General features: G+C 42.4%; 41 protein-coding genes and 7 tRNA genes (1 of these 48 cut by a window edge). 10 read left to right on the forward strand and 38 right to left on the reverse strand.

Annotation, left to right across the window (positions count from 1 at the left end):
• Together RZO55_RS05775 and RZO55_RS05780 are read left to right on the forward strand one after the other, a co-directional pair.
• Positions 1-536, forward strand: the 3' portion of a protein-coding gene (locus RZO55_RS05775; protein ID WP_318063336.1) for a LysR family transcriptional regulator. The gene continues 355 nt to the left of window position 1, outside the view; only the last 536 of its 891 coding nucleotides appear in the window; the start codon falls outside the window, past its left edge; the stop codon is at positions 534-536.
• A gap of 85 nt (positions 537-621) precedes the next feature.
• A complete protein-coding gene (locus RZO55_RS05780; RefSeq protein WP_318063382.1) occupies positions 622-867 on the forward strand; it encodes a TIGR03905 family TSCPD domain-containing protein in 246 nt (81 codons plus the stop codon).
• A 61-nt stretch (positions 868-928) separates the two neighbouring features.
• Here RZO55_RS05780 and fsa read toward each other — a convergent pair whose 3' ends face one another.
• The 8 genes from fsa to RZO55_RS05820 form a co-directional block, all read right to left on the reverse strand.
• Positions 929-1,585 carry a fructose-6-phosphate aldolase gene (gene fsa / locus RZO55_RS05785; RefSeq protein ID WP_318063337.1) on the reverse strand — a complete coding sequence of 219 codons (657 nt, stop codon included), beginning with the start codon at positions 1,583-1,585 and terminating at the stop codon, positions 929-931.
• Between the two features lie 16 nt (positions 1,586-1,601).
• Positions 1,602-1,997, reverse strand: a complete 396-nt coding sequence (locus RZO55_RS05790; RefSeq protein WP_318063338.1) for a cupin domain-containing protein — start codon at positions 1,995-1,997, stop codon at positions 1,602-1,604.
• Between the two features lie 18 nt (positions 1,998-2,015).
• Positions 2,016-2,942 carry a transketolase family protein gene (locus RZO55_RS05795; RefSeq protein ID WP_318063339.1) on the reverse strand — a complete coding sequence of 309 codons (927 nt, stop codon included), beginning with the start codon at positions 2,940-2,942 and terminating at the stop codon, positions 2,016-2,018.
• Positions 2,943-3,743 (reverse strand): transketolase, encoded by an 801-nt coding sequence (locus RZO55_RS05800; protein ID WP_318063340.1) that lies wholly within the window; start codon positions 3,741-3,743, stop codon positions 2,943-2,945. It lies immediately after the preceding gene.
• A gap of 25 nt (positions 3,744-3,768) precedes the next feature.
• The gene (locus tag RZO55_RS05805; protein ID WP_318063341.1) at positions 3,769-4,605 is read right to left on the reverse strand and encodes a carbohydrate ABC transporter permease; all 837 of its coding nucleotides are present in this window, start codon (positions 4,603-4,605) and stop codon (positions 3,769-3,771) included.
• A gap of 2 nt (positions 4,606-4,607) precedes the next feature.
• Positions 4,608-5,480 (reverse strand): carbohydrate ABC transporter permease, encoded by an 873-nt coding sequence (locus tag RZO55_RS05810; protein WP_318063342.1) that lies wholly within the window; start codon positions 5,478-5,480, stop codon positions 4,608-4,610.
• 61 nt (positions 5,481-5,541) lie between these two features.
• A complete protein-coding gene (locus RZO55_RS05815; protein WP_318063343.1) occupies positions 5,542-6,885 on the reverse strand; it encodes an ABC transporter substrate-binding protein in 1,344 nt (447 codons plus the stop codon).
• Positions 6,882-7,589 (reverse strand): FadR/GntR family transcriptional regulator, encoded by a 708-nt coding sequence (locus RZO55_RS05820; protein WP_318063344.1) that lies wholly within the window; start codon positions 7,587-7,589, stop codon positions 6,882-6,884. Before RZO55_RS05820 ends, RZO55_RS05815 begins: the two co-directional genes overlap by 4 nt.
• A gap of 543 nt (positions 7,590-8,132) precedes the next feature.
• Between RZO55_RS05820 and RZO55_RS05825 the strand changes: the two genes are divergently transcribed.
• Positions 8,133-9,155, forward strand: a complete 1,023-nt coding sequence (locus RZO55_RS05825) for a right-handed parallel beta-helix repeat-containing protein (RefSeq protein WP_318063345.1) — start codon at positions 8,133-8,135, stop codon at positions 9,153-9,155.
• Positions 9,156-9,216: 61 nt separating this feature from the next.
• Here RZO55_RS05825 and RZO55_RS05830 read toward each other — a convergent pair whose 3' ends face one another.
• The 21 genes from RZO55_RS05830 to RZO55_RS05930 all read right to left on the reverse strand — a co-directional run bounded on the left by RZO55_RS05830 (position 9,217) and on the right by RZO55_RS05930 (position 31,012).
• A complete protein-coding gene (locus tag RZO55_RS05830) occupies positions 9,217-9,834 on the reverse strand; it encodes a nucleoside recognition domain-containing protein (protein ID WP_318063346.1) in 618 nt (205 codons plus the stop codon).
• A gap of 53 nt (positions 9,835-9,887) precedes the next feature.
• Positions 9,888-11,003, reverse strand: a complete 1,116-nt coding sequence (locus RZO55_RS05835) for an NAD(P)H-dependent flavin oxidoreductase (protein ID WP_318063347.1) — start codon at positions 11,001-11,003, stop codon at positions 9,888-9,890.
• Positions 11,003-12,727 carry an acetyl-CoA carboxylase carboxyltransferase subunit alpha gene (locus tag RZO55_RS05840; protein WP_318063348.1) on the reverse strand — a complete coding sequence of 575 codons (1,725 nt, stop codon included), beginning with the start codon at positions 12,725-12,727 and terminating at the stop codon, positions 11,003-11,005. Before RZO55_RS05840 ends, RZO55_RS05835 begins: the two co-directional genes overlap by 1 nt.
• 21 nt (positions 12,728-12,748) lie before the next feature.
• Positions 12,749-14,101, reverse strand: a complete 1,353-nt coding sequence (locus RZO55_RS05845) for an acetyl-CoA carboxylase biotin carboxylase subunit (protein ID WP_318063349.1) — start codon at positions 14,099-14,101, stop codon at positions 12,749-12,751.
• Positions 14,102-14,111: 10 nt separating this feature from the next.
• Complete coding sequence (gene fabZ, locus RZO55_RS05850) at positions 14,112-14,534, reverse strand: 3-hydroxyacyl-ACP dehydratase FabZ (protein WP_439100025.1); 423 nt, start codon at positions 14,532-14,534, stop codon at positions 14,112-14,114.
• A gap of 65 nt (positions 14,535-14,599) precedes the next feature.
• Positions 14,600-15,067 (reverse strand): acetyl-CoA carboxylase biotin carboxyl carrier protein, encoded by a 468-nt coding sequence (gene accB, locus RZO55_RS05855; protein WP_318063351.1) that lies wholly within the window; start codon positions 15,065-15,067, stop codon positions 14,600-14,602.
• Between the two features lie 12 nt (positions 15,068-15,079).
• The gene (gene fabF / locus RZO55_RS05860) at positions 15,080-16,318 is read right to left on the reverse strand and encodes a beta-ketoacyl-ACP synthase II (protein ID WP_318063352.1); all 1,239 of its coding nucleotides are present in this window, start codon (positions 16,316-16,318) and stop codon (positions 15,080-15,082) included.
• Between the two features lie 16 nt (positions 16,319-16,334).
• Positions 16,335-17,075, reverse strand: coding sequence for a 3-oxoacyl-[acyl-carrier-protein] reductase (gene fabG / locus RZO55_RS05865; RefSeq protein ID WP_318063353.1), 741 nt, complete (start codon positions 17,073-17,075; stop codon positions 16,335-16,337).
• Between the two features lie 16 nt (positions 17,076-17,091).
• Positions 17,092-18,009 (reverse strand): ACP S-malonyltransferase, encoded by a 918-nt coding sequence (fabD, locus tag RZO55_RS05870; protein WP_318063354.1) that lies wholly within the window; start codon positions 18,007-18,009, stop codon positions 17,092-17,094.
• A 16-nt stretch (positions 18,010-18,025) separates the two neighbouring features.
• Positions 18,026-18,949 carry an enoyl-[acyl-carrier-protein] reductase FabK gene (gene fabK, locus RZO55_RS05875; protein WP_318063355.1) on the reverse strand — a complete coding sequence of 308 codons (924 nt, stop codon included), beginning with the start codon at positions 18,947-18,949 and terminating at the stop codon, positions 18,026-18,028.
• On the reverse strand, positions 18,949-19,182 hold the full coding sequence (gene acpP, locus RZO55_RS05880; protein WP_318063356.1) for an acyl carrier protein: 234 nt from the start codon (positions 19,180-19,182) through the stop codon (positions 18,949-18,951). The genes fabK and acpP overlap by 1 nt, the downstream gene beginning before the upstream one ends.
• A 78-nt stretch (positions 19,183-19,260) precedes the next feature.
• Entirely contained in the window at positions 19,261-20,226 is a 966-nt protein-coding gene (locus RZO55_RS05885) for a beta-ketoacyl-ACP synthase III (protein ID WP_318063357.1), read from the reverse strand.
• Between the two features lie 145 nt (positions 20,227-20,371).
• Complete coding sequence (rsmI, locus tag RZO55_RS05890; RefSeq protein WP_318063358.1) at positions 20,372-21,229, reverse strand: 16S rRNA (cytidine(1402)-2'-O)-methyltransferase; 858 nt, start codon at positions 21,227-21,229, stop codon at positions 20,372-20,374.
• 40 nt (positions 21,230-21,269) lie between these two features.
• Positions 21,270-22,007 carry a tRNA1(Val) (adenine(37)-N6)-methyltransferase gene (locus tag RZO55_RS05895; protein WP_318063359.1) on the reverse strand — a complete coding sequence of 246 codons (738 nt, stop codon included), beginning with the start codon at positions 22,005-22,007 and terminating at the stop codon, positions 21,270-21,272.
• Positions 21,997-22,905, reverse strand: coding sequence for a PSP1 domain-containing protein (locus RZO55_RS05900; protein ID WP_318063360.1), 909 nt, complete (start codon positions 22,903-22,905; stop codon positions 21,997-21,999). The genes RZO55_RS05895 and RZO55_RS05900 overlap by 11 nt, the downstream gene beginning before the upstream one ends.
• A 3-nt stretch (positions 22,906-22,908) precedes the next feature.
• Positions 22,909-23,898, reverse strand: a complete 990-nt coding sequence (holB, locus tag RZO55_RS05905; RefSeq protein ID WP_318063361.1) for a DNA polymerase III subunit delta' — start codon at positions 23,896-23,898, stop codon at positions 22,909-22,911.
• Positions 23,899-24,005: 107 nt separating this feature from the next.
• On the reverse strand, positions 24,006-25,085 hold the full coding sequence (locus RZO55_RS05910) for an alpha/beta hydrolase family protein (RefSeq protein WP_318063362.1): 1,080 nt from the start codon (positions 25,083-25,085) through the stop codon (positions 24,006-24,008).
• Positions 25,086-25,166: 81 nt separating this feature from the next.
• A complete protein-coding gene (locus tag RZO55_RS05915) occupies positions 25,167-26,762 on the reverse strand; it encodes an extracellular solute-binding protein (protein ID WP_318063363.1) in 1,596 nt (531 codons plus the stop codon).
• 40 nt (positions 26,763-26,802) lie between these two features.
• Positions 26,803-27,714 (reverse strand): carbohydrate ABC transporter permease, encoded by a 912-nt coding sequence (locus RZO55_RS05920; protein WP_318063364.1) that lies wholly within the window; start codon positions 27,712-27,714, stop codon positions 26,803-26,805.
• Positions 27,715-27,724: 10 nt separating this feature from the next.
• The gene (locus RZO55_RS05925; RefSeq protein WP_318063365.1) at positions 27,725-28,672 is read right to left on the reverse strand and encodes an ABC transporter permease; all 948 of its coding nucleotides are present in this window, start codon (positions 28,670-28,672) and stop codon (positions 27,725-27,727) included.
• A 183-nt stretch (positions 28,673-28,855) separates the two neighbouring features.
• Positions 28,856-31,012 carry a helix-turn-helix domain-containing protein gene (locus RZO55_RS05930; RefSeq protein WP_318063366.1) on the reverse strand — a complete coding sequence of 719 codons (2,157 nt, stop codon included), beginning with the start codon at positions 31,010-31,012 and terminating at the stop codon, positions 28,856-28,858.
• A gap of 346 nt (positions 31,013-31,358) precedes the next feature.
• Between RZO55_RS05930 and RZO55_RS05935 the strand changes: the two genes are divergently transcribed.
• The 6 genes from RZO55_RS05935 (at position 31,359) to RZO55_RS05960 (ending at position 39,099) form a co-directional block, all read left to right on the forward strand.
• On the forward strand, positions 31,359-33,017 hold the full coding sequence (locus RZO55_RS05935) for a response regulator transcription factor (RefSeq protein ID WP_318063367.1): 1,659 nt from the start codon (positions 31,359-31,361) through the stop codon (positions 33,015-33,017).
• On the forward strand, positions 33,018-34,052 hold the full coding sequence (locus RZO55_RS05940; protein ID WP_318063368.1) for a sensor histidine kinase: 1,035 nt from the start codon (positions 33,018-33,020) through the stop codon (positions 34,050-34,052).
• Positions 34,049-35,401: an ATP-binding cassette domain-containing protein gene (locus RZO55_RS05945; RefSeq protein WP_318063369.1), complete on the forward strand. Its 1,353-nt coding sequence runs from the start codon at positions 34,049-34,051 to the stop codon at positions 35,399-35,401. The genes RZO55_RS05940 and RZO55_RS05945 overlap by 4 nt, the downstream gene beginning before the upstream one ends.
• Before the next feature lie 188 nt (positions 35,402-35,589).
• Entirely contained in the window at positions 35,590-36,567 is a 978-nt protein-coding gene (locus RZO55_RS05950) for a sugar ABC transporter substrate-binding protein (protein WP_318063370.1), read from the forward strand.
• Positions 36,568-36,610: 43 nt separating this feature from the next.
• A complete protein-coding gene (locus RZO55_RS05955; protein WP_336624266.1) occupies positions 36,611-38,101 on the forward strand; it encodes a sugar ABC transporter ATP-binding protein in 1,491 nt (496 codons plus the stop codon).
• Entirely contained in the window at positions 38,098-39,099 is a 1,002-nt protein-coding gene (locus tag RZO55_RS05960; protein WP_318063372.1) for an ABC transporter permease, read from the forward strand. The genes RZO55_RS05955 and RZO55_RS05960 overlap by 4 nt, the downstream gene beginning before the upstream one ends.
• 40 nt (positions 39,100-39,139) lie before the next feature.
• On the opposite strand, the gene RZO55_RS05965 is transcribed toward RZO55_RS05960, so the two are convergent.
• The gene (locus RZO55_RS05965) at positions 39,140-39,748 is read right to left on the reverse strand and encodes a nucleoside/nucleotide kinase family protein (RefSeq protein ID WP_318063373.1); all 609 of its coding nucleotides are present in this window, start codon (positions 39,746-39,748) and stop codon (positions 39,140-39,142) included.
• A gap of 17 nt (positions 39,749-39,765) precedes the next feature.
• Positions 39,766-41,247 (reverse strand): aminotransferase class I/II-fold pyridoxal phosphate-dependent enzyme, encoded by a 1,482-nt coding sequence (locus RZO55_RS05970; RefSeq protein WP_318063374.1) that lies wholly within the window; start codon positions 41,245-41,247, stop codon positions 39,766-39,768.
• Between the two features lie 137 nt (positions 41,248-41,384).
• Here RZO55_RS05970 and RZO55_RS05975 point away from each other — a divergent pair, with 137 nt between their 5' ends.
• Positions 41,385-41,615: a hypothetical protein gene (locus RZO55_RS05975; RefSeq protein WP_097005634.1), complete on the forward strand. Its 231-nt coding sequence runs from the start codon at positions 41,385-41,387 to the stop codon at positions 41,613-41,615.
• Between the two features lie 68 nt (positions 41,616-41,683).
• On the opposite strand, the gene RZO55_RS05980 is transcribed toward RZO55_RS05975, so the two are convergent.
• The 7 genes from RZO55_RS05980 to RZO55_RS06010 form a co-directional block, all read right to left on the reverse strand.
• Positions 41,684-41,756 (reverse strand) — tRNA-Lys (locus RZO55_RS05980).
• Between the two features lie 3 nt (positions 41,757-41,759).
• Positions 41,760-41,832 (reverse strand) — tRNA-Phe (locus tag RZO55_RS05985).
• A 43-nt stretch (positions 41,833-41,875) separates the two neighbouring features.
• Positions 41,876-41,949 (reverse strand) — tRNA-Met (locus RZO55_RS05990).
• Between the two features lie 46 nt (positions 41,950-41,995).
• Positions 41,996-42,077: transfer RNA gene (locus RZO55_RS05995), tRNA-Tyr, on the reverse strand.
• A 20-nt stretch (positions 42,078-42,097) separates the two neighbouring features.
• Positions 42,098-42,170, reverse strand: a tRNA-Thr gene (locus tag RZO55_RS06000).
• A 35-nt stretch (positions 42,171-42,205) separates the two neighbouring features.
• Positions 42,206-42,278: transfer RNA gene (locus tag RZO55_RS06005), tRNA-Val, on the reverse strand.
• Positions 42,279-42,300: 22 nt separating this feature from the next.
• Positions 42,301-42,374 (reverse strand) — tRNA-Asp (locus RZO55_RS06010).
• Positions 42,375-42,398 lie beyond the last annotated feature (24 nt).

The raw sequence follows: 42,398 nt of genomic DNA on the forward strand, positions 1-42,398 counted from the left end.
ATTATTCCATAGAAATTGTGGAAGACGACCAGACGCATCTTCTCAAGCTGCTGACTCAGCAGGAAGTTGATGCTGCCATCTGCCGCACTGACTTACTGACAGATTCGGAATATGATGTCATCCCTCTTGTAACAGATGAGATGGTTCTAATTTGCAGCAAAAATGTATTTCCTTTTGAGCAGGGCAGCGAAATTGATTTGACCGGATTTAAATTTGATCATATTTATACCATTGCCAAAGAGTCTGATATTTACAGGCTGACTAAAAAACAGCTTTACGATATAGGATATACAGGCAGTATCTCCGGTACATTTCCCAGGCATATGATGCTCTTGTCTTTTTTGTCTCAAAAAGGAGGCTGTGCTCTATTACCCCGGCAGCTTACTAATCTTCAAATGTTTCCACAACTTACCTACTATAGAATCAGGAATTCAGTTAAAACTACCATCGGTTTTGCAAAATTGTCCTCCAATAATTTAAATCCCCAGTTACTTGATAAATCAAATATGCTGTTTGATTTTCTAAAGGAACTGTGATCTATTGACACTGCCCCTGGAATTCGTTATAATTCTTTAAAGTTCCAGATAAGACAAGTGTTATGATTATACGGAGGTATCAATGATGAAATATAAAACACACGGAGTATGTTCACAGGAAATTAACTTAGAGATAGAAGGCAGTAAAGTTGCTCATGTACAGTTTGTTGGTGGTTGTTCCGGCAATACCCAGGGAGTTTCAAGACTGGTAGAAGGTATGGAAGTAGACGAAGCCATTCGCCGTCTGGAAGGAATTAAATGCGGATTCCGTCCAACCTCCTGTCCGGACCAGTTATCCAAAGCATTAAAGGAATATAAGGAAAGTCATTAATATGAAAAGGGCTGCCAGATGAGCGGATTTTTTCCGGCATCTGGCAGCCCTTGTTTTATATTTATGATTCTCCGAATACCGCTCTGTAATCAGCCTGAAATTTAGCAATTCCCTGAGCCGTTAACGGATGGTTAACCATTTGTTCCAGGATCTTATACGGGACCGTTGCAATATCGGCGCCTGCTTTTGCACAATCGATTACGTGAATGGGGTTGCGGATACTGGCAGCGATAATTTCTGTTTTTATATTGTGTACTTTAAAAATATCGGTAATTTCCCGTATCAGAACAATTCCTTTCATTGAAATGTCATCAAGACGCCCCATAAACGGTGATACATAAGCCGCTCCTGCACGCGCGGCCAAAAGGGCCTGGGGTGCCGAAAATATCAGAGTTACATTGGTCTTTATCCCTTCTGCCTTTAATACCTTAACTGCTTTCAGACCTTCCGTTGTCATCGGAATTTTTACTACCATATTGGGGTGAAGGGCAGCAATTTCCCGTCCTTCCCGGATCATACCATTTGCATCAACCGTTGTTGCCTTAACTTCCCCGCTGATGGCACCATCAACGATAGATGCGATTTCCTTTATAACTTTTTTAAAATCCCGTCCTTCCATGGCAATCAGGGAAGGGTTCGTTGTAACGCCGCAGATGATCCCCATGTCATTTGCTTTTCTTATGTCCTCTGCATTGGCTGTATCAATAAAAAATTTCATGTTTTCCTCTTCTTCCCTATACAAGACTTCTGATATTATCAATCTGGTCTTTATCAAGCTTTAATATATCACTGTTCTCCATAGAAGTATTTGAATCTTCAATTAAAATCAATTTGGTATCTTTCTGTGTTATCGTATTATGCCATAAGGCTGCCGGTATATTAAACACCTTCCCCGGAACCATTTTAACAGAGTTAAATTCTAGTCCGCTTTCTGTTTCATTGGCATATACAAGGGTACATGTGCCCTCTGTCAGCACAAAGAGCTCATCTGTTTTATTATGCCTTTCCAGGCAGTCAATACCGGTAATGTCATTGGCCGGTTTCCAGTTTTTAATGCCAACAGTCCATTTTTCATTTTCATATACTCGCTGCATGCCTTCTCCGGCAAATTCATACTGTGCAATATTCATTTTTAGGTAACTCTCCTTTTATTTTAACATCTCTCTGCAAGTTTTTACTACATGTGCTGCTGTCAGACCGTACGCTTCAAAAAGCTGTTCCGGTTTCCCTGACTTTCCAAACTTATCCTGAATTCCCATGATTGCAAATTCGGCCCCTGAATGACCGGCCAGAACTTCTGCGACTGCAGAACCAAGGCCTCCGATTACGGAATGTTCCTCCAGAGTTACAATGCCTTTACAGGTTTCATTCATTTTCAGAATAATATCTTTATCAATCGGTTTTATGGTATGCATATTTACGACAGCGGCATGTATTCCCTCCTTTTCAAGTTCCTCAGCAGCCTTTAATGCCTCAGAAATCATCAGACCGCAGGATATGATGCAGACATCACTTCCCTCCTTCATCACATTTGCTTTGCCCGGAATGAAAGGAGTATCTGATGTTGTAATATCATCACAAACAGGTCTGGCTACGCGGATATACACCGGACCGTTAATTTCTGCAGCGGCCATAACTGCTTTTTCTGTTTCACCTGGATCACAGGGTACAAAGATCGTCATGTGAGGCATCTCTCTCATAAGAGCAATATCCTCAAAAGACTGGTGGCTTCCCCCGTCTTCTCCTACAGACAGCCCGGAATGGGAAAATCCAAACTTTACATTTGCATTGGTATAACAGATCGAATTGCGTATCTGCTCATAGGCGCGCCCCGCTCCAAATAAAGCAAATGTACTTGCAAATGGTATGTATCCTGTGCTTGCAAAACTTGCTGCCGTACACATCAGGTTACCTTCCGCAATTCCCATATTAAAGAAACGGTCGGGATACTTCTCTTTAAACATGCAAGTCTGGGTGGCATGTGCCAGATCAGCATCCAGCACCACTACTTTATCATTTTCTGCCCCTAATTTTACAAGGGATTCTCCATATGCAACTCTCAGCGACTTTCCCATTTATACTACCTCCTGTTCTCTCATTGCCTGGGTAAATTCTTCCGGATTCATTGGCCTCCCATGCCAGCCGTACTGATTCTCCATGAAGGAAACACCCTTTCCTTTTATGGTATTGCAGCAGATAAATTTCGGTTTGCCAGTTACCGGAGCCTTTAACGCCTTAGTTATGGCACTGATATCATGTCCGTCCACTTCCATACATGCAAACCCAAACGCTTCAAATTTCTTTAAGATATCTCCCAGACTCATTACTTCTTCATTACTTCCATCAATCTGAAGCCTGTTATAATCCAGCATAAATGTAAGATTATCCAGATTATAATGGGCGGCTGCCATTGCGGCTTCCCATACAAGTCCTTCCTGGCATTCTCCGTCACCAAGGATTGCATAAACCTGATAGGACGCACCTGCATGCTTAGCCGCAAGCGCCAACCCCATTGCAAGAGATGCTCCCTGCCCCAAAGAGCCGGTATTCATATCGATTCCAGGTGTTTTTGTGCAGTCCGGATGCCCCTGAAGGTGGCTGTCAATCTGCCTGAGCCCAATCAGATCCTCCTTTGGGAAATAACCCATATCTGCTAAAATTGCATATAATGCAGGGCATGCATGTCCTTTGCTTAATACCAGACGGTCCCTGTCCGCTTTATCAGGATTCTCAGGGTCAACGTTCATTACTTCATAATAAAGCGCCATAAGCATCTCTACACAGGATAATGATCCTCCGGGATGTCCTGACTGACAGGCAAATAACATATTAAGAATGTCTGCCCGCAATTCCTTTGCTTTTAAATCGTACTTCATAATTATTTTCCTCCTTATTATCGGCTTAACCTTTTACAGCTCCCGCCGTCAAACCTTCCACTAATCGTTTCTGAGCGAAGAAGAACATGATACAAACCGGTATAATAGTTATGATTCCTCCCGCTGTAAGTAAATCCCACTGAACACCAAGCTGTCCGATCAGACTCTTTAATGCTACCGGAATGGTACGTGTTTCTGTATTGGTAAACATCACGGCAAATGTATATTCATTCCATGATGTCATGAAGATATAGACACCGGTGGCAACCAGGCAGGGTCCCAGAATCGGAAGAATGATCTTCACAAAAGCAACACCTCTGTTGCATCCGTCTACCAGAGCCGCTTCCTCAAGAGACATGGGAAGATCATTTAAGAATCCCAGCAGCAGCCATACGGAAAATGGAATGGTAAATGTGGTATAAGACAAAACCAAAGAGGTGGGTGTGTACAAAAGCCCCAGTTTACGCATAATGGAATACAACGGAATCAGCAGCAATACCGTCGGAAACATATTATTGCAAAGGAAGGTGCACATAAGAATCTTTCTTCCTGCAAACTGATATCTGGAGAATGCATATGCTGCGAGGGTTGATGCCGTTAATGACACCAAAGTCGTCATTGCCGCCACGATAAAACTGTTCTTGATTGCTTCAAGGAAATTAACCGTAGTCGTAAAAAGCTTCCTGTAGGACTCAAACGTTATTGATTTCGGCCAGTATGTGACCGCCATTCCATACAGTTCTTCCTCAGGCTTTACCGATGTAATAAACGTCCAGTAAAAAGGAAATAAAATAAAGAGCATTATTAATGTCAGCGGAAGGTACACACACACGATCTGTCTTATATCAATTCGCTTCTTCATCCTTATACCTCCTCTTTAAAGTTCATTTTCAAATATGGAACTGAAGCAAATAACAAAATTACGGCCAGCAATATTGCCATTGCAGATGCATAGCCCAGATTTAATGCATTTCCCTTATTGAAAATATAAACACTGAGCGTCTGCGTAGAATAAGCCGGTCCTCCTTCTGTCATGTTAAAGATCACATCCACAGAATTGGCAACCCAGATGACACGAAGCAGTACCGTAACATAAATCGTGTTTTTTATGGATGGAATGGTTATATAAAATAATTTCTGCCAGAAAGATGCCCCATCAATGTCAGCAGCTTCATAAATCTCAGTGGACACTCCCTGCAAAGCAGCCAGAAGCATCAGTGAAAAGAATGGAATCCCCTGCCAGATAATTGTCACAATGACACTGGGAAACGCAGTCGTCACCTGAGAAAGAAACGGAATTTTATTGGTTATCAAATGAGTTTTTAACAACAGATCGTTTAATACGCCAAAGTTACCATCATAAATCCATCTCCACATTAACCCGATCAAAACGCCCGGAGTTACCCAGGGAATCATGCTGACTGCCCTTATCACTCCCCGCCCCGCAAACTCTTTATTCAGAAAAAGAGCCAGGATAAAACCAAAAAGGAACTGAAAACCAACACCACACACCACCCAGACTATGGTCCGAATGAGCGCCCCCTGAAAGAGCGGATCCCTGCATGCTGCCATATAATTGGAAATTCCGTTAAATGCAATCTGTTTCGGCCTTCTGAGATCATAATTCTGGAAGCTCATAATGATTGCATTGAAAACCGGTATAAATACCACGCACAGGATGATCAGCACTGCCGGAGCAACTAATAGATACGGCCATATCGTCCGTTTCTTAACCATTCGTATTTCCCCTCCTAACTGATTGGGGCTGCATACGAAGCAGCCCCGACATATAAAACTCCTATTGATAAAGTCCATCCTGTAAGGTCTGCATACACTGTTTGGCAGAAATGCTTCCAGTCAGCGCCTGAGATACAGTATTTGGCCAAAGATTAGAAATCCATTCGGTTGTTGTATCAAGAATTGGAACGATGCCTGCATAACCCTGTCCGTCAATGGACGCTTTCATAAAACGGTTATTCTGGAAGAAATCAGATGCCTGAACGCTCTTACTTACAGGAACATTTCCGGTTCCCTCGCACCACATTTTCTGACCTTCCCCCGCTGCTAAATAAGATACCCACTCAAAGGCAGCCTGTTTATTCTCACAGGATTCAAATATAACTGTTTCCGTATCACCCATTGATGTCCACTGACTCTTGCCTGCGGGGAATGGGAAAGCAGAAACATCATCTCCGAATAGCTTTTCCATATCCTTGCTGGAGCCTGTGTGGTGAATGGTCATTGCCGTGAGCCCTGACTTGAAATTGGCAATGATCTCGCTAAATCCGTCACTGGTCGCTGTAGGAGGTACATAGCCTTTTTTATAAATATCAATGAAATCCTGCATGCCCTGTTCCGCCTCAGGAGTCGTCAGATCTTCAAAGCTGCCGCCCCGTCCATAGACAAAACTTCCCCATGGCTCCTGGCCTCCTTTTGCACCTCTCATACCAAAACCGTATACGTCAGTCTTTCCGTCACCATTCGTATCCATGGTACACTTTTCAATTGCCTGCAGAAATTCTTCATAGGTCTTCGGTACTTCGATTCCTGCCGCTTTAAAGATGGAAGGTCTGTAATATACATAAAGCACCTGAATATTCCACGGCATTACATAGATCCGCTGCATATCTCCAGCCTCTACCATAATGTTATAAATATTATCATCAATATCAGATTTTTTATCCCAGGCATCAATCATTGGAGTTAAGTCAGCCAGAAGACCGTTATTAACAAATAATGGCGTGGAAGTGAGTTTCCAGGTTGCACAGTCTACATCTCCGCCGCCCATTTTTGCATTAAATAAATTCTCCGAATAAGCACCTCCATCCCACGGGCTTTCTTCCCCAATAACAGTAATACCTTTCCCGTTTTCAGCATTGAATTTCTTAATGATATCCTGCATAAGCTGGGAATAATCTGTATTATCGGCCCAGTAACGGAATTTTATTTCACACGGTTTAATTTCAGCGGCAGGTGCCTCACCCTCCTTTGACGCAGCGGCCACTGTGCCTGCTGTTGTTGTCTCCGCCACTGCAGCTGTTGTTTCTTTGCTTCCCGATGAACAGCCTGTCATTGCTCCTGCTGCCATAAGAGCTGCCATGGCAACTGCCATCATTTCCTTTCCAAATAATCTTTTTTTCATTTTTGTTCCTCCCTTTCCCTTACATCAGTTAATGTATCCCACACATGCCGCTCGGCCAGAAATTTGGCTTCCATATAGTTGCCGTCGGCAATTGCTTTATAAATACCCCTGTGGCTTTTTTTTGCCCGTTTAAAGCTCTCCAGGTCATTATGGGTTTCTACGTGGCTGCGCCGAATGGATTCATTGATAATAGGAACCACCCGAATGAGCACTTCATTATGCGTGCATTCTGCAACAGCTGTATGGAATTGAACGTCCATCTCCGCCGTAGAAGTGCTGTTAATCTGAATCTGATCCATTTCCTGAACAAGCCTCTCCAGATTTTTAATATCCTGGGGGGTTGCCCTCTGCACAGCCAGACCGGCGATTTGAGGTTCAATCAGCATACGGGTTTCAAAAAGATTTTGGATCAGGTATTTTTGATTGGTAAAATGCAGTCCCAGCGGATCTTCTCCTATGCCAGTTCCTGCGCTGATAAAGGTTCCGCTTCCCTGACGGATGACTACAACATTTTCTGCTCTTAAAAATTTCATGGCTTCTCTTAAAGTAGATCGGCTCACCTCAAACAGCCCTGCCAGTTCTTTTTCCGTTGGCAGCCGGTCACCCGGCTTCATTTCCCTTTGGATGATCATTGTTTTTACCTTTTGCGCAATGGCCATAGGTAGCGCATCAATATTCTGCATCTTATCTGAATCTCTCCTCATGGCATTCTCCTTTACCAAAATCACGTTTGGCGTTTTGCATATATTTTATTTTTTTATCCGCATTTATTTGGTAATTTTTATTCATCATCTGACCTTATGCTAGCATAACATATGATGTATGTAAATATACTTTCAGCAATTATTTTAATTTTCATCATATTATAACAATTATTTTATTATTTTTTGTTAATTTTGTATAATTGTATAGGAAAATTCATCATACCTTTGATATATAGATCATACCAATTGGTATGTTATTTATTGTTTTTAATATTTTATTTGAAAAATTCATCAAATTAAAATTATGATTTTTTAAGCAATTGAATTAAAGGTAACTGCCCAATTACTTTTTAATTTTATAACTTTAGTCCATTGATTTTCCTGCTAATTACAGTATTATTTATGACATTTTGGAATAATTTGAAAATCCCCTCCTTTTTTATTGACAAATAATTTTTACTATTTTAGTATCTAATTATAAATCTGGGAAAACCGGTTCAAATAACTGATTCGGAATCCAGGCAGAAAGAAAGGGGATAAGATATGAGAAATGGAAAAAGAATCATCAGTATCATCACTACCTGCTTCATGATCACCGGCCTGTGTATCATCAGTTCAACACCTGCACAGGCAGCTTCAAAAGATTATTATGTATCAGCAAACGGCAGCGACTCCAATAACGGCCAATCAAAAGACAAGGCATTTAAGACAATCGATAAGGCATTAAGCAACGCGTCCGCAGGTACCACCATTTTTTTAATGAATGGCACCTATCGCTCCTCAAAAACATATAAATTAAGCAAGAGCGGCACCTCCAGTTCACCCATTAAAATCTTAAATTACAGCGGCCACAAACCAGTCGTTGACTTCTCCAGCCAGCCATATGCTGACAGCTCCAGGGGCTTCCAGATTACCGGAAATTACTGGATTATTTCTGGTCTGACCATTCAAAATGCCGGAGATAACGGAATACATATCAGCGGAGGGAATAACCGGGTACTGGACTGCTTCATTACCAAATGCGGCGACACCGGCCTTCAGATGAGCAACGGTGCCTACAATAACGAGATTACACGTGTTACCTCAACCTATAACTATGATGCCAAGACCAATGGTGAGAATGCAGATGGTTTTGCAGCCAAATTAAGTATTGGAAGCGGAAATGTTTTTAAAAACTGTATTGCACTTAACAACTCAGATGACGGTTTTGATTTCTATTCCGCCGGCAATGCAGTTAAATTATATAACTGTGAAGCTTCGTACAATGGTAAAGGCGATGGAAATGGACAAGGCTTCAAAGTCGGCGGAAATTATACTCGTGATAATCATTACCTGGAAGGCTGCACCGCCATTGGAAACAGGAAAAGAGGGTTCGACCAGAATAACAATACTGGTTATATCACCCTTAAGAATTGTACCGGAAAGAACAACAACGTTAACTTCTATTTTCCAAAAGCCCCCTCATCAGGGACTCACAAGTTTACAGGCTGTATTTCCAGCGGCGGTGCAAGTAAAGATGTCATCGTCGGCGCTACTGTTGAAAACTGTTCATTTAAAACAAAGTAATATAAAAGCTGCCGGTCTTTCCCTCATGGGGAGGACCGGCAGCTTTATGCCTGATCACGTATTAACGGTCGAGCAGCCTGCATAAGGCCACTCCTATTACAGTGGAAAAAAGTGTGGCTGCAATCGCAGGCCCCACTATTGCCGTAGGATCCAGACTACCGTACTGGCTTCTGTAAGCAATCATATTAACAGGTATCAGCTGGAGTGATGATATATTAATAATCATAAAGGTGCACATTTCGTTACTGGCAGTTCCCTCGGAAACGGGTTTGCGGATTTTCTTTCCCTCCGAATACTCTTTTCTCCTGGTTTTTTCTAAATCCTGTAAGGATTCCATTGCTTTTAACCCGGCAGGAGTTGCGGCCCAGCCCAGCCCCAGAATATTGGCTATGATATTCGTGGATATATGTTCCAGAGAAGGGTGCTTATCGGGAATCCTGGGAAACAGGAAATGCAGAATTGGTCCCATCTTTGAAGACAGCCGCTCAATCAGCCCTGATTTCTTCCCTATCTCCATCAGTCCAGTCCAAAAAGACATAATTCCAAGCATGGTAACACACAACATAACGGCTTCCTTTGCAGAGGTTAGAGCTCCATCCGTTACAGCACTCAAATTACCATGAAGCGCTCCCCATATAACCCCTGCCAGTATCATAAATGCCCAGAGATAATTTAACATCCGTCATTCCACATTTCATTGTTTTCTTTTATCCTATTCCCCAAAAGTTAAGTTTATGAGCAAAGATCCTTTATTACTTCCTCTACTGTTTCCATCTTCTCTGCCCTGTAAGCATTGCTTCCGCAAAATACCAGACCTTCATCGGTTCTTCCTTCTGCCGATGAAATCAGCGCTTTTGTAATACAGTATGGTATCGTCTTTTTGTCACATTTCTCCAGACAATCGTAGCAGTGTTCCAAACGGAACGGAGTATCTGCTACATGGTTTAAGAATGAATTTTTTATGGCTCTGCCCGGCATCCCGACCGGACTTTTTGTAATAACGATATCCTCTTTCTTCGCCTGAATATAGGCGTCTTTAAACTCCTGGGGAGCATCACATTCCTCGGTTGTCACAAACCTGGTTGCAACCTGAACACCGTCAGCACCCAGATCAATCTGATGCATTACGTCCTCATGCGTATATATTCCACCCGCAGTAACTACAGGTATCACTTTATTATACTTTTCGCCATACTCTCTCACAAGGCGGATAATCCCTCTTATTTCCTCGTCATATTCTGACTGATGGAATGTGCGCTCCACATCCTCTGTATCTACGCCCAGTTCCGCCAGATCGTCTCTGGAAAATCCAAGATGTCCGCCTGCCAAAGGGCCTTCCACCACAACCAGGTCCGGCGCCTGATGGAATTTGCGGTCCCACATTTTACAGATAACCATTGCTGACTTTACTGTAGAAACAATAGGGGCGATCTTTGTTTTCAGCTTGATACCGGCCTCTTCTGCTGCTTCCGCCACATATTCCGGAAGACTTACAGGCAGGCCTGCTCCAGAGATGATAATATCCGCTCCGGCCATTACCGCTTTTTTTACATAGCTGGCGTAATTTTTGGTGGCAACCATAATATTAAAGCCAATAATTCCATCTGGTGCAATTTCTCTTGCTTTTTTCATTTCCTCACCGATTGCACGCAAGTTGGCTTCTAAAGGATTCTTAAGGAAATCCGGCTGTTTAAAACCAATCTGAGCCGTTGATATAATTCCCACTCCTCCGGCCTTTGCCACAGCTCCGGCAAGGGATGAAAGACTGATTCCAACTCCCATTCCGCCCTGTATTACCGGATATTTTGCCACCAGATCTCCAATTACCAATGGTTTTAATGTTCCCATCACATTCTCCTAAATCTATCATATCTTTGATTTGCAAGTTCTTCCCCAGTCATAGAAAGAAAATCTGTAAAGAATTCCATCAAGGCCCGGTCTATTTCCTTTGCGATTTCCGGAAGGTTTTCCGCACAGGCAGGCTCTTCTTCCGGTATCACCCTCTCAATCAGACCAAGATCCATCAGATCTTTTGCTGTGATTTTCATAACTCTGGCTGCATCATTCGCTTTTTTACTGTCTTTATACAAAATGGAGGCAAAGCCTTCCGGAGAAAGAATGGAATAGATGGAGTTTTCCATCATCCATACTTCATTGCCTACTGCCATGGCAAGCGCTCCGCCGCTTCCGCCCTCTCCTATCACAATAGAAAGAACCGGGACTGTTAAGTCTGTCATCTCAAATAAATTTCTGGCGATGGCCTCGCCCTGCCCCCGCTCCTCTGCTTCAAGACCGCAGAACGCTCCCGGGGTATCCACAAAACAGATAATCGGACGTCTAAAACTCTCTGCCTGCTTCATCAGCCTTAAGGCCTTTCTATACCCTTCCGGTGACGGCATACCAAAATTACGCCTGATATTATCCTTTGTATTCTTTCCTTTTTCCTGCCCGATGACTGTAACAGGCATACCATGAAAAGTGGCAATTCCGCCTATAATTGCTCCGTCATCTTTAAAATAACGGTCTCCTGCAAACTCCATAAAATCATCAAAAAGCTGATGAATATAATCAGAAGCTACCGGACGGTCCGCACTCCTGGAAAGCTGTACCGTATCCCATGGGCTTCGTTTATTCTTCTTAGACCAGAAACCGCTCTTTTTTCCACACGGGTTATGATCTTCTACCCGGTTATCCACACAAAACTCTTCCTGATTGTGTGTATTGTGGAGCCTTAAAATCGCGGTTAGTGTATCCTTCATCTCTTCTCTTGGAACAATTTTATCGACAAATCCATGCTCCATTAAAAACTCTGCCCTCTGGAAGCCTTCCGGCAGCTTCTGTCCTATGGTCTGCTCAATCACACGGGGGCCGGCAAAACCTATTAACGCTCCCGGCTCAGCAAGGATGATATCTCCAAGCATCGCAAAGCTTGCTGTGACACCACCAGTTGTTGGATCTGTCAGAACGCTGATATAAAGCTGCCCCGCCTTATGATGTCGTTTTAATGCCGCTGAGGTTTTTGCCATTTGCATTAAAGACACGATACCCTCCTGCATTCTGGCTCCGCCTGAGCATGCAAATAAGATTACAGGCAGCTTCGTTTCAGTAGCACGCTCCACAGCTCTGGCAATCTTCTCTCCTACCGCATGCCCCATACTGCTCATAATGAATCCTGCGTCGCAAACCCCTAAGACAGTCTTCTGACCATTGATTTCGCAGATACCGGTCACTATGGCTTCTGAAAGTCCTGTTTTTTCTCTTGCCGCAGCGATCTTCTTTTCATATCCGGGAAAATCAAGAGGATTCTCAAACTCCATCTCTTTATCCCATTCTTCAAAAGTCCCCGGATCTGCAGTCATTTCAATTCTCCGATAAGCATGAACCCGGAAATATCCTTTACACTTTGGACAGATGTAATGACTATTCCTGACATCCTCCCCATAGATTGGCTGGCAGCATTTATTACATTTTTTCCATAGCCCTTCCGGTATATTTGGTTCCCCCGTTTTTTCCACAGTCCTGTATTTACTGTCAATCAGGGTATACGTCTTCTTAAACATGTCTCTTAACATAAGATCTGCTCCTTTCCCTGCTTACCGGACATAATCCGGGAAAAATTTAGGAATAAAATCCGTATCCACGTCACCGTCTCGATATGCCTCATGGCTTAAAATATCAAACTGAAAATCTATATTAGTTTCAATTCCTTCAATAATCAGTTCTCCCAGGGCACTTCTCATCTTCGCAATAGCTTCTGTACGATCCTTCCCATAAACAATCAGCTTCATCAGCATGGAATCATAATTTGCAGGAACCTTATAATCATTGTAAATATGGGTATCAATTCGTACTCCATTGCCTCCCGGTACATGGACATTTTTAATAAGACCAGGGCAGGGCATGAAATTTTTCGACGGGTTTTCTGCATTAATTCTGCATTCAATAGCATGACCGGCAATTGTGATATCAGACTGCGTCACACTCAAAGGTTCTCCTGCTGCAATCCGGATCTGCTCCTTTATCAGGTCCAGTCCGGTTACCATCTCTGTTACCGGATGCTCTACCTGGATTCTGGTATTCATCTCCATGAAATAGAAATTCTTATCCTTATCCAGCAAGAATTCAATAGTCCCTGCATTTACATATCCAACCGCTTTTGCTGCACGAACTGCAACCTCACCCATCTGGTGGCGAAGTTCCTCTGAAATTGCGGCAGAAGGTGATTCCTCCAGAACCTTCTGGTGCCTTCTCTGGATGGAGCAGTCCCGTTCCCCCAGATGAATGACATGACCTATCTGATCTGCAAGTATCTGGAATTCAATGTGTCTTGGTTTTTCAATATATTTCTCAATATACATGGTATCATCGGAAAAACCTTTTACCGATTCCATCTGGGCATTTTTAAAATTAGCATCAAAATCATCCATACTTCTGGAGATTCGCATTCCTTTTCCGCCGCCGCCTGATGACGCCTTAATCATAACAGGAAATCCGATCCGCTCAGCCATTTTTTTGGCTTCTTCCACATGGTGAACTGCTTCCTTGCCTCCCGGAACTACCGGAACGCCTGCTTCCATCATGGTTTTTCGGGCTTCCGATTTATTTCCCATCTTATTGATGATTCCTGCATCCGGTCCGATAAAGGTAATGTTGCATTTTTCACAAAGCTCCGCAAATCTGGCATTTTCAGAAAGGAACCCAAATCCAGGGTGAATTGCATCTGCTTTCATGGCGACAGTTGCAGTGAGAATCCGTTCCATATTTAAATAGCTCTGTGTTGACGGTGCGGGACCAATACAAATGGCTTCATCTGCCAGAAGGGTGTGAAGGCTTTCCCGGTCTGCTTCCGAATAGACCGCAACCGTTTTAATCCCCATCTCCCTGCAGGCTCTTATGATTCTTACCGCAATCTCACCGCGGTTGGCAATTAAAATCTTATCAAACATTGGTCTCCACCTATCCAATCATAAATGTCAGTTCTGCACTGGCTGCAATCTTACCGTCAATGGTAGCAACCGCTTTCCCAACGCCTACCGGACCCTTTCTTTTTATGATTTCACATTCCAGCTTTAATTTGCTTCCGGGAATGACTTTCTGTTTAAATTTAGCTTTGTCAATTCCACCGAAATACGCAATCTTTCCTTTATTTTCTTCCATGCTTAAGATCGCAACCGCTCCAACCTGTGCCAGAGCCTCAATGATTAAAACACCAGGCATAACCGGTTCTTCCGGAAAATGTCCCCGAAAAAAAGACTCATCATACGTGACGCATTTATACCCTGTTGCTTTTATACCTGGCTCCAGCTCTTCAATGCAGTCTACCAGTAAAAACGGGTGTCTGTGAGGAATAATTTCCTGAATTTCTTTTATACCTAACATCATACTCTCTCCTTATGTTTAAAAGAGAGGTCCGACCCTGGACCTCTCTTAGATTTTACAATAAATTACCGGATACGGAACAGAGGCTGACCGTATTCCACCACATCTTCATTTCCAACCAGAACGGCTTCTACCACACCATCGTATTCACATTCAATCTCATTCATCAGCTTCATGGCTTCAATGATACCAAGTGTCTGACCTTTCTTAACCGTATCTCCGGCTTTTACGAACGGTGGGCTGTCTGGTGAAGAAGCGTTGTAAAACGTTCCTACTAACGGAGAGGATACTACTTTATCGGTAGCCAGTATCTCCGCTTTTTCCGGATCCATTCCATTCTCCAGAGTTTTCGTCTCCTGACCGGCATAAGCAGGAATCTCCAGACTTCTCTGAACAAAATCTCCTTCTGCTGCAATCACCATCTGTTTCTCTTTCTTTATGGATAACTTAATATCTCCATCTTCCAGCCTAAAACTGGTGAGACCCTGTTCTGAAACGGCCTGCATCAGTCTGATTACATCATTTATTTCCATTATAAATGCCTCCTACTGTTCAAACTTCTTTACAAGAATGCTGGCATTATGACCGCCAAAACCCAGGGAATTGCTGATAGCATAGGTTATGTCACAGGAAACCCCTTCCCCTTTTGTATAGTTTAAATCACAGCCTTCTCCTTCTGTTTCAAGACCTGCAGTAGCATGAACGAATCCATCCAGTATAGATTTCACACAGGCAATGAATTCCACGCCGCCTGCCGCACCCAGAAGGTGCCCAACCATAGATTTTGTGGAACTGATTTTCACATTTTTAGCATGTTCACCCAAAGCGGCTTTAATTGCCATGGTTTCAAATAAGTCGTTGTGATGAGTGCTGGTACCATGAGCATTGACATAATCCACTGAGTCTGCTGTAATACCGGCATCCTTAATAGCATCAGTCATAGCTCTTGCAGCCCCGCTTCCGTCCTCAGCCGGAGAGGTAATATGGTATGCATCACAGGTTGCCCCGTAACCGACTACTTCTCCGTAGATTACGGCATTTCTGGAAAGCGCGTGTTCCAGTTCTTCCAATACCACTACGCCTGCACCTTCTCCCATGACAAAGCCGCTTCTATCCTTATCAAATGGGATGGAAGCGCGGAGTGGATCATCTGAAGTAGTAAGTGCAGTAAGAGCCGTAAATCCGGCCACACCGATAGGTGTAACGCTTGCTTCCGCACCTCCAGCCACCATCACATCCACTTCCCCATACTGGATTGATCGGAACGCCTCTCCAATGGAATGCGTTCCTGTGGCACAGGCCGTCACTACGTTAATACACTTCCCCTTTAATCCGAACTGAATCCCCACATTTCCTGCTGCCATATTGGATATCATCATGGGAACCAAAAGAGGATTGACTCTGCCCGGACCTTTTTCCAATAATTTTTTATGCTCTCGTTCTAAGGCCTGCAGACTTCCAATCCCGGAACCCACACTAACGCCCACACGATAAGGATCTTCTTTTTGCATATCAATTCCTGACATTTCAAGCGCTTCCTTCGTAGCTGCCACTGCAAACTGGGCAAAACGTTCCATGCGCTTGGCGGCTTTCGGATCCATATAATCCTTTGGATCAAAATCCTTTACCTCTGCAGCAAGTGTTGCTTTAAAATCTGATGTATCGAACTGAACAATCGGCGCAACTCCAACCTTTTTTTCTTTCAGACCATTCCAGAAACTATCCACATCCTTGCCAATTGGAGTTATTGCTCCCATACCGGTTACTACCACTCTTCTATTCATACCGTTACTCTCCTTTTTACATAGCCATTCCGCCATCTACACTGATGACCTGACCGGTGATATAACCAGCCTGGTCCGATGCCAGAAATACTGCCGCAGCCGCAACATCTTCCGGGGTTCCAAAACGTCTCATAGGGATCTGCTCCATAGATACCGCTTTTACGGTATCAGACAGCACATTTGTCATATCTGTCTCAATGTATCCGGGAGCTATCGCATTAACCGTTATTCCTCTGCTGGCAGACTCTCTGGCAAATGATTTTGTCATACCAATCACTCCTGCCTTAGCTGCACAGTAGTTTGCCTGACCTGCATTTCCAAGAATTCCAGATACAGAAGAAATGTTGATGATCCTTCCGCCTCTCTGCTTAATCATCTGGCGGGAAACATGCTTCATGCAGTTAAATACACCTTTTAAATTAATACTGATTACAGCATCAAACTCTTCTTCAGACATTTTCATTAGAAGATTATCTCTGGTAATACCTGCATTGTTTATAAGAATATCCAGCCTTCCATACTTTTTAATCACACCATCTAAAAATGCACCTGATGCTTCAAAATTGGATACATTACAGGCAATTGCTTCCGCTTTTCCGCCCTTTTCTTCAATCTCCTTTACTACCTGGAGAGCTTTTTCCTCCGAGCCGTTATAATTGACAATTACAGTGGCTCCTTCCAGTCCCAGTCTTAACGCAATCGCTCTTCCGATTCCTCTGCTGGCACCGGTGACAACCGCTATTTTCCCATCTAACATATCTGGCACCTCCCCGTTAAATTTCCACTAATTTATCAATATCTTCCAGTTTTTCTATATTAAAGACTCTTACATCTCTCGTTATCTTTTTAATAAACCCTGCAAGGGTTTTACCAGGTCCGATTTCTATAAATGTATCCACTCCGTCCGCTATCATGGCTTCCACGCTCTGCTGGAACTTAACGGAAGATGATACCTGACGGATCAGCAGGGGCTTAACCTCATCTGCCTCAGTCACGTAACCTGCTGTTACATTTGCTGCATAAGGGATCACAGGCTTATGAATTTCAATATTCTCAAGGACTGTACCCAGTTTTTCACCGGCACCGGTCAGCATCCTGGAATGGAACGGACCGCTGACATTTAAGCCAATCACTCTCTTTGCGCCAGCTGCCAGCAGCTTCTCACCGGCTTCCTCTACCGCTTCTTTCTTTCCTGATATAACAATCTGCCCCGGGCAGTTATAATTTGCAATCTGGACTCCGTCAATCTGGCTCAATACTTCTTCAATTTTAGCAGCATCCAGAGCAAGAACCGCTGACATCGCTCCCAGCCCGGCAGGAACCGCTTCCTGCATAAAGATTCCTCTCTGTCTGACTGTTAAGATTGCATCCTGATCACTCATCACACCAGCTGCTGCAAGTGCGCAATATTCTCCCAGGCTTAAACCAGCCGTTATATCCGGTCTGATCCCTGTTTTTTCTTCCAGCACCCTCATCATAGCGATACCTGTTGTCACCATAGCAGCCTGCGTATACTCTGTAATATCCAGCCGGTCATTCTTCTCAAAGCAGAGTTCCGGCAGGGAAAAACCAAGAAGCCCTGATGCCATATCATAGATTTCTTTTCCAATTGCTGTCTGCTCATAAAAATCCTGGCCCATACCGCAGTACTGTGCGCCCTGGCCTGGGAAAATAAATGCGATCTTGCTCATAGTCATAAACTCCTCTTTAACGGCCAAGAAGCTTCCCGGCCTGTTCCATCATTTCTACTATCATTTCCTTACACGTCTGTTCCTTGCTGATCATACCCGCAATCTGTCCGGCCATAACTGTGCCGTTAATTACATCTCCCTCTAAAACTGCGTTCCGAAGGGTTCCAAGGGTTAAATATTCCAGTTCTTCAAAGGATTTTCCTTCTTCCTCCAGCTTCACATACTGTCTGGTCATCTGGTTTCTTAAAGATCTTACCGGATGCCCGTGTGTACGTCCTGTTACTGCCGAGTCAATATCCTTTGCTTTTATAATTCTCTGTTTGTAATTATCATGTACTATAGATTCTTTGGAAACCACAAATCTGGTTCCGATCTGAACAGCCTCTGCACCCAGCATAAATGCTGCGGCGATTCCTCTTCCGTCACCGATTCCACCAGCTGCTATAACAGGTATGGATACCGCATCTGCTATCTGGGGAACTAAAGTCATGGTGGTCTGCTCTCCAATATGTCCGCCGGATTCACACCCTTCCGCAACAACCGCATCCGCACCATATCGTTCCATTCGTTTTGCAAGAGCTACGGACGCAACCACGGGAATTACCTTAATCCCTGCTGCCTTCCACATCTCCATGTATTTCTCCGGATTACCAGCCCCGGTGGTTACCACCTTAATGCCTTCCTCCACAATCACCTTAGCCACATCTTCTGCGTGAGGACTTAAAAGCATAACATTTACACCAATTGGCTTATTAGTCAGCTTCTTTGCTTTACGGATTTCCTCACGTACCACTTCACCTGGTGCGTTGGCTCCGCCTATTAATCCCAGACCACCAGCTTCTGAAACTGCTGCTGCAAGATGGTGCTCCGCAACCCATGCCATACCGCCCTGTATGATTGGATATTCGATACCCAAAAGTTGGGTAATTCTGGTATTCATTACGCTTCCACGCCCTTTGCTTTTAAATAGTCCATAACCTGCTGTACTGTTGTTAACTTCTCTAAATCTTCGGAGGGAATTTCAACCGAATACTCATCCTCAAGAGCCATAACCAGCTCAAATAAATCAAGGGAATCTGCTCCTAAATCTTCTTTGAAAGATGATTCTGGTTTAATAACTCCTTCCTCTACATTTAACTGCTCTGCTATTATTTCCTTCATTTTTTCTAACATCTTCTAATCTCCTTTTGCTTCGTCGTATTCATTTTTTATATGCTATTACTTTGATTTCCAAAGTATTAGTCCTATTAATTACCACTCCATCAGAGTGGCTCCCCAGGTAAGTCCTGCCCCAAATCCGGCAAGTACAATCTTATCTCCCTGCTTAAGCTCTCCCGCTCTGTTTAATTCATCTAACAGTAAAGGAACCGATGCTCCCGATGTGTTACCATACCGTTCCAGATTGGTAGGAAATTTCTCCATGGGTACTTTCAGCCGCTTTGCGATGGATTCGAAGATCCGGTAATTGGCCTGATGCAGGATAAAATACTTAATTTCACTTAGATCCGTTCGGCTCTCAGAAAGCACTTCTAAGATCGCTTCCGGAACAGTTTTTACTGCAAACCGGAACACTTCCTGCCCATCCATGGACATATAGCCAGTTTCCGGCTGTTGACCAGTCAGGAAATTTCCTGTAGTCCGTGATACACAGTCCAGAGCATTTCCTCTTGTGCCATCCGCACCCATGGTCATATAAAGCGTTCCTGTCTCTTCTGCCCGGACTACGGCAGCTCCTGCACCATCTCCAAAAAGTACGCAGGATCCTCTGTCCGTCCAGTCAATCAGCTTACTTAACGTATCTGCTCCGATCACCAGACCTGTTTTATAGATGCCAGCCTGAAAAAATGCAGAAATTGTATGAAAGCCATAGATAAAACCAGAGCATGCAGCACTTAAATCAAAAGCGATTGCTCCATGTGCGCCAATGGCCGCCTGTACCTCACATGCTCCGCTTGGAAAGCAGCGGTCAGGAGTAGAAGTAGCCAGAATAATAATGTCCAGTTCATCTGCGGATATACCGGAATCCTCTAACGCAGCCTTTGCTGCTTTTATAGCCAGATCCGTAGTTCCAGACTGAGCCTCTGCAATCCGGCGTTCTAAAATTCCAGTTCTGGACCGGATCCATTCGTCACTGGTCTCCACGATCTTTGCCAGATCATCATTGGTCACAACCCGGTCCGGTACTGCTGAACCTGTTCCAATTATTTTTGTTGTCATAGATTTCCCCCATTCATGCTTCTGTTCCATTCCGGTATCTTCCGGCCTGGAATGAAATCATGCCTCGTTGGATTGTTTTACATCTCAAATATTTTGAATATCAAAATAATTTTATTAAAATAAACGCCTCTTGTCAAGATTTTTTTTATATTTCCCTGTTCAGCAGATACTGATAAACCTCTCTTTTACTGATTCCACGGTCCTTTGCAACCATACGCATGGCTTCTTTTCTGTCCATTCCCTGGCGCTCATAAAGCTCCATATGTTCTTCCACAGACATCTCTTCAAAAACTTTTGTCTGCTCCATGCGTATCTCCTCAAAACTCTTCCCCTCTACTACAATGACACATTCCCCCTTAGGATCCTCGTTCTGGTAAGTACTTAATGCCTGAGTAAAGGTAGTTCGAAAAGCCGTCTCATACCGCTTTGTCAACTCTCTGCAGACCGTTATTCTCCGTTCACCCAATGCCTGATAAAGCTCTTCTAAAGTCCGGACCAGACGATGAGGCGCCTCATAGAGTATGATAGTTCTTGTTTCATCTTTCAGTTCATTTAAAATCCACTGCTTTTCCTTCTTATCCGCGGGCAGAAACGCCTCAAAACAAAAACGCCGGGTTCCCAGTCCGGACAGCGTCAGCGCTGTAATACAAGCAGCCGGACCTGGCAGAGAAGTCACCTCCACGGAAGCCTCATAACACTGCTTCACCAGTTCTTCTCCAGGATCAGAGATCCCAGGAGTTCCGGCGTCTGTAATAAGAGCCACCATAACCCCCTGTTTCATCTGCTCAACCAGATAAACTGCCTTTTCCACCTTATTGTACTCGTGGTAGCTGGTCATGGGAGTCTTAATATCAAAATGATTCAGAAGCTTAATGCTGTGACGGGTATCCTCCGCTGCAATTAAATCGGCTTCCTTTAATGTATTTAAAACCCGCAAGGTAATGTCATCCAGATTACCAATGGGAGTGGCACATAAATATAATTTACCTTTTTTTTCGTCCATTTTTCCTGCTCCCTGCAAAGATTCTTTTTTAATCTGTCGGTCAGTATCCGTAAATCGTATAAATCTCGTCCGTATATACCCCTGGTTCCTTATAAACAACAACCGGTGCCTCCACCTTGATCATGGACCGCCCCCCTCTTACCGCTTCAATAAGGACCATATTGGCTTCCTTATCCACAAAGGGATGAACCATCTTCATTCGTTTAGGCTCCATCCCCACACTTTTTAATGCTGTTATAATTTCAATCAGCCTGTGAGGCCTGTGAACCAGGTAAAACCGCCCTCCCGGACGGAGAAGCTTTGCTGCTTCCCTCGTCACATCCTGCAGCGTACACAACACTTCATGACGGGATATTGCCTTTGGCAGATCCGGATTTTTCAGGCCATGGGCATCATTCATATAGGGAGGATTGGAGGTCACCACATCAAAAGAAGCCGCACCAAATAAACGGCTGGCTTCCTTTATATCTCCTCTGACAATGGATATTTTATCTTCCAGATGATTCAGCTCCACACTTCTTGATGCCATATCAGCCACTTCTTCCTGGATCTCTAGCCCGGTATAATGAAGCCCCTGATTCTTTGCTTCCAAAAGAATGGGAATAATTCCTGTGCCAGTTCCAAGATCCACCGCCTTTTCCCCTGGCTTTACGTTTGCAAAGCCAGAGAGCAGGACTGCATCCATACCGAAACAGAATCCATCCCGGTTTTGTATAATCTGATAACCGTTCCGCAAAAGGTCATCAATCCGTTCATTGTCTTTTAACTTAATTGTCATCTAACTTGGACTTTCCCTCTTTCTTTTCCAGTGCTTCCAAAGCCTTTAACTCCTCATCTGCCACCTGGTTTTTCTCCCTGCGGCGTCTGGGCTTAAACTTTAACTGCTCAACCTTGTATTCCCTGATTTCCTTTTCGTCCTTAATGGTCACGACTACCTTGACTAACTGTCTGAGTACACTGACAGAGTGAACTTCACCCCTTAATCCGTCATCTGTGGTCACAAAATCACCCACTACCGGTAGCTTGCTGTTCAGTTCCTCGTAGGTTTCCTCTTCATTCTTCAGACAGCACATGAGTCTTCCGCATACACCGGAAATCTTGGTAGGATTTAAGGAGAGATTCTGTTCCTTTGCCATCTTAATCGAAACCGGTATGAATTCAGAAAGGTATGAGTGGCAGCATAATGTTCTTCCACAGATACCAACTCCTCCCACAATCTTAGTTTCATCTCTGACACCTACCTGGCGCAGTTCAATCCTGGTTTTAAAAACAGAAGCCAGATCCTTCACCAGTTCCCTGAAATCAATTCTTCCGTCTGCGGTAAAATAAAACAGCACCTTGTTGTTGTCAAATGTATACTCTGCATCAATCAGCTTCATTAAAAGACCATGCTTTTTAATCTTATCCTTACAGATCTTAAATGCTTCTTTTTCCTTTTCGTGGTTCTTTTTCTCCACCTCATCATCTGCTTTGGTAGCCATGCGGATCACTGATTTTAAGGGCTGAACTACCTTCTCATCCTCTACTTCACGGGCACCAAGAACAACATAACCATACTCAATCCCTCTTGCTGTCTCTACGATTACATGATCTCCCGCCTTTGCCTCCAGATTTACAGGATCAAAGTAATAGATCTTTCCTGCATTCCGGAATCTGACGCCAATAACTTTTATCATCAATTAATTCTCCTTCATTACAAGCAGCATAAGCTCCATCGCCAGTTCCATATTCACGTTGGCATTTAAACGGACCCTTGCCTTATCTATGGCCTGTAGAATCAATTCGATCCCCTCATAAGAGCTGGCAGCGCTCATCTCTTTCATTGTATTAAATTCTTCTTTAAAAACAAGAAGATTGATATCCTGTGTTACTTTAAACATTAAAACATCCCGATACCATAGCTGCATAAAATCCAAACAGTCAGACAAATCCGGATCCTGTTCCTTCACCTTCCTGATATAATTAAGCAGTTCCATGATATCCATCTCTTTTAGATGCTTCAGCATATGGATTAAATCCAGATACAGCGTCTGAAATTCTTCTGACGCAGCCAGATGAATGGCACGTCCTAAATTACCTCTGGCAAATGCTCCGTATACTTCCGCCCTGCTCTCTCCGATTCCAAAAGATCCTGTCAGATACGAAATAATAACAGAATCCTTAAGCGGCTTTAATTTTAACTGCACGCATCTGGAGAGAATAGTAGGCAAAAATGCCTCCTGGTTGGTAGTAAGAAGCATAATAACTGCATAGGCTGGGGGTTCCTCGATGGTCTTTAAAATAGCATTCTGAGCCTGAACCGTCATCTTCTCCGCCTCATCAACAATATAAATTTTATAATAACTGCTGTAAGGACGAATCATAATTGTATCCTGTATCTGACTTCGGATGTCATCTACACCGATACCCGCTGTTTTTTCATGTGTGACAGTAATAAGATCCGGATGGTTCCCGCTCATGACCTGCTTACAGGCATGGCACTGCATACACGGCTCACTGGTTCCTTTTTCACACAGCAAGGTCATGGCAAATGCGTTAGCCAGAGATTTTCTTCCCATTCCCGCTTCTCCGGTAAGAATATACGCATGGGAAACATGGTTTGATTCAATCGCCTTCTGTAAATGTTCCTTGATTCTCTCGTGACCGATAATATCGTGGAATCCTGGCATAGAGACACCTCCCTATCGCTGTTGTATGACCCGTTTTCTAAAAAACCAGCCAGTATCATTATAACATAGAACGTTTTTCATCACAAGAAAGAAGTATTGGCAAAATCTTATCCCTTTAAAAATTTCTCCAGATGTTCTCCATGGAAACAATGACCCCCATCCCAGACATCATGATAAATCTCTTTTTCCTCCCCAAACAGCCGGTAGGCCTTTCGGATCACATCTAACTGTTCCAGAACATTTTCCAATCCCCTGTAGCCATTCAGATGATCGGAACGGGCCGACTGCACCATCAGAGGTCTTGGCGCCAGGAGCGCACCAATATCCCCCATATCCACATGTTCCCAAAGATGAGGCACATAATTACAGCTGCAATTTCCATTCAGCCTTAAAAGAGAGTCCGAGTATCCATATAAGTATCCGCTGATTATCACTGTTTTAATCCGGTCATCCAGCGCAGAAAGCCAAAGCGTCTGCATCCCGCCGCCGGAGAATCCCACACAGCCAATGGACTCCTCATCCCATTCTCCCCTTTCCTTTACATAATCAGTCAGTCTCATCAAATCCCAGGTGCACATGCCAATGACAGTCATGCCCAGCGGTTCTGCCATATGCGCCAGATGAAAACAGGTTGAATTTAAAAATTCATTTTCCTCTTCTCCCTGCAGCGCAGCTTCCCTTCGCTCCCCGAAGCCACGGCAATCAGGACAAAGTACCACATAACCAAGCTTTGCCATCTGCAGGCCGTAATCGTAATGAAACAGTTCTATCTTATCTGCAACTGAAGGAATCGAGCGAACCCCGGCAACCGAATATTTTCCTGCTCCCTGGTGTCCCGGAGGCGCCAGAAAGCATTTCAGCTTTTCTTCTCCCTTCTTTGGAGGTATCAGTACATAAACAGGCATATATACTTCCGGTTCAACCTGAAGCAGAATCTTCTCACGTATAATTCCGTCCTCTATCTCCACACGTTCCAGACAATCCGGGTTTAAGGGACAGTCTTCCATGTTGTGCAGACCGATGAGAGATTTTAACAGCTGTTTTGTTTCCTGCTTCCAAATCTCATAATCTGTTTTAGTTTCCGCACAAAATCTGTTTTTTCTTCCCTTCTTTTTCATCCTTTTAACAAGCTGTTCTTCACAGGTATAAAAGCGGAAAATTGGGATAGTTCTCTTTTTCTCTTCCATATTGTAACCTTTCTTAAACGATATAATTAAAACTGTGAAAAACCGGCACAGAAGTAAATCTCTGTGCCGGTCTTAAAATCATTATTTGGTAGATGAAACGAAACGGTCATACTGCTGCTGCTTCACCTTCAGCAATTCTTTTAATCCCATGTTATCAAGTGTGGATAAATAGGAATCAAATGTGCTTAAGTCCGTCGTTCCCGTAATAAATGCCACATTCATTTCATCTACATAAGTAGTGATATCAACCAGATACTGAGAAATTATATTCTGCTCATCTTTTGTTGAGTAGATGAAAGGCCATGGTGCCTTAGAAAATGCCTGCAGCTCCTTATCCTTATCAACATGCCATTTTGGAAGCAGTACATCCGTTGCCTCTACCGACTGCTGGGATGGAAGACATCCTGCATTGATACCAAGCTGCTGAAGCCAGTTATTATCAGAAGCTTTCTCCGTATAAGCCTTTTTTCCATCTGAAGATACGGTGTAGCTCTCTCCTTCAAGTCCCCATACATAATAGTTCTGCGCTTCATCGCTCATAGCATAGTCCAAAAACTTAATGGCAAGAAGCGGGTCCTTTTGAGACTTGCTGATTCCGAATATATTGGCAATGGGGTTTCTTCCCAGATAATAGCCTTTTGATTCTCCGGAAAGAGGAGGAATACCAACCATAATTCCCTTATCACCAGTATACTCCGGATACTGCTTGCTGTAAAGCTGGGACATCTGCCAGCTGTAATCAAATGTCGCACCTGTTATATTTCTTGCACAACGCTCTGTAATCTGATCACGGGTAAGAGAAGTATATTCAACTTCTAAAAGCCCTTCTTTATAAAGACCATTTAAAAATGTAAGGTACTTCTTGTAATTCACAGATTCTGCCGCTGAATAGTGTACGGTCCCGTTTTCATCAGCATAAAAACCATCCACCAGGTTGAGCCCGAACGCCGGACCAAACATATAAGGAAGATTCTTCGCTGTAACGCTTAATGGAATTTCATCGGTTTTATCTCCGTTTCCGTTCATATCATTGTCCCGGAATGCGCGGAGATCTTCCACAAACTCATCCAGTGTAGTTGGTACCGGAAGCCCCAGTTTATCTAACCACTGCATATTCATCATGGTACACGGCTGATAGTTATCCGTTACAACCGTCTGAGGCACATAATAAATATGGCCATCCTCGGCAGTAAGACTGGCTTTTATCTTAGGGTTGTTATCCAGAAACTTTTTGTAATTAGGCATATAATTCATATACTCGTCAAGTGGATAGAAAAGCCCTGCAGTAATATAAGTCATGTTGTCATCCAGATCCGGTAGTTCTACGATATCAGGAAGATCCGCACCTGATGCAAGCATAGGACTTACACTGTCTTTGTAATTTGTGGGTGATACAAGTGTCCAGTCAATCGTAACCCCAGCATTGGATGCAATAGTCTTAATGATGTCCGCATTGGCATAATCTACTGTGGAATACCAGGAATTCTGCGCCAGAATGCTGACCTTTGCATCAGGAGTATCTGTAACTGGTGCTTCCCCTGTATAATTAAATTCTGCCTCTTTGTTGTTATCCTCTTTTGGCTGTGTCTGTGCGTTCTTTCCTGAACACCCGGATAATGCCGCTGCAGCTATCATTGACGATAATACGGCTGCTTTCCAATATCCTCTCTTTTTCATTGTAACGTCCTCCTTTTTATTATATATAATCAATACATGATTATCCTTTTACTGCCCCCAGCATTGTTCCTTTCACCAGATATTTCTGAATAAAGGGAGTAAGACATACAATCGGCACCATGGATAAAACGATACAGACGTATCTGATCTGAATGGTGGACTGTGCTGCTGCACTTGCTGCAGTTGCATTTCCGGAAGCCTGCATGATCTCTGTAGAGGCCATCAGAAGAATTCTTCTCAGAAACAGCTGTAATGGCTGCAGATTCTGCTTTCCGATATAAAGCAGTGCGCTGAAAAAATCATTATAACGTGCCACTGCATAATACAAGGTTAATACTGCCAGCGTTGGTTTAATTAAAGGAACAGCAATTTTTAATAAGATCTGAAAGTCATTTGCCCCTTCCAGATAAGCATTCTCAAATAATTCCTCTGCAATGCCTTCAAGCGCAGAACGGCAGATCATTACATTATAGGCGCTGACCAGTACCGGGAGTATCATGGCAAGTCTGCTGTTATACAGGCCAAGCCCGGTTACTACCAGATAGCCTGGTATGAGGCCACCTGAAAAATACATGGTAAATGCCAATAGAAAATTCATTTTCTTTCTTAAGAAAAACCGTTTTCTGGAAAGCGGATATGCCGCCAGACAGGTAAATATGATGTTTAAGCAGGTTCCTGTAATTGTGTAATAAAATGTATTTCCATAAGAGATCCACAGATCCTTATAAGCCATGACCATCCGGTATGTATCCAGATTAATATCAACCGGAAGCAGTGTTACTATCCCCTTGTTCACCGCTTCGCCGGAGCTTAGTGAAATGCTTACTACATATACAAAAGGATACAGAGTAATACAGACTGCTGCTGCAATCAGTATCCAGATACCAGCATCAAATATCTTATCCGTGATACATTCATTTTTAAATTCTGTCCATGTGCTTTTCTGTTTCATTTCTTCCTCCTTACCATACAGATGTTTCTGTCAGCTTTCTGCTCAGCCTGTTAGCCGTAAATACGATGACAAAACCGATCAGAGAATTAAACAGTCCCACTGCTGTGGCATAGCTGTAATTCTGATTTCCGATACCCTGCCTGTATACATAGGTAGAAATTACATCTGCCGTTTCGTAAATTCCGGAGTTGTAAAGCAGATAAACCTTCTCAAATCCTACATTCAGCAAATTGCCCAGTGACATAATGAGTAAAAGCACGATAGTCGGCTTAATGCTGGGCAGAACCAGATAGCGTATCGTCTGAACCTTACTTGCACCATCCACCTTCATGGCTTCATAAAGCTCTGGCGCAACTCCCATAATGGCAGCCACAAAGATAATGGAATTAAACCCGAAACTCTGCCACGAACCGGATATTACATAGACAGCCCTAAACCATTTTGGCTCTCCCAGGAAATTCACCGCCGTTCCTCCAGCCTTCACAATGAACTGATTGATAATACCGCTGGAAGGTGATAAAAAGTTGGTTATCATTCCGCAGATTACCACTGTTGAGATGAAGTAAGGAAGATATGTAATAATCTGAGTTCCTTTCTGTAAATACTTGCTTTTTATCTGAGTGATACACAGTGCAAAAATAATGGGAATAGGAAACCCAAATATCAGTGAATAAAACGACAGTAAAAATGTATTACGGATCAGCCTGAACGCATACGGTGAGTTAAAAAACTGAATAAACCATTTAAGCCCCACAAAAGATCCCGTATACAGCCCCATCATACCGCTGCCTGCCTTAAATTGTGTAAACGCCATTACAAGACCTGTCATAGGTAAATAGGCGAATATCAGATAGTAGATCAAAACTGGTGCAAACATCAGCAGCAGATATTTGTCTCTCTTTACATTTTTGCGAAAAAGCATCTTTTTCTCTTCCTTAGAAAGCTTTTTACGAATCATTCCTTTAATCCCCTTCCATTTGATGAGTGATACGTTTATTGTATATATTGCATTATTTATTTGCTAGTTTCACTTTTTTCAAGTACATTTTGCACACAAAAAATGAATGGATCAAAAAAGGTAAGAAGATTTGTTGTCCTTTTTTGATCCATTCTTCATCTTTTATTCTATTTATTTGTTTAATTATAACGATTCGTCTTCCGCTGTCTTATCTCCCCTGAAGTCACTTGGGTTGCATGCCATAATTGCTTTGAAATTTCTTCTGAATGTCAGCATATTGGTATAGCCACATTCCTCCGCAATTTTCTCAAGCGAAAGGGAAGAGTTCTTTAACAAATCAATGGCATGGGATATTCTCCTCTCCTGTACATACTTTAAATAAGTCATCCCAAACTGCTTCTTCACCAAAGCTGTTACGTATTTGCTGCTCACAGAAAAATGTTCTGCGATCTGAGTGAGAGAAAGATTCGGATCTTTGTCATTTTGATTAATATACTCAATTAATTCCAGATCTGACTGGTTGTTATTATCTCTGATTTCTTCAGCCTGGTACATTTCAAAAAATAGGTCTGTTACCAGACTGCTGTAATAGCCTATTACTTCTTCCATGGTTCGGTATGGAGGACACTTGTCCACTCTTCTTAATGGAATGCCGCACTGATCCCAGACCGCCTGCATTGCTTTTACCACGGTAACATACAACTCACTCAGCAGAAGTTTTCCAGCATAAACAGAGTTATCAAAATCCATCTGGTTTCTTTTTTCAATTTCTTCAAAAAAATGGCTGATACTCTCTCTGTCCTGATCCCTTATTCCTTTTGTCAGCTGCCTGATTCCATCCTTAGGAAAGTAATAATTCATGGAACAGTCTGACTGAATATCATGAAAATAGATGATTCCTCTGCCCTCCCAGAGAATCTTCTCGAGTGCCAGCATTACATTATCACAGGAAACTGATAATTCCTCCAGCTCCTCCTTTACATCATCCGCACCAACCGTTACCACACATTTAGCACCCAGAGTCTTTTTCATTTTTTCAAAAAATTCGTAGAGCCTGTCTTCCAGATGTTCGCCATTATTGCTGTTAAAAATCAGATAAACATGCAGCGCATCCTTTTCATAGCACAAAATCTTAAATTCTGCATCAGATTCCTTTTCTGCCAGATCCGAAATTGCCTTTAACGCCTTTTTTGATTCTTCCTTTGCCCACTTCTCTCCAAAATACAAATCCACCATTGCAGTCATAAAAAACACTCTTTTTAACTGAATAAACTCTTTTATAAACTCTTTATTTCCGGATTCCTCATCATTTCCCATAATAAGACTATGAAGGATACCCTGGCTGGCATAGGGAGACATATTGTGAACCTGCTGCATATATCCATTTCGTTCTCCCAGAAGATCCATCACACCGGAAACAATTTTTTCTTTTCCTACCAGATTCCGTATCTTCTCAAATGGTGAAGAATACCTGTTTGCAAAAAAGTAAGCAATAATAAGATAACCCATACATATGAAAAAGCCAAAAAGCATGGCGATAGATCCCAGATCCGACAGCTCAAACCCAAACTTGTCTTTCTTTGCAATAATCTCATAAGAGATTAAATTACTCACCCTGGAATTCTGTTTAAAAAACCTGCCATCTTCAATCCCTTCCTTAATAACAGGTTTTCCATTATAATAAACAGCATAGCCGCAGGCTTCCCCTGAGGCAGACTTAAGCATCTCCTGTATTTTCTGATTTTCAAACAGAACACAGATAATTCCTCTCTGTGATCCGGAACCATATTGATAAGCACCGCTGTAAATCAGATATTGCTTGAAAAAAGTGAGCTTGCTGTTGTTCATATTTAAGCAGGTGTTTAAATCCGTAACCGCTAAGCAGTCTGTATTCCATCCAGATAAATCGATGCGGTCCGATAAATGGATAACCTCATCACTGGTGTATATTTTATTATAATCATTAAGCATTAAAACAACATCAGAAATATTAAAATCATCACCCGCTGTTTTCTGGTAACGAATATCATTTAAGATCTGGTATAACAGATAAGAATCCACCGGACTATTCATTTGAACCGTCATATAGAGTTTATTGATCAAAGAAGAATTATTAAGGTTTGATATAATATTCTGAGCATTGTAAATCTGCTGATCCATACCGTTGGCAAATGCCTGAGCTTTGGTTTCATAGTATGTCACAGCCTGATTTTCCTTCACCTTTACTGCTTCATATATCACCGTAGCTGAGTATACCAGGAAGCTCAGTATAATAAACAGACAATAGGACAGAAACATATTCTTAAAAAACCGGCTCTTACGTGCTTCCATAGCATTCATAATTTGTTCACCTTATTCATCCCTCACCATTTCTTTTGCACTTTTCCGTACATATTTCATAATTAATATACCAAATCAGTCAAACGATAGCAAGAAAATTTACTATGCCGGAATTTGTCACATATATAGAGAGCTGGGCAATTCTATACCAGCATTTATTTTTATGCATTTATTTTATTCAAAGGTAGATTTAAATGTATTTGTCAGGCATTATTACTCATTATTCTTTTTGCATCTTCTATCTTTTTACATTTTTAGACAAATTATTCTCTTTATTTTCAGTATTTGTGTTGAGAATATCTTAACTGTGAAGTATACTTAACCTAAAAGGCTATACTGTAATAAAATGAAAAAACGGGAGATGGTTGCAATTTTAGGTATGGTAATTGCAGACGATGAAAAAAAGATCTGTAAGCTCATCGAATATTTAGTTAATTGGGATGAAATTGGAATCCAGCTGCTGGGGACTGCATACGACGGTATCACTGCGCTGCAGCTGATTAATGAAAAAAAACCGGATATTCTTCTTACAGATATCCGCATGCCTGGTATGGATGGGCTTTGTCTGATTGAAGAAGCAAAAAAGCTGAATGATATTCTTAAATGCATTATCATCAGCGGTTATAAAGATTTTCAATATGCCCAGCAGGGAATGAGATTTGGGGTGAGGGATTATCTGTTAAAGCCAATTAATCAGGAAGACTTAACCCGTACATTGAAAAAACTGGTTAAGGAAACCCACGAGCAGATGTGGAAACAATCAACACACCTGCATCTTGAAGAAACACTAAAAACTTACACCGGAACCTTTAAACATCTGTTTCTCAAAACGGTTCTTCAAAAAAAACTGTGCGAGCAGGAAGAAACCATATTAAAGGAAGTAACGGAAATCAATGCTGCTGATATCATAAAAGATTCATCCCGCTGCATTGCAGTGAAACCAAATATCAATTACAGGGAATTTACAGAAGAAAGCTACCAGCTTCTGACAGAAAAAACTCTGGAAATCGCAGAAGTGGAATTTTCCTCACACAACTGGGTCTGGATATCTGAAATTACCAGAGAGGGAATTTATTTTCTTCTATTTTATAATGCTTTGGACCGAAAAGAGCTGCTGGAATCCATTAATCACATAAAAGAGCGTGTTCTCAGTCTGCAGGACCTTTTTCCCAGACTTTACTTTCATGCTGTCATTAGTGAGCCGGCTGACAACTGTCTCCAGCTGATTCACCGCATCAAGGAAAGCCGGATTGGCATAGGAAACCGCCTTCTCACAAGTCTAAACACGGTCTCCGAGATCAAATCATATGTCCCTTTTCCAGCAGAACCAAAATCCATTGATACCAGAATCTCTGAGCTGCTGGAAAACAAGCCGGAAGCATTTGATATGGCTGGAATTAAAAAATGCGTGGAAGCCGCCAGAGAAATCATGACAGCAGAGGGTATCTCATCCTGCTTACAGGTAAAGAAAAATCTATTGGTTCTTCTAAATTATTACCTTAAAGGTTTCAGACAACTGGATACTACCCTGACAGACAGTGAAATAGAAGCCTGGTTTTCTGAAATGTATGAACACTGTACCAGTATAGAGCAGACTTTCTGCCTTTTGGAGGAGACTCTTTGTAAGACACTTCAAAATGTCCTGGAACATTTGAAGAACAGAGAAATTAAACCGGTGATCTATGCCAAGCATTATATAGAAGAAAACAGGGGAATCAACATTAAACTGGAAGAACTGGCAAAAAACACAGGATTCAGCTATACCTATTTTTCCTCTCTTTTTAAAAAGGAGACAGGAAAAACATTAACGGAATACATACAAATGGTGCGTATTGAAAGTGCAAAGAAACTACTGACTGAGAAGGAACGAAGCATTAGTGAAGTGGCAGAACTGGCCGGTTATAATGATATAAAATTTTTCACCAGACAGTTTAAGAAGACACTTGGCGTATCCCCTAATGAGTACCGGAAATTATTTACCAACCGTTCACAAGGAGGTCATTGATTGAAAAAGCTATGGTTGAAAAACCGGTTTATATTATGGACCGGTCTCCTCATAACCTGGAACATTCTTTCTCTCGTCCTGCTTATACTGATCCTTATGGCGAATCGCAAACAGGAATACTATCCTGCAGTGTTTCTGGTATTCATTCTGGCCCTGGGACTTATCCTTACTCTTCTGTGGGGAAAGGTGAAGATATGGGAACCTCTGGGTTCTATGGAAAAGCAGGCAGAGCTTTTTAATAATGGTATTATTTTTACTGAGCTCTTTAAAAGTCTGAAAGGAATATCTCCCAGCTTTGATGAATTGTTATCAGGACTTCATACCAGTCTGGATAAGGACAAGATGATTGAGAATGCCAAACAGCAGGCCCGCTACCTCGCTCTTCAAAACCAGATTAATCCTCATTTTCTTTATAATGTACTGGAATCCATCCGTTCGGATGCCATTATGGCAGGTGTCCCGGAGATTGGAAAGATCACAGAAGCACTGGCGGTCTTTTTCCGCTATACTACTTCCAACATGGAGAGCCTGACAACACTGGAAGAGGAACTTTCCAACGTCAGAAATTATTTTCTGATTCAGAAATACCGTTTCGAGGATAAAATTGATCTGGATATCCTGCTGCCGGAGGAGGAAAATCTATTAAAAGCAAGGATTCCCAAACTCACACTTCAGCCTATTGTTGAAAATGCAATTAAGCATGGATTGGAACCAAAGATTGAAGGCGGAAACGTGATAATAGATATTGATCACAGCGATACTATCCTGTATATTTCCGTTACAGATAATGGCGTTGGAATCGATGAATCCACTCTGGAATATCTAAATGATACGCTCTTACATATGGCAGGAGGCAATGGTTCCGTCAGAGAAGATAAAAAAGGCGGTATTGCACTGAATAATGTAAATTCCAGAATCCGCCTTCTTATGGGAGAGGAATATGGATTACACTTGTTTAGTTCGCCAGCTTCCGGTACAGAGGTCTCATTTACGCTTCCCTACATACTTGATGAAGCAGAAAGGCTGGGAAAATGAAACAGGAAGTACTGCGATACGAGAATATTTACTGCTCTGAAGGAAATCAAACCCTGCTCAAAGGCCTATGCCTGCGTGCTTTTCAGGGGCAGATCTGTTTTGCCATTATTCCCAACCTAATCGAGAAACAGAATTTTCTCAGTCTTCTGGAAGGAACATTAAAACCTGACTCCGGCTGGATTTACTGGAATGGGAATAAGTTAAATTCCCGTCGTTCCCAGGATCAGATCCGGAAACAAACCTCTTTTATCGGCAGGAACAGAGGTGTTTTTTCCCAGCTAAGCGTTGGGGAAAATATTTTTGTGGCAAATAGCAGGGTACTTTGGTGGAACCGGGCATCCCTGCTTTGCCGGAAGGCTCCGGATCTTTTGACAGAACTTAAACTAACGCTTCCCATGTCTGCCAAAGCACATACACTGGATTTTGGCAGACAAAAGCAGATTGAACTCCTGCGCGCTTACGTATCTGGACGAAAATTGGCTGTCATTACCGATCTGGAGATGTTTTTATCAGAAGAAGAGATGAAAGATTTTTTTGATCTCACTGTAAAATTAAAAATGAAGGGCATGACCTTTCTCTATGTTTCAGGAAGCGATACTGATTTATGGAACCTGGCAGATGAGGTTACCATTATAAAAAAAGGCAGATCAATCAGCAGGATAATCCCCAGTCACGACATTTCCTCATTAAACCAACCAATTACTTCGGCTGGCTTTGCTGCTAAAAAACAGCCGTCCTCTCCATATGTTTCTCTGGACCAATATATAAAAGGAGGAGAACTTGTAAATATACTTGATACAAACTCTGCAGAATGCAGTCATGCCATCTCCATACTGGAAAACTGCCGTTTCTTAACTTCAAAAGCAATCATATCCTATCAATACAAAACTTGTTTTCGCTCCATACTAAATGAAATTGTTTTTATTGAAGCCAGATCTCTCAATGAAATGGTATTTACCGATATGACTATCATGGATAACTTAATTTTTATGCTCATGCAGAAGAATTCAGGTATTTCCTTTAAGAAGTCATATCGGAAACTGGTACAAAATATGACCCAGGGAATTTTCACAGAAAAAGAGCTTTTACTAAGAGCGGATAAAGCCAGTGATGAGTGTAAGCTGAAACTGATTTATTACCGTTGGATTTTTCTTCGACCTAAAGTTATGGTATGTATCAAACCCTTTTCATCCATGGATTATCAGCTCCGTTCCCTGACCATAAGCCTTCTTAATGAAGCTTTGAAAACCGGAATTGCCGTCATACTCATTACAAACCATATCACAGAAGCATATACCATGAAAGGAAAACATCTCACAGTTGAGAATGGCTGTTTACTTAAAGATTAGTCCTTCCTTTCTCAAAAAAAGCCGGTCAGGCTTTTTTTCTTCCCCTGATTCCCCCCATATCGAAACATTTACCCCCTTACAACACAAATTATACCATTGTTTTCTTGTGTTTTTGTCTATAAAATATTAATTACATTGAATCATTTTATGCAACTTGTATAATATTTGTTTTGAAAGGAGATTAAACTATGAAAAAAAGAATCTTATCCCTGATGTTAGTATCTGCCTTACTGGTATCTGCTACCGGCTGTGCAGGAAAAAAAGCAGACACTCCCCCGGCAGGCAGTGAAACTGCTTCCTCTGAAAAAGAAATCAAAGTTGGAGTAATCCTAAAAACGCTTTCCAGCGAATACTGGAGCTACGTTGCTGCCGGAGTCAATGCTGCCTCAAAGGATTTAGGTGTTAAAGTTGACCTTCAGGGCCCCGCTTCAGAAACTGCCTACGATGAGCAGAACAATATGATTGAGACCATGCTCGCCGGAGGAATCGATGCTTTTGTAATCTCTCCCCTTCAGTCAGAATCCGTTGCAAGTGTTATTGGTGATGTAAAAATACCAATCATAACTGTTGATACAGATGCAGAAATTCCTGGAAAAGTTGCTTTTGTAGGAACCGGCAATGACAAAGCAGCCTATCAGGGAGGATTGTTTGCTGCTGAAAAAGCCGGAAAAGGAACAAAAGCCGTGATTATTGGCGGTGTTGAAGGAAATGCAACCAGCGATGCCAGACAGGCCGGTTACACCAGGGCAATGGACGAAAATGGAATCGACATCGTATCCGTACAGTATGCCCAGTCCAATCCTGATACGGCTGCCAACGTGATGGAAAATATGATTACAGCCCAGAGCGGTGACATTCAGATTGTATTATGCCATAACGACGATACAGCTGCAGGAGCTGCAACCGCCTGTAAACAAAGCGGATTAAACGATGTTATTATTGTTGGTTTTGATGGAAACCAGAGCGGTGTACAAAATATTATTGACGGTACCATTACTGCCACCTGCGCTCAATCCGCATATACCATGGGATATAAAGCGGTAGAAACTGCTGTCAAATCAGTGAAGGGTGAGACAATAAAATCTTTTGTAGATACCGGCTGTCAAGTCATATCCTCCGAAAACGCGAAAGACTATTTAGAACAACTGAAAGGTTATTTAAACTAACCTGCCGGCAAGAGACAGAAAGGGTTGAACTGCTATGAGCTTAATGGAACTGAAACATGTGACGAAACGCTTTCCGGGAGTTGTGGCTCTGCGCAATATGTCACTGGAAATTAAACCAGGAGAGATTCATGGACTGATCGGGGAAAATGGTGCCGGCAAATCCACGCTGATTAAAGTACTGACCGGCGTATATACCCCGGAAGAAGGTACTCTCATCATGGACGGCAAAGAAGTCTCCTTTAAAAATCCACGAGATGCTGCTGCCCACGGAATTGCCTGCGTCTACCAGGAGCTTAACATTGTACGCCTTCTATCAGTCACAGATAATATTTTTATCAATAAAGCACTGAAAAAGAAGAACAGTCCACTTCTGGAATATGAAAAAATGCATGAGACAGCGCATGAAGTGATGATATCACTGGGACAGGATATTGATGTAAAGAAAGAATGCGGATCCTATGGTATGGGAATACAGCAGATGGTTGAAATAGCAAAAGCTGTTTTAATTGATGCAAAACTGATCATTATGGACGAACCCACCTCCAGTCTTGGAGAAAAAGAGGTTGCCCAACTAATGAACACCATCCGTTCTTTAAAGGCAAAAGGCATCTCCCTCCTGTTTGTTTCCCATAAACTGGAAGAACTCTTTGAGTTATGCGACCGGGTCACCGTTATGAGAGACGGAGAACATATCCTGACAAAAGACATTACAGAGATGGACAACGATTCTCTTATTTCCGCCATGGTAGGAAGAACCCTGGAAAATCAATATCCAAAGCTTAATACATCAAGAGGCAGAGAAGCCTTAAGAGTGGAACATCTAAACACAAACGGAGTCCTAAAAGACATCAGTTTTCATGCTAACTACGGGGAAATACTCGGTTTTGCCGGACTGGTAGGCGCGGGACGGACAGAAACCTTCCGGGCAATATTCGGCGCTGACGCCCACGATTCCGGTAACATTTATATTAATGAAAAATCTGTAACAATTAAATCTCCAAAGGATGCGATCCGTCTGGGTCTGGCTTTTTTAACAGAGGACAGAAAAGGACAGGGTCTGGTTTTGACCCAATCAGTACGTACCAATCTCATTCTCAGCTCCATGCATAAATGTAAAAAAGGATTCTTTCTGGATGAAAAACACATTGATCAGCTGGCCGGAGAAAACGTAGACAGTTTAAAAATCAAGATATCAGATTCAAAAGAAGCAGTGGGACAACTGTCAGGAGGTAATCAGCAAAAAGTAGTTATTGGCAAATGGATTAATACCAATGCAGATATCTATATCTTTGATGAACCAACCAGAGGCATCGACGTAGGTGCAAAAGTTGAAGTTTATAACATTATGAACAGCCTGATAAAAGCAGGTAAATGCGTAATCATGATATCCTCAGAACTGCCGGAAATTATCGGAATGAGCGACAGAGTTATTATAATGAGAGAAGGAAAAGTAATGGGTGAACTTTCAAGAGACCGTGATTTACTGAATCAGGAAACAATTATGAAAGCTGCCTGGGGAGGTGCTATACAATGAAAACAAAAAAACTAAAAGAAGCAATCAGTAAGGCAGCTCCGCTGCTGGCGCTTATCCTGTTGTTTATGATTCTGTCAATGGCAACAGATAAATTTCTAACTGTGAATAATATGATGAACATCTTACGTCAGACAGCTGTAAACGGTCTTATTTCAGCAGCTATGCTGGTTGTACTTATTACTGCAGGAATCGATCTTTCTGTAGGTGCTAACGCCATATTATGTGCCTGTGTGATGGGTATGCTTAAAAATTCACTAAAAATCACCAATCCATTCATACTGATACTGGCCTGTATCATCACCGGAATCCTGGTCGGATTTGCAAATGGTATCCTGTTGACAAAAATGCATCTTCCTCATCCCTTTGTATCAACTCTGGGCATGAAAAATGTACTTTGCGGACTTGCTCTTTTCGTCGTATCAACCAAAACTATTTCAGACTTTCCAGAAGGCGTCACATTTTTAGGGTCCTTTAATTTATTTAAAACAACCGGCGGTTTCTCCGGGATCCCGCTTTGCTTTATTGTTCTAATTCTTATTTACGGAGTGTACCATTTCTTTTTAAATAAAACCGCGCTGGGCAGAATGGTCTACTGTGTAGGTGGAAATCCGGAAGCCGCCCGCTTATCCGGCATTAATTCCGATAACGTTCTAATCTTTGTTTACACCTTATCCGGCTTTATGTGTGCCATTGCGGGTCTGGTTATTGTAGGACGTTCTGCAGTTGCCAATCCATCTGCTGCTATATCCCCCTATGACACGGATGCCATAGCAGCATGTATCATAGGCGGTGCTTCCTTCATGGGCGGAAAAGGAACGATCTGGGGAACATTAATTGGTGCACTGATGATCTCTACCATTCGCAACGGGCTGACACTTCTTAATACCTCCAGTTCCGTTCAATACATTGTAATTGGTATGGTTATCATCGCAGCTGTCTTTATTGACGTAACAAGATCCCGCATGGAAGCAAAAGCCAGAAGACTGGCAGCAAAATAAATGAAAAATGCTCTCTGTAATACAACAGGGAGCATTTTTATCATTCTATTCCTTTTTCCATTTTTAAACTCTTCTTAACCTGATTCACAATCTCATCCAGACAGCGCTCCAGATCATCATTTTGAAAACGGACTTCAATGCCGCAGCGAAGAAGATTCTCTTCCTTAAAATCCTCTTCATCTGCAAGAAATCTTCTGCATACCTCTTTATATTTAGGAAACTCCTGTCCCTGCTCTCTTTCAATGGAACGCAGTAATCGTTCTCTGTCACTAACCTCCACATAAATAGGATATAAATACTCATTACCAAAATAATCCCTGGTTTTCTCATAAGATTCCAATGTTCCAATCATGAGATAAGTACCATGCCCCATACGGTCAAACTGCCCGTCGTCTACCGTAAAGTAACTCCATGGTCCATAGATTGTTTCATAAGTACGTTCTTCAATTAACTTTTCTTCCCTGCGGAACTGTTCCAGTTTTTCTCTGGTTGTGAAAAAATATTCCACCCCGTTCACTTCTCCATCCCGAATGGGTCTGGTCGTATATGGGATAATGGTTTTCAATCCGGGAATTCTCTCCAGAAGTTTTTTATATATAGTATCCTTCCCTGAAGCACTTTTACCCATAATATAAAATATCCTGCTCATCGTTCACTACTCCAACTTTATTTAATCGTCTGTCCATCTAAAATATAAATAAATTCGATTCTTTCATCTTCTAAACCCTGTACCGGAAGCCCCATTTTCTTATATGATACAATAAGATCAATGAGTTCCCTTTTTAAAACTTCACCAGGGGCTACAATAGGAATTCCCGGTGGATATATATAAACAAATTCTGCAGAAACCTCATCCACAGCATCTTCCAGAAGAATCTTCTTTCGATGTGAATTCATCCCCTCTGCAATGGTATTTCTAATTTCCGGTCTGACTGGCTGCTCACCATATCCTCCTGACATATCCCATCTGGCCAGACTCTGACCCGATATTCCTCCTGCCTTTGCATCGATCTCTGACAGAGCCTGTAAAAGCCTTTTATAGCCCTCTTTCGTGTCAGCCAGTGTCAGAATAGCCGTAACATAGTCGGGCCCGCACATTTCCATCTCCAGATGATATACGTCCCTTAGTCTTTGGTCCAGTTGAGCCCCTGTCAAATTAGAGTTCCTTGTAGATATTATCAGTTTTGAGAGATCCACATCATAAACACCGGCTGTTCCTTTCACCTGCTCATCCAAAACTTTTAAATTAGAGAGACTCTTTAAATCCTCTCTTAACCCCATTATCTTATTAATAAACTTTTCCATACATTCCCGGCCCTGTTCCGCCATAAATCCAATGCAGTTATCAATGGAAGCCATTAATACATAAGAAGGGCTGCTTGTCTGATATATGTGCACATACCGGTCCAGCCTGTCCAAATCCACATAACCGTCTTTTACATGCATAACAGCCGTCTGCGTAAGAGAAGGGAGTGTTTTATGAAGACTCTGGATCACGACGTCCGCTCCCAGCTCTATGGCCGATACAGGGAAACCTGTCTCCTTGCCAAATGAAAAGTGAGCCCCATGCGCCTCATCAACAATTAATGGCAGATTAAACTTATGAGTGATATCCGCAAGCTTTCTGATATCTAACACGATCCCATCATAAGTAGGGGAAACCACAAGTACTCCCTCCGCCTCCGGATGGTTTTTCAACATATCTTCCATATCTTCCGGAAGTATTCCACCTTGAAGCCCAAACTCACCAATTAATTGTGGATAAATGTACTCTGCCTTTAAATCATTGAGGAAAACTCCATGAAATGCCGACTTATGACAATTCCTGCTCATTAATATGGTGCCCCCTCTGGATATGGTTCCGCTTATGGCACTTAATATCCCACAGCTGCTTCCATTCACCAGATAATAGGTTCTGTCACATTTGTAAATGGCAGACGCCCGGTCCATGGACTCTTTTAATATTCCCTGAGGATTATGCAGATTATCAAAACCATCAATCTCCGTAATATCGATTGAAAATGGATTGGTAAATTTCTTACTGAACGATTCTTTGTATTGCCTCTTATGTCCAGGCATGTGAAAAGGATAAAAATCAGAGTGTGCATACTCTGTTAATTGATCAAATAGATCCGGTTTTCGACTCACTATATAAACCGCCTCTCTTAATAGCTTGCTGAGCAATTTTATTAAATCAGCACTTTTAGTATATCATTCTTATCTCATCTTTACAATTTTTTCCCGCAGCGTTATAATAACCTGGAATCAAAAGGAGAATACCCATTATGAGAATGATAGAATTTAAAATGGAACGCCCCGGACTTGTTGAGGCTGGAGAAGAAGTCCAGATTATTGAACGCGAAGGAACCAGCAGCTACAGCTATATTATCGATCCTGCAGTTGCCATGTCGGGCTGTTATATGGGTCGTGACCGTATTAAATCCGATCATGGAATTGTAAAAGAGATCAAACATAATGACAGAGGATATTATGTAATTGTTGAATTCGATGAATAGCCACTTTTTCATCGAATATTTTTTTACAAAAAAAAAGCCCTGAAACATCACTGTTCCAAGGCTTGTCCTGAGACACCGGGGATTCGAACCCCGGACAACTTGATTAAAAGTCAAGTGCTCTACCACCTGAGCTAGTATCCCATATGCCCAAAGCCGGAATCGAACCAGCGACACGAGGATTTTCAGTCCTCTGCTCTACCAACTGAGCTATCTGGGCTCATGTGTAAAAACACATTATCCATAAAAAATACCAACAAAAATTGCGGGGGCAGGATTTGAACCTGCGACCTTCGGGTTATGAGCCCGACGAGCTTCCAGACTGCTCCACCCCGCGTTATTCAATTATATTATATGCAGTGATTAGGATTTTAATCACTGAATGGATGGAGATGGATTCGAACCATCGAAACGTGTCGTAACAGATTTACAGTCTGCCCCCTTTGGCCACTCGGGAACCCATCCAAAATATTGTTTTTGATACAAGCCGATGATCGGACTCGAACCGATAACCTGCTGATTACAAATCAGCTGCTCTGCCAATTGAGCCACATCGGCACAACTCTTCTCATGTATGAAACTTGCATACAGAATGGGACCTATAGGGCTCGAACCTATGACCCTCTGCTTGTAAGGCAGATGCTCTCCCAGCTGAGCTAAGATCCCATATTCAAATTTAGTTGTGAAACGACCCGGATGGGATTCGAACCCACGACCTCCGCCGTGACAGGGCGGCGCTCTAACCAACTGAGCCACCAGGCCAAAACTATTTTTTGAAAGCTGGTA

Origin of the sequence: Clostridium boliviensis, from assembly GCF_033342255.1 — a bacterium.
GTDB lineage: Bacteria > Bacillota > Clostridia > Lachnospirales > Lachnospiraceae > Lacrimispora > Lacrimispora boliviensis.

Coding starts and splice junctions, on each gene's coding strand:
- RZO55_RS05780 (WP_318063382.1), top strand. CDS start 622: ATGAAATATAAAACACACGGAGTATGTTCACAGGAAATTAACTTAGAG.
- fsa (WP_318063337.1), bottom strand. CDS start 1,585: ATGAAATTTTTTATTGATACAGCCAATGCAGAGGACATAAGAAAAGCA.
- RZO55_RS05790 (WP_318063338.1), bottom strand. CDS start 1,997: ATGAATATTGCACAGTATGAATTTGCCGGAGAAGGCATGCAGCGAGTA.
- RZO55_RS05795 (WP_318063339.1), bottom strand. CDS start 2,942: ATGGGAAAGTCGCTGAGAGTTGCATATGGAGAATCCCTTGTAAAATTA.
- RZO55_RS05800 (WP_318063340.1), bottom strand. CDS start 3,743: ATGAAGTACGATTTAAAAGCAAAGGAATTGCGGGCAGACATTCTTAAT.
- RZO55_RS05805 (WP_318063341.1), bottom strand. CDS start 4,605: ATGAAGAAGCGAATTGATATAAGACAGATCGTGTGTGTGTACCTTCCG.
- RZO55_RS05810 (WP_318063342.1), bottom strand. CDS start 5,480: ATGGTTAAGAAACGGACGATATGGCCGTATCTATTAGTTGCTCCGGCA.
- RZO55_RS05815 (WP_318063343.1), bottom strand. CDS start 6,885: ATGAAAAAAAGATTATTTGGAAAGGAAATGATGGCAGTTGCCATGGCA.
- RZO55_RS05820 (WP_318063344.1), bottom strand. CDS start 7,589: ATGAGGAGAGATTCAGATAAGATGCAGAATATTGATGCGCTACCTATG.
- RZO55_RS05825 (WP_318063345.1), top strand. CDS start 8,133: ATGAGAAATGGAAAAAGAATCATCAGTATCATCACTACCTGCTTCATG.
- RZO55_RS05830 (WP_318063346.1), bottom strand. CDS start 9,834: ATGTTAAATTATCTCTGGGCATTTATGATACTGGCAGGGGTTATATGG.
- RZO55_RS05835 (WP_318063347.1), bottom strand. CDS start 11,003: ATGGGAACATTAAAACCATTGGTAATTGGAGATCTGGTGGCAAAATAT.
- RZO55_RS05840 (WP_318063348.1), bottom strand. CDS start 12,727: ATGTTAAGAGACATGTTTAAGAAGACGTATACCCTGATTGACAGTAAA.
- RZO55_RS05845 (WP_318063349.1), bottom strand. CDS start 14,101: ATGTTTGATAAGATTTTAATTGCCAACCGCGGTGAGATTGCGGTAAGA.
- fabZ (WP_439100025.1), bottom strand. CDS start 14,534: ATGTTAGGTATAAAAGAAATTCAGGAAATTATTCCTCACAGACACCCG.
- accB (WP_318063351.1), bottom strand. CDS start 15,067: ATGGAAATAAATGATGTAATCAGACTGATGCAGGCCGTTTCAGAACAG.
- fabF (WP_318063352.1), bottom strand. CDS start 16,318: ATGAATAGAAGAGTGGTAGTAACCGGTATGGGAGCAATAACTCCAATT.
- fabG (WP_318063353.1), bottom strand. CDS start 17,075: ATGTTAGATGGGAAAATAGCGGTTGTCACCGGTGCCAGCAGAGGAATC.
- fabD (WP_318063354.1), bottom strand. CDS start 18,009: ATGAGCAAGATCGCATTTATTTTCCCAGGCCAGGGCGCACAGTACTGC.
- fabK (WP_318063355.1), bottom strand. CDS start 18,949: ATGAATACCAGAATTACCCAACTTTTGGGTATCGAATATCCAATCATA.
- acpP (WP_318063356.1), bottom strand. CDS start 19,182: ATGTTAGAAAAAATGAAGGAAATAATAGCAGAGCAGTTAAATGTAGAG.
- RZO55_RS05885 (WP_318063357.1), bottom strand. CDS start 20,226: ATGACAACAAAAATAATTGGAACAGGTTCAGCAGTACCGGACCGGGTT.
- rsmI (WP_318063358.1), bottom strand. CDS start 21,229: ATGGACGAAAAAAAAGGTAAATTATATTTATGTGCCACTCCCATTGGT.
- RZO55_RS05895 (WP_318063359.1), bottom strand. CDS start 22,007: ATGACAATTAAGTTAAAAGACAATGAACGGATTGATGACCTTTTGCGG.
- RZO55_RS05900 (WP_318063360.1), bottom strand. CDS start 22,905: ATGATAAAAGTTATTGGCGTCAGATTCCGGAATGCAGGAAAGATCTAT.
- holB (WP_318063361.1), bottom strand. CDS start 23,898: ATGCCAGGATTCCACGATATTATCGGTCACGAGAGAATCAAGGAACAT.
- RZO55_RS05910 (WP_318063362.1), bottom strand. CDS start 25,085: ATGGAAGAGAAAAAGAGAACTATCCCAATTTTCCGCTTTTATACCTGT.
- RZO55_RS05915 (WP_318063363.1), bottom strand. CDS start 26,762: ATGAAAAAGAGAGGATATTGGAAAGCAGCCGTATTATCGTCAATGATA.
- RZO55_RS05920 (WP_318063364.1), bottom strand. CDS start 27,714: ATGAAACAGAAAAGCACATGGACAGAATTTAAAAATGAATGTATCACG.
- RZO55_RS05925 (WP_318063365.1), bottom strand. CDS start 28,672: ATGATTCGTAAAAAGCTTTCTAAGGAAGAGAAAAAGATGCTTTTTCGC.
- RZO55_RS05930 (WP_318063366.1), bottom strand. CDS start 31,012: ATGAATGCTATGGAAGCACGTAAGAGCCGGTTTTTTAAGAATATGTTT.
- RZO55_RS05935 (WP_318063367.1), top strand. CDS start 31,359: ATGAAAAAACGGGAGATGGTTGCAATTTTAGGTATGGTAATTGCAGAC.
- RZO55_RS05945 (WP_318063369.1), top strand. CDS start 34,049: ATGAAACAGGAAGTACTGCGATACGAGAATATTTACTGCTCTGAAGGA.
- RZO55_RS05950 (WP_318063370.1), top strand. CDS start 35,590: ATGAAAAAAAGAATCTTATCCCTGATGTTAGTATCTGCCTTACTGGTA.
- RZO55_RS05955 (WP_336624266.1), top strand. CDS start 36,611: ATGGAACTGAAACATGTGACGAAACGCTTTCCGGGAGTTGTGGCTCTG.
- RZO55_RS05960 (WP_318063372.1), top strand. CDS start 38,098: ATGAAAACAAAAAAACTAAAAGAAGCAATCAGTAAGGCAGCTCCGCTG.
- RZO55_RS05965 (WP_318063373.1), bottom strand. CDS start 39,748: ATGAGCAGGATATTTTATATTATGGGTAAAAGTGCTTCAGGGAAGGAT.
- RZO55_RS05975 (WP_097005634.1), top strand. CDS start 41,385: ATGAGAATGATAGAATTTAAAATGGAACGCCCCGGACTTGTTGAGGCT.